The organism is Enterobacter sp. CC120223-11 (genome assembly GCF_900215375.1).
Classification (GTDB): Bacteria; Pseudomonadota; Gammaproteobacteria; order Enterobacterales; family Enterobacteriaceae; genus Scandinavium.
The window spans coordinates 1-56615 of record NZ_OBEF01000013.1 but is presented as its reverse complement, the minus strand read 5'-3'; the positions used below and the strand labels follow the sequence as shown (position 1 = coordinate 56615).

Below are 56615 nucleotides of genomic sequence, written 5' to 3'. Positions count from 1 at the left end.
GCGGCCCGCCAGGTCACCCGTCTGACCGGAAACGGCAACGAGTGGATGCCGCTGGGTAAAATGTTTGACGAAAAAGTGGTGGTCAACGGCATCGTGGCGCTGCTGGCAACCGGTGGCTCCACCAACCACACTATGCACCTGGTGGCGATGGCTAGGGCGGCGGGCATTATCATCGACTGGGATGATTTCTCTGAGCTTTCAGAAGTGGTGCCGCTGATGGCGCGTCTCTATCCGAACGGCCCGGCAGATATTAACCACTTCCAGGCGGCGGGCGGCGTGCCGGTGCTGATCCGCGAACTGCTGAAAGGTGGGCTGCTGCATGAAGACGTTGAAACCGTCGCAGGTCATGGTCTGCACCGCTACACGATGGAACCGTGGCTGAACAACGGCGAGCTGGACTGGCGCGAAGGGGCGCAGAAGTCACTGGATGAGGCCGTCATCGCCTGCATCGAGAAACCATTCTCCCACCACGGCGGCACCAAAGTGCTGAGCGGGAACCTGGGCCGTGCGGTGATGAAAACCTCCGCTGTGCCGGTGGAAAACCAGATTATTGAAGCGCCAGCCGTGGTGTTTGAGAGCCAGCACGACGTCTTACCGGCGTTCGAAGCGGGCCTGCTGGACAAAGATTGCGTCGTGGTCGTGCGCCTTCAGGGGCCAAAAGCGAACGGCATGCCAGAATTACATAAACTTATGCCGCCATTAGGTGTATTATTGGACCGCTGTTTCAAAATTGCGCTGGTGACCGACGGACGCCTCTCAGGTGCATCCGGTAAAGTACCGTCTGCAATCCACGTCACGCCTGAAGCGTACGACGGCGGGCTGCTGGCAAAAGTACACGATGGCGACATGATTCGCGTGAACGGCCAGACCGGCGAGCTGACGCTGCTGGTGGATGAGGCCGAACTGGCCGCACGTAAGCCGCATCTGCCGGATCTCAGCGCATCACGCGTTGGAACAGGGCGAGAACTGTTTAGTGCGCTACGCGAGAAGCTTTCTGGTGCTGAGCAGGGCGCGACCTGCATCACCTTTTAACACGACAAGATTACTCATTCTGGCGAGAGAAAAACTCTGATGAAAAACTGGAAAACAAGTGCAGAAGCAATCCTGACCAACGGCCCGGTTGTCCCGGTTATCGTGGTGAACAAACTGGAACACGCTGTGCCGATGGCCAAAGCGCTGGTTGCTGGTGGCGTACGCGTCCTGGAAGTGACCCTGCGTACTGCCTGTGCAATGGACGCTATCCGCGCTATCGCCAAAGAAGTGCCGGACGCTATCGTCGGTGCAGGCACCGTGACCAACGTGCAGCAGCTGAAAGAAGTGACCGAAGCGGGCGCACAGTTTGCTATCAGCCCGGGCCTGACTGAGCCACTGCTTAAAGCGGCGACCGAAGGCACCATTCCGCTGATCCCAGGTATCAGCACCGTATCTGAACTGATGCTCGGCATGGACTACGGCCTGAAAGAGTTCAAATTCTTCCCGGCGGAAGCTAACGGCGGCACCAAAGCGCTGCAGGCGATCGCGGGCCCGTTCGCCCACATTCGTTTCTGCCCAACCGGCGGTATCTCTCCGGCCAACTACCGTGACTACCTGGCGCTGAAAAGCGTGCTGTGTATCGGCGGCTCCTGGCTGGTACCGGCGGATGCGCTGGAATCCGGCGATTACGACCGCATCACCAAAATCGCTCGCGAAGCGGTGGAAGGCGCAAGGTAAACTGCAAAAACCTTCTTTTTAGGAAGGTTTTTTAGTGTTTGCACCCTCTCCCGTGGGAGAGGGTATCAAACGGCATCGAACTCTGATAAGCCCGCACTGTCTGGCCCGGTAAGCGTATACGTCACCGGGCTTTTTTATGCCTTCACGCTGACCGCGTCAGCCGCCACTTTTGCACGTTCTACCGCCGTTTCCACATCGTCTGCCACGGCTAACGCCACGCCTAAACGACGGGTACCGTCGATCTCTGGTTTACCGAACAAACGAAGCTGCACGCCTGCGCCCACGACGGCATTGAGATTGCCGAACTGCACGTTGGTGCTTGTCAGCTGCGGCAGGATCACCGCCGAAGCGGAAGGGCCGTACTGGCGGATGGCACCGACAGGCAGACCGAGAAAAGCGCGAACGTGCAGTGCGAACTCGGAGAGATCCTGCGAAATCAGCGTCACCATGCCGGTGTCGTGTGGGCGAGGGGAGACTTCGCTGAAAATCACTTCATCACCACAGACGAACAGCTCCACGCCAAACAGCCCGTAGCCTCCGAGCGCCAGCACCACGTCGCGGGCAATGGCCTCGGCACGCTCCTGCGCCAGCGCACTCATCTGCTGCGGCTGCCAGGACTCACGGTAGTCGCCGTCTTCCTGTCGGTGGCCAATCGGGGCGCAGAAATGGACGCCATCTGCTGCGCTGACGGTGAGCAGCGTGATTTCAAAATCAAAATTTACCACGCCTTCGACAATCACTCGCCCGGCGCCTGCGCGACCACCCTGCTGGGCATACTGCCAGGCATCGGCTAATTGTGCTTCGCTGCGGATAAAGCTCTGGCCCTTGCCGGAGGAGCTCATCACCGGTTTGACGATGCACGGCAGGCCGATTTCTGCGACGGCCTGACGGAAATTGTCTTCGCCATCGGCAAAGCGGTAGCTGGACGTCGGAAGTTTCAGCTCTTCTGCGGCAAGACGACGAATGCCTTCGCGGTTCATTGTGAGCTTTGTGGCGCGGGCACAGGGCACAACGCGCTGCCCGGACTGCTCAAGCTCAATCAGCATATCGGTGGCGATGGCTTCAATTTCCGGCACGATATAGTCAGGCTTTTCCCGTTCAACCAGGGCTTTAAGCGCCTGTCCATCCAGCATATTGATGACGTGGCTGCGGTGCGCCACGTGCATTGCCGGGGCGTCCGCATAGCGATCGACGGCAATCACTTCGATCCCTAAGCGCTGACATTCAATTGCGACCTCTTTTCCCAGCTCGCCAGAGCCTAATAACATCACGCGTGTTGCTGCCGGACGCAGCGCGGTGCCAAGTACAGTCATCACAAAATTCCACAGTAAAAAAGTGGCCGTCAGTATATACGAAAACGTTTGCGTCTGTCTTGCAGGTAAAAATGGCTGACGGCATTCGCTGATTTGCGCATCTTTATCCTGCACAGACATTTCCTGACATCGCCTCGCTTAGGCTGAACAAATTAATCACTGTGCCGCGAGGGTAAAATGGCAAACTGGCTCAATCAACTTCAGTCAATGCTCGGTCAGGCGTCCGCTAAGTCATCGGGTGAGCAGGGGCTCAGCAAAATGCTGGTACCGGGGGCGCTCGGCGGTCTTGCCGGGCTGCTGGTTGCCAGCAAATCTTCCCGCAAGCTGCTGGCGAAATACGGCACCGGGGCGCTGCTTGTCGGTGGCGGCGCGGTGGCAGGCAGTGTGTTGTGGAACAAATACAAAGACAAAGTTCTCACCGCACATCAGAACGAACCTGAATACGGTCAGCATACGAGCCCCGTGGATGTGCGCACCGAACGTTTAATCCTGGCGCTGGTTTTTGCGGCAAAAAGCGACGGGCATATCGATGACAAAGAGCGGGCGGTAATCGACCAGCAGCTTCGCGAGGCGGGCGTGGAGGCACAGGGGCGGCAGCTGGTGGATAAAGCGATAGCTCAGCCTCTGGACCCTCAACTGCTTGCCAAAGGTGTCCGAAACGAGGAGGAAGCCCTGGAACTTTATTTCCTGAGCTGTGCGGCGATCGATGTCGATCATTTTATGGAACGCAGTTATCTGAATGCGCTGGGCGATGCACTGGCGATCCCACAGGACGTGCGCGACGGCATTGAGGCCGATTTAAAGGCGCAAAAACAGGCACTTTAACCGCAACATCGCATGTTTCGCTTGCATCGTTCTGCACATTTGCCACCCTTAGGGGAGGTAATTTGCAGAAGAACAACGACATGCCACCAAAAGCAAAACGTATCCCCCACGCCATGACGCTTCATGGCGATACCCGCATCGACAACTATTACTGGCTGCGTGACGACGAACGCACGCAGCCTGCCGTGCTCGATTATCTCAAACAGGAAAACGACTATGGTCGCGAGGTGATGGCTTCGCAGCGTAGTTTGCAGGATAAGGTACTGAAGGAGATTGTTGACCGCATCCCGCAGCGCGAGGTGTCCGCCCCGTACAGCAAAAACGGCTATCGTTACCGGCAGATCTACGAACCGGGCTGTGAATATGCCGTTTATCAGCGTCAGTCGGTGCAAAAAGAGGCGTGGGATGAGTGGGAGCTGCTGCTGGACGGCAACGAGCGTGCGGCCCACAGCGAGTTTTATACCCTCGGTGGCCTCGGCATTTCTCCTGACAATAAACGGATGGCGCTGACGGAAGATTATCTCTCCCGCCGTCAGTATGCCCTGCGTATTCGTCATCTGGAAAACGCCAACTGGTATCCTGAAGTGCTTGAGAACGTTGAGCCAGGCTTTGTGTGGGGCAACGATTCGCATACGCTTTATTACGTGCGCAAACACCCGACAACACTGCTGCCGTATCAGGTCTGGCGGCACACTGTCGGGAGTGCTGTCACGGAGGATGAACTGGTATACGAGGAGCGGGACGATACGTTCTACGTCAGCCTGCATAAGACCAGTTCAAAGCACTACATCACTATTCATCTGGAGAGCGCCACAACCAGCGAAGTGCTGCTGCTGGATGCCGAACTTCCGGACGCACAGCCGCTGTGCTTCCTGCCTCGTCGTAAAGATCATGAATATAGCCTCGACCACTTCCAGAATAATTTTTACCTGCGTTCGAACCGTGAAGGGAAAAACTTTGGCCTGTACCGCACGCCCGTCCGTGATGAAAGCCGATGGGAAGCGTTGATCCCTCCGCGTGACGAAGTGATGCTGGAAGGCTTCACGCTGTTTACCGACTGGCTGGTGGTGGAGGAACGTCAGCACGGCCTGACCAGCCTGCGGCAGATCAACCGTAAAACCCGCGAATCTACCGGTATCGCCTTTGATGACCCGGCGTATGTCACCTGGCTCTCCTACAATCCTGAGCCCGACACAGCGCGTCTGCGTTATGGCTACTCGTCGATGACGACGCCGGACACGCTCTTTGAGCTGAATATGGATACCGGCGAGCGAACGGTGCTCAAACAGCAGGAAGTGCAGGGGTTTGATGCCAGCCGCTACCGCAGCGAGCATCTGTGGATCACAGCGCGCGACGGCGTAGAGGTGCCCGTGTCGCTGGTTTATCACCGCGAACATTTCCGCAAAGGTAACAACCCGCTGCTGGTTTATGGGTATGGATCTTATGGCGCCAGTATGGATGCCGATTTCAGCAGCAGCCGTCTGAGCCTGCTCGACAGGGGCTTTGTGTTTGCCATCGCCCATATTCGCGGCGGCGGTGAACTGGGACAACAGTGGTACGAAGACGGAAAATTTTTGCTGAAGAAAAATACCTTCAACGACTACCTCGATGTCTGCGATGTGCTGCTGGCTCAGGGGTATGGCAACCCGACACTGTGTTACGGCATGGGCGGCAGCGCCGGTGGCATGCTAATGGGTTCCGTGATCAATGCGCGACCGGCGTTGTTCCACGGCATTGTTGCCCAGGTGCCGTTTGTCGATGTGCTGACCACGATGCTGGATGAATCCATCCCGTTGACCACCGGGGAGTTTGAGGAGTGGGGGAACCCTCAGGAGCCTGAGTATTACCACTATATGAAAAGCTACAGCCCCTACGACAACGTGGAGTCGAAAGCGTATCCGCATTTGCTGGTCACAACGGGTTTACACGATTCTCAGGTGCAGTACTGGGAACCGGCGAAATGGGTGGCGAAGCTGCGTGAGCTGAAAACCGACGACAACCTGTTGCTGCTTTGCACCGACATGGATTCCGGGCACGGAGGAAAATCAGGACGTTTTAAAAGCTATGAAGGCGTGGCGCTGGAGTACACGTTTCTGATTGCGCTGGCCCAGGGCACGCTGCCGGGCCAGGCGCCGCGATAGCTATTCGCCCAGCCAGTGCTTAAGCGTCAGGCGCAGCTCCGGGCTCATTGAGTTAAGATTATTAAACAGCCAGCGGAGGTAGCCGGGATCTTTCTCGGCAATCTCTGCCACCGGTTTTCCGCGGTACTTACCAAAGGTGAAGGTGGTCATTAAGGCCGGACGGCCGGTAATGTCGGCCATCTGATCGGCGTTCCAGCCGGAGACGCTCATGATATCAATCAGCAGGGCGGCAGTGATGTAGCAGTCGTATAACGCACGGTGATGATGCAGGCCGGGCGGTGTCGCGACGCTGAGCTTGCGGGACTTATACAGCGCCATATTGCTGTATTTGATGCCCGGCCACAGGCGGCGGGCAAGCTTCATGGTACAAATCCACTCGCCGTTCATTTCAGGCAGCACCCGGCGGTCAAAGCTGGCGTTGTGCGCCACGTACCACGCGCTGCCCTGATAACAAGGCACCACGTCCTCAATCCAGGGTTTGTCGGCGACCATCTCTTCCGTAATGCGATGGATGGCCATTGCCTGCGGGCTGATTGGCCTGTCGGGTCGGACCAGGTGGCTCATGGGATTCGTTATCTTGCCGTCAACAATGTCGACTGAGGCGATTTCAACCACGCCTCCCTGTAAATCGCAGGTTTCCGTATCGATAACGCGTAACATGGTGCTCTCCCGGCTGAAAAGAGGCAGGTTATGCGTCGCAGAGGCTTTCGTCAATGGCGTAAAGGCTTTCCCGCATTGGAATGATCTCGCCTTCCCAGCCGCCTTCGTATTTGCGTCCGGTCAACAGCAGTTCGCCAGCGTCTGCGCGGACGATAAGCTGCCCGTGCTCATCCCAGAGCGCGCTGCCGCCTGCATAATTGGACTTCAGCACGGCGATGGCATACTTATGCGCCAGCCGCTGCAGTTGCTGCACGGATTGCTGCTGCTGAAATTCGTGGGTACAGGTGCCGGTTGCCAGCAGTGAGGCGTCAGGATCGAGTTCGCTGCCTTCATCTTCTGGTGCAAGAGTGCTGATATGGCGGGCCTGTGGCGTCAGACAGATGCCTGTTCCCTGGTAAAGGGTGAATGGCGACGTTAGGCCCGGCATGAAAATTGCCACGCCTTTTTGACTCACGCCGTTATGTTCAACCGGTAGCCCGGCGACAATCGTCATCCCGTGGCGGCAAGCAGCAAAGCTCAGGGGCTGGAGCAGGTCGTTATCGGGCGGCGGCGGAAGTGGTGCGGGGATATCCGGACCGGTCAATGACAGTTCCGGAAAGACAATCAGCTGACACTTAAGTTTTGATGCGGCTTCGATAAAACGTAAATGATGGGCAATATTTTCCGCAACGTTCCTGTTGCGGGCCTTGTACTGTGCTGCAGCAATAGTCCATGCGGGCATAGTGGCTTCCTTACACTTTTCCCCGACTCAGCGTCCGTGAGTCACACTTAAGAATTTTCCAACAACCATTAAGAAGTGTAGCAGGGTGAGTGTAAGGAAGTGTAACGCCCGGTAAGAGTTATTTGGGCTTGGGTTCGTACGGCAGGCGAGACAGATTTACCGATGCCAGCCGGTGAGCAATCAGCCGCTCGCGAAACCAGTCACGCAGATGGGCGGGCTGTTCGCGCTCAACCACTTCGGCGACGATTGGCATGTTGTAGCGCTCTTTAAAAGCGACCCCGGCGGCGGCTAAATCGACGTTGACCTTGTCCATCTCGTCCTGGGGGATTTTTGCCAGATTGGTTTGCATTACGGACTCCTTCAGATATCGCGGCTGAAAGTACTAAGCGCGTCGCGAAAAAGCAAGCGCTGAGGCCTGGAATCTCGACGTCTTCATTATAGGGCGTTATCCTTTGCGCCAGATAAATAACAAAAGGGAATAAAGAGAATGAAACTTTACGCCTCCCGCGCGCTGCGCGTCGGTATTTTGCTCACCAGCGTATTCACGACTTCCGCCGTATTCGCTCACGCTCATCTCAAAAATCAGACCCCGGCCGCCGACGCGCAGGTCACCGCGGTGCCTCAGGCGCTAACGCTGAACTTCTCCGAAGGTGTTGAAGTGAAATTCAGCGGTGTGACAGTGACAGGCCCACAGCAGACGCAAATTCCTGTTGGCGCCGTCAAACTCAACGAGAAAGACAATACTCAGCTTATCGCGCCGCTGGAGCAGCCTCTTAAGTCCGGTGATTACACAGTGGACTGGCACGTGGTGTCCGTTGATGGGCACAAAACCAAAGGCCAGTACCATTTCAGCGTGAAATAACCATGCTGGCGTCGGTTTATGTCGCGCTGCGCTGCCTGCACTTTGTCGCCATCATGCTGTCCTTCGGCATTGTGCTATACGGTGCCTGGTGGGCAATACCCTCGCTGCGTCGCCTGATGATGCAACGTTTTCTGCCCGTGCTGCGTGGGGCGCTGCTGATTAACGCCTTCTCCGCCACGCTGATGCTGATGTTGCAGGGTGGGCTGATGGGCAACGGCTGGCCTGATGTGGTTCAGCCGGATATCTGGCTTGCCGTGCTGGAGACGCGCTTTGGCAGCGTGTGGCTCTGGCAGATTCTGCTGACGTGGACTGCGTTGCTGGTGGCCGTCATCCGGCCAGCGCGACTGGCTCCGTTGCTGCTTATCCTGTGCGTCGCTCAGTTTATGCTGATGGCAGGCGTGGGGCATGCCGCAATGCGGGAGGGCATCATGGGCGTTTTGCAGCGCAGCAATCATGCGATACATCTGTTATGCGCGGGTGCCTGGTTTGGCGGGCTGCTGCCGTTTCTCTATTGCCTGCGGCTGGCGCAGGGGCACTGGCGAAGCCCGGCGATTCACACCATGATGCGCTATTCCCGTTATGGCCACGTGGCGGTAGCGGGCGTGGTGCTGAGCGGGATCGCGAATGCGTGGTTGGTTCAGGGTCAGCTTATCGCCGACTCCGGGTATGGCCAGTTGCTGTTGGTGAAATGTGCGCTGGTGGCGCTGATGGTGGCAATCGCGCTGGTGAACAGGTATGTTCTGGTGCCGCGGATGACGGCAGAGCGGCAGCGGGTTCAGATGTTGTTTCTGCGTACCACCCAACTGGAAATTATTTTAGGGGCTCTGGTTTTAGCGTCAGTCAGCTTGTTCGCAACCTGGGAACCGTTTTGAATTAAGTGGCGATATCATGAAAAAACTCGTTCTATCAATGCTGTTTTTAGCAACATCCGGAAATGTCCTGGCGGCACCGCAGGTGATTACCGTCAGCCGTTTTGAAATTGGCAAAGCTCAGTGGGCGTTTAATCGTGAAGAGGTGATGCTGACCTGCCGCCCGGGGAACGCGCTGTATGCGATCAACCCGAGTACGCTGGTGCAGTATCCGCTTAACGCCGTTGCAGAGCAGGAAGTGAAAGAGGGCAAAACCACGGCTCAGCCGATTTCGGTGATTCAGGTTGATGACCCGGCCCATCCGGGGCAAAAGATGAGCCTCGAGCCGTTTATCAGTCGCGCAGAGAAACTCTGTTAACCGAAGCGTTAACCTGCTGACTGGCAATAAAAAACCGCAACGTTTTCGGCTGAAAACCTGCGGTTTTTGCGTTTTGTGACGCTTTGCTCACGGTTTTTTTCTGACCACTTTCGTCGCGGACTGGAAAACCTGGCATGCTCATCTATTCTTAAAGGGCAAGGCGACTTTAGCCTGCATTAATGCCAACTTTTAGCGCACGGCTCTCTCCCAAGAGCCATTTCCCTGGACCGAATACAGGAATCGTATTCGGTCTCTTTTTATCTGTAAGCCATATCAGCGACTTACAGATGCCACCCCGAAAATTTCCCACACTTTCACGAGCGGCCTGACTGCTGTTATATCACATCAATATCGTTCTTAACATTTTTTTTACACCAAAAATGGAGATCAGCACGAAATGGATCGGGGGCAACATTCGCATGTCCTTGATCGGCCTGATACTGGCTGTACCAGGCCCAGTGGTATGGGGGCGGAATGAGCCTGTGGGTACTGATAAGCTATTACCTGCGATCAACTACATCGTAAACGAGTATCTATTCTGTAACTGATTTATCGGCTGAAATTGCCGATTTGTGCTATGCTCCGACCATTCAAAAGTTAATGGTGCCAGGCTGATGTTTGTTGCTAAATTTTTAAATTGGGATGAGTGCTCGCAAAAAGAATATGAGGACGCTTGTTTGGCATATGGCTATAACTGTGAGTCATCACCTGAATTTCTTTCTTTCATGATCCGTAATGGTGCTCCCTTAAAATTCTACGCATACAAAAAGAAGGGGCAATTACAAGGTTCTGTTTGCGTTGACGGGGGATGGATTGCTAATGATGTTAAAAACAATAATAGATCAATTAAAACGCTCCCTATCCCAAAATATTCCATTTACCTGCCCGTAAATGAAAGCATAAACAATATCTTAATACCGTTTAAATCAAAATGCGTGCATCATCTGCAGCGTAACAAATTTTCTAATGTTTCTTACCGCTTATTCAACGATCGCAATGCGGCTATGTCAAAGGATCTGGGCTCTGATTTTTCTAAGAAAACAATCAGTACCAGGGAAAGAGAGGCCCGCAAATTTTTAAGCAGCGGTGGGTCTTTTGTTGATGTTAAAGAACTGAATCCTTCTGATATTTTTGATATTTACAATTCGCTATATTTTTTACGCCGGGGAGTGGAAACCAGCGATCGAGAAATAAACAAAAAATTCTTTCTGGAATTTCATAAGAACCTGAAGGGAGAAATAATGTTTATTAATGATGAGCCGCTGGCGATTCAACTTATTTTGGCTGTGAAAAGCAAGGCAGGTTTTTTTGCCGATTATATTAACGTCGGCTACAAGCAGGATTCGGCTATTAAGTCAGTAGGGACTATTTTGATGTGGAATAATTTAAAATGTCTGAATGATGAGGCCGAGGCTGAAAAATTGCCATTGCATTATTCCTATGGATTTATGTCCGGCGAGTATAAAGAAAGATGGTGCAACCCTGAAAAAGTAGGGCGCGTTATTATTCCGTGAAGACATTTTTGGCAATGCAAAAAAAAATCCCCTTCACTTCGCAGGGTAAAGGGGATAAAACTTGCAATGAATATTATTCGGACTCACTTTGGCGATTTACAGGGATATGCAGTGCCGCCAGTGGTTGGCCTGAAAGTTGCGCGTCCAGAGAATGGAGTCAGTCAGACCTGAAACGAAACCTGAAGAAGCGTGACGTTTCGCGAGTAATAGTAGGGAATGCGTGGCGAGCCTTCAAACAACAACTTGTTTATTTTTGAATATGTTAAGGCAACATTATTCCGGTGTAACGATATCGGGATACAACAGCGTTTCAAGGTAGCTGACCAGGGCCCAGATTTGATCGCTCAGAATAAACCAGATGCTGAAGCACAAAATCACCAGCACCAGTAATATGAGAAGAATTTCAGTTTTGCTCATAGTCAAGCGCTGCCGTCGCTGAAGAGTCAAGGAGTTAACAGGATGATAGCGGAACATCCTCGACGGCTGCAAACGCATCATGCGTTAGCATCTACCCGACGGCGGGGCAGATGCCGTATTCCGATATCAGGATTGCGGAAAGAGGGCCCGGAACTGTTCGGCCATCCCATCCAACAGGGCGAAACGGCGACGGTATTCCGCCCGTTTCTTGCTCGCAATCTCTTCAATGGACTTTCGTTCCTGCTGAAGCGGTAATTGCCAGCGGAAGTCGCTGGTTTTCCTACCGTCAATCGAAGCCCAAAACTCATCATAGCTGGCATGGAAATGTCGGCCTTTGCTGAAGCGATAGCGCAGGGCGCGGAACACATGGCCCTGATCGCTGACGCCAGAAAGGGTGGTGATTCCACATTCAGTGGCCATCAGGCCAAAAAATTCCACCAGGATTCTCTTAGGGAACAGCCCGTAGCAGGCGCGAGTGGCTGTTTTGATAGCGTCATGCGAAACGGTACGACGAGGGCCTTGCAGCCCGCCCACGATAAGCTCCCGGCCGTCAGGCGTGCGTTTGACGCTGAAGGTGGCGCTGGCAAGCACGGTGTCATCTTCGCTACAAAACCAAAGCGTACTTTCACCTTCACGCTCCGCCTTACTTGCGCAGGAGGCGTACAGCGTGAATTTGGCGTCATCTTTGCCGCTGAAGGTCAGCAGCGGCGTCGGCTCCGTGGCCGTCAAAGCAGCGGCAAGCAGCGGACTTTTCAGTGAATCAATGAACTGATAGTGACCAACAATCGCCTCGGCACGCTGTGTGGAGGAGAGACCGCGGGCAAGATACTGGCGATGCGTTTTGCTCGGCAAGGTCACCTGGGCATTCAGCAGGCGCATAAAATCGGGTCGCTGGCCAAGGTTGTCGAGCATCAGTCGGGTAGAGCGATAGAAAATCAGCGTGCGCAGCAAGAATTTCAGACGGTAATCTGCTTTCTTCCAGATAGGTGCCGGAGCCAGTTCGCCAGTAACCAGTTCGGAAATAATCTTAGCCCGTGGTGCGGGCGTAATTAGGGTGTGCAGGGAGTTGTCCGTCACGATAATAGCCTCATTCTATATATGTGAATATTCTAGCGACAGATATGGCGGAACTTAATGCAGCTGCGATATTTATTGCTGGCGTGTTTAGGGTTGATTTAAGTTTACAGAAAATACCGACGACCGCTTTTTTCGCCCTCTATAATTACATGCAGGGGGAAATTATGTATCAGCGCGTGGACGGTAATTCGTGGCAGCATATCTGGCTGACGGGCGACCTGCATGGTTGCTTCGCACTGCTGATGTCCGCGTTGAAGGCCCGGCAGTTCAATCCGTATAAGGATTTGCTGATTTCAGTGGGTGACCTGATAGATCGTGGCCCGGACAGTCTGAAGTGTCTTGAACTCCTCGATGAAAAATGGGTGCTGGCCATCCGCGGGAACCATGAACAAATGGCAATGGACGCACTGACGCATCAGCAGCTGTCGCTCTGGGGGCTTAACGGTGGTGAGTGGTTTGAACACTGCCCGGCGTCTGAACGGGCGTCGGCGAGAAGGTTGTTAGAAGCCTGCCAGGCGTTGCCGTTTATTATTGAGGTCCTGACCGGGGAGGGGACGCACGTCATCGCTCATGCAGATTATCCGGCGTCGCACTATCGCTGGCAGCAGGCCGTTGACTGGCATCGGGTGCTCTGGGACAGGCAGCGCCTGAGCGATCACCTTGCGGGTCAACACAATTCCATTGATGGCGCCGATCACTTCTGGTTCGGCCACACGCCCCTCAAGCGCCGATATGATGCGCTGAATCAGCACTATATCGACACTGGCGCGGTTTTTGGTGGGACGCTAACGCTGGTTCAGCTGCAATAATTATAAATCGCTGTAGGCCTGAGCGGGCCGCCAGAACCCATCAATAAAATCTTCCACCGGAAAGCAACCGCCATAGCGAATACGTTGGTCATTCATGGCGCGCACGCATTGCGGTTCAGTGTTATAGACGTCCACGACAATGTCTTCACAGCCTCCGTCGAGATAACAGATAAATAGCACCAGAGCGAACATGACTTCCCCACACCTGAAGAGCGTATCTTAAGTGTAAGAGAGATAAGCGAAACGGGAAATAATTAACCCGCCTGCGGGCGGGTTACGTTGGTATCAGGCTAAGCGCATGACCCAGGCGTCGGACTGACGATCGTAATGCTGGCGGTAAAGGACGGAGTGTTCGCCATCGAGAATGGCGGGCACGCTGGTTTCGGCATCCCATGCATCAAGCTGCATGCACAAATCAGGATCGGATTTACAGGGAATGCTTAACGTTCGCTCCCCTTGCTGCTCACCGTGCAGCTCGGCGTCGTCAATTTCGAACGCGCCGATTCGTACGCTGGTTTTGGTCATAATGCTCTCCGGTTGTCTGCTCTGTTGTGGTACGACCAGTTAGGTCACCCATTTTTCAGCGTAGACAACGGCGAGCATTTTGCCAGTCAGAACGTGCTTATTTTTATTCTCCGCTATGCCTTGCCAGCAAAGAGTTTGCCGTCGCGGACCAGTTCACGCGGGTAGCTGTTCTTAAGCCGTGTGCCCACTTTTTTCGCCAGCCCCAGCGGATGTCCCTGAAAGGTCACGATAACATCATCACGTGCAGGTGGGTTTTCCGGCCAGACATCACGGCCCCGATACCACTCTTCTGCTTCTGCGAGCGTCAGTTCGAAGTGCGTACTTTTTTCACTCGCCAACGCGATGACGGCTTCATGCTGCCAGCGATAGCCTTTGTTGAACGTTTCTGCGAGGCGAAGGCCGAGGCGAGAAAAACGCACTTTACCGATCAGTGGTTCGATTTCCGTCGGGAACAGCCAAATCTCTTTATCACGCTGCCAGAGATGTAGGCTTTCATCCCATTCAAGACCGACCGCCGCCGCAGCCTGAACAACGGCCTGCGCTTCGCGATTTTTCATCGGCGTAAACGGAAATTTACCGACCTTATAGCCAGGGGCCGGGAGCCCTTCGATAGCCGATGTTTTTTGCAGTCGGGCGACGAAAAAACCTTCACAGTCGTAAATTTGCGGGAAGACATGCAGGAAACCTTCCGGCGTGAGGGCGAGTTCTGCCCCGGCAAAAAGATGGCTGAGCGGAGTAATTTCCACAGCCTGCGGATAGCGCGCAAGCAGCCACGCCAGCACGTCTTCGTTCTCTTCACGGTTGAGGGTACAGGTGGAATACACCAACGTCCCGCCGGGTTTCAGGGCATGAAAAGCGCTGTCGATAAGTTCCCGTTGGGTTGCGGCTATCTCGCTGTTGCTTTCGGCTGACCAGTTTTTCAGCGCATCCGGATCTTTACGCACGACGCCTTCGCCGGAGCAGGGGGCGTCCAGCAGGATGGCATCAAAGCACTCCGGCAGCGCGGCACCGAATACGCGGCCATCAAAGTGAGTGAGGGCAACGTTGTTGATGCCGCAGCGGCTGATGTTGGCGTGCAGCACTTTGACGCGGCTGGCGGAATACTCGTTGGCAAGAATAGCGCCCTGATTGCCCATTCGGGCGGCGATTTGGGTCGTTTTAGACCCTGGTGCGGCGGCCACGTCCATCACCCGCTGCGGCTGATTGCCGTGAGCGAACAGCGCCGTCACCGGCAGCATGGAGCTGGCTTCCTGAATGTAAAACAGTCCACTCAGGTGCTCGGCCGTGCTGCCAAGCGGCAGGGAATCTTCGTCATCACGCTCTATCCAGAATCCTTCCTCACACCAGGGGACCGGCGTCAACTGCCAGCCATAAGGCGCAACCAGCTGTAAAAATTCCGCAACGGAAATTTTGAGGGTATTCACGCGAATGCTGCGACGCAAAGGGCGCTGGCAGGCTGCGATAAAGTCATCAAAGGAGAGGTGAGACGGCATTGCCGCACGCATCGTCTCAAGGAAGGAGTCAGGAAGATAAGCCACGGAACGTACCAGATTCAGAAACGGACGCGCAGTTTAGCACAGCGACGCTGGCTTCTTACAGCCAGCGTCGCTAAGGCTTATCGTGGCAGGGCCGTGCCCCATTCGCGCCACTCTTTCGGCTCTGAGTCCTGCAACAGGAAGTGTTTATTGTCCTGTGCTTTCGGTGCCAGAGGCGTGCCAGGTGGCGTGGCGAAGGCGATACCACCGCGAATGAACTGGTTAAATGTCCCGGTTTTCACCACGCCACCGATGATACCGAAATCAAGGTTATACCCGGACGCCAGCCAGAATACAGAGTTGTTGCGTACCAGATGCTGATAGCGCTGGCTGATACGCAGGGCCACCATTACGCGATCGGAGAGCGAACCCAACTGCAGACCCGTGACGGTGCCGACTTCAATCCCGCGGAACAGCACAGGTGTGCCGATATTCAGCGACCCGGCTTCCGGTGCTTCAACGATAATGCTCAGGCCATCGAGATAGCGTGAATCGGTAATCGTGGCTTCCTGCAGTTCGAAATCACGGCGCGGGTTGCCTCCACGGCCGGGTTCAACGTTGATGTACGGCTGCAAAATCGTATCCAGATGCTCAACGCCTGCGGCAGATATTTGCGGCGTGACCACGGAAAAACGAGTTCCGCCTCTCGCAAACGTGTTCACGTATTCGGGATACAACACCGCTTTGGCCTGCACTTCATTGCGGGAGGTGATGAGTTCCAGGGTCTGGATTTGGCCGATATCAATACCGAGATAGCGGATAGGCATTCCTGCTGCGAGTTTACCCGCATCAAAGGCATGCAGAGTGATTTGCCCACCCACGGCGCGCGCCGCCGTTTCTGAAGGATAGAGAATGCGCTTATCCCCTTTACGGGCACCCGCGCCAGCGCCACTCAGGTTATCGAAGCTGATAGCGCCGCGTAGCGCGCGGGAGAGCGGGGAGGCCTGAACCGTCAATCCGCTGCCGTTGAGCTGCACTTTCGCGCCACCTTCGGCCCAGAAGACGCTGTTCTGTGTCAAGAGCTGTCGGTATTCCGGCTTGATGTGCAGTTCGATATCAAAGGCATTGGCGCGCGGACGCACGGTGATAACTTCGCCCACTTCAAACTTGCGATACAGCACGACTGAACCTGCCTGAACGTCCGGTAACGCGTCTGCCGTCAATGTCAGGGTGGTGGTCGGCAGATCCCCCAGGCTGTTCTCCAGGGCTTTTTCCAGATTGGCATAAAGGGGATAGTCCTGCTTCATCGGGCCTTTCTCGCCGGGCAGAATGCGGATCCCGCCGCTCAGCCACTCGCTGGCGCTGGCGCCGAGGAATTCAACGCCGTCGAGACCCACTTTGACGTCAACGCGGCTGTTCACCACGAATTTCGTATCGCCGTGAACGAGGTCGCGATATTGCGGATCAATGGCGACCGAGAAAGACACGCCTTTGCCCGCCAATGTACGCTCCAGCACCTGCCCAATCTTAATGCCGTGCAGAATGACGGGCTGGCCTGCGTCGATGCCATAGGAGTCTGGGGCGTTCAGCGTCAACGTTGCAACGCCCGGTTCCTGCAGCAAGGTTTTATCGGCAGGGACCACCACGAAACGATCGCGCGGTTCGCCTTCACCCGGCACCAGTTCAAAGGTGCTGCCAGTCAACAGAGAGCTGAGGTTGGTGTTTTCGAGCGACAGCTTAGGATTGCGCAGCTCTATGCGGGTTTTATCACGCAGCAAATTCACGACGCCAGGATCGACCGTCATCTCGCCGCTGACCGCTCCGCCTGGGTTGAGATCCAGTTTGGTGAGCTGTCCGACTTCCAGCCCCTGATACATCAGGGCGGTGGAACCCGCTTTCAGGCCGTTGCCGTCGGGCAGATCCAGCTTAACGATCACGCCACGCTGGCTGTGGGCCAGGTCGGCATACAGGCCAAACTCATCGTTCTGACTGGCGGCTTTTGAGTCGTCCGGCGAGTCGAAGGCAATTGCGCCGTTGACCAGCGCGGCAAGGCTTTCAAGCTGCACCTTCGCACCGCTCAGCCCGACATCCGCCTTAATGCCGGAGACATTCCAGAAGCGGCTGCCTTTTTTCACCAGGTTGGTAAAGCGCCTCTCGATCAGGATATCAATGGTTACGCCCTGCTTATTGGCGTTGATGGCATAATCATAAACGCGACCGACGGGGATCTTGCGGAAGTACACCAGCGAACCGCTGTTGAGAGAGCCCAAATCTGGCGCGTGTAAATGGATCATCAGATCGCCGTTGTTCAGGCGATATTTCGGCTGCGTATCCAGCGCCGTGAAGTGATCTTTGGCATCGCCTTTGCCGGGCATCATGCCGATGTAGTTGCCGCCAACCAGGGCATCAAGTCCTGAAACGCCTGCCAGTGAGGCTTTCGGCGTGACAAGCCAGAACTGCGTTTCTTCGCGCAGGGCGTCTTTCATATCGCTTTTAATGCTGGCTTTGACCTCAATGTGGTTAAGGTTTTTGGCAAGGTTGATGGACTCCACGGTGCCGACTTCAACGCCCTGATAGCGAACTGGCGTACGTCCTGGCACGATGCCATCGGCCGAAGTAAAGTCGATGGTAATGGTGGTGCCGCGATCTTCGAAGCTGTTCCAGATCAACCACCCGGCTATCAGAAAGGCGATGATCGGCAGAAGCCAGAAAGGGGAAATACGGCGTTTAGTTTTAATTCTCGCTTCAGTCGGTGAAGCGGGCGTTTCCTGACTCATGTGCATCCCAAAGTAAGCGGCTGTCCAGCCATTCAACAGCAAGAATAGTCAATATTACCGCAGCGCCGAAGTAAAACGCAGCGGGTCCCATGGTAAAAGCCAACAGCTGGTCGCGGTTGATAAGCGACGTCATCAGCGAAATCACGAACAGATCCAGCATTGACCAGCGGCCAATCCAGGTCACAAAGCGCAGCAGCAGAATACGGGTTCGCAGCCCCTGTTCGCACTTAAAATGAATGGAGACCAGCAGAGTGAGCAGGACCAGCACCTTGGTAAAAGGCACCAGAATACTGGCGATGAACACCACCGCCGCCACCGGGATATTACTGCTGGCGAGCGACAGAATGCCGGAAAGAATAGTGTCTTCCTGACGCGCGCCGTTGACATAAATAATGGAGATAGGCAGCAGGTTCGCCGGGAAGAGGAAAATCAGGGACGCAATCAGCGCGGCCCAACTTTTTTGCAGGCTTAACGGGCGGCGGTGGCGCAGCGGAATATGACAACGGCGGCAGCGGCCTCGCGCATCAGAAAAACCGGTGTGATGACAACCGAGACACACCTGCAGGCCCGGATCGGGGCGCTGGGCCGGACGCTGAGGATAGAAACGGTCCCAAAGCTGTTCCACGTTCAGATGAATCAGCGTCAGAATGCTCAGCAACACGAGAGAGACGAAGGCCACCAGACCCACACCCGGCTGGAGGAAGGCATAGTCCTGCACTTTGATGGATGCCACGCCCACGCCCACCAGATAGATATCGAGCATCACCCACTCTTTAAGCTTCTCCAGCATCAACAGTACCGGCCGTAGATTCATGCCGAGGATGTTGCCGAGCCACAGATAAGCAATGGCGATGACCAGCACCAGAGGCGCGCCAACGCTACAGAAGAACACCATCGCGGCCGGGATCGGATCGCCCTGATCGGTCATTTGCCAGATGCCCTGCAGCAGATTGGCATCAATACGTACGCCAAGCAGATGGAGGCGCAGCAGGGGTTCACTCCAGGCGAAGGGCATTAACAGCATCATCGTTATCGCCATTGCAGCCAGGCGCGTCAGCGACCAGTCTCGTCCGTCACGGATTTTTGCATCACAGCGAGGGCAGTAAGCGCTTTGAGAGGCTTTAACTACGGGCAGGCTAAACAACGTGTCGCATTGCGGACAGCGATGATATTCCGTGGGCGTCAGCGGGTTGCCAATCGCCTGGATAGTGAGTTTTTTGCCAGGCGCAATTTGAGAAGCTCTAAGTGCCATTTATTAGCTTTTGAAATGAATGTATAACTCTATCTTAACCTATGAACCGAATCATCTTGAGCCCGAACGCATTTAATGTTTATTTTAAGCGGTTATGCGTCGGCGATGGCCGGCTTCGATGTAAGACAATAAGCGATTGAATAATGAACAAATCAGAGTTTTACGCGGACCTTAACCGCGATTTTCAGGCATTAATGGCAGGTGAAACCAGTTTTTTAGCAACCCTCGCTAATACCAGCGCGCTGCTGTATGAGCGTTTGTCGCAGGTTAACTGGGCAGGTTTTTATCTTCTCGAAGGCGATACGCTGGTGCTGGGGCCGTTCCAGGGCAAAATTGCCTGCGTGCGTATTCCTGTCGGCCGTGGCGTGTGCGGCACTGCCGTGTCGCAAAATCAGGTGCAGCGTGTGGAAGATGTTCACGCTTTTGATGGCCATATCGCTTGTGACGCTGCCAGCAATTCAGAAATTGTTTTCCCGCTGACTGTTAACGGGCAAATCATCGGCGTGCTGGACATCGACAGCCCCGAGCTCTCCCGCTTCCTGCAAGAAGATGAGCAGGGTCTGCAAACGCTGGTCAGCCATCTCGAACAGCTGCTTGCGGCGACCGATTATCACAAATTCTTTCAGCCTGTCGCAGGATAATCAACGGATAACGTAGCAATTACCGATGGCGTCATTATAATGACGCCTGTTCATGCCCGCGGTATGTTGGCTACGTCCGTTGTAATCAGGAAATTTCATGGAAAATCAACCTAAGTTGAATAGCAGTAAAGAAGTTATCGCATTTCTGGCCGAACGATTCCCTCAGTGTTTCAGCGCTGAAGGTGAAGCACGTCCGTTAAAAATTGGCATTTTTCAGGATCTGGTGACGCGCGTTGAGGGTGAAATGAACCTCAGCAAAACCCAGCTTCGTTCTGCCTTACGTCTTTATACTTCCAGCTGGCGTTATCTGTACGGCATTAAAGCGGGTGCGACCCGTGTCGATCTCGACGGCAATCCGTGCGGTGAGCTGGATGAGCAGCATGTGACCCATGCACGCCAGCAGCTTGAAGAAGCCAAAGCGCGTGTTCAGGCACAGCGTGCTGAGCAGCAGGCGAAAAAACGCGAAGCGGCCATTGCCGCGGGTGAACCGGTCGATGCGCCACGTCGTGAGCGTAAACCACGTCCATCAGCACCTCGCAAAGATAACGCGAAGCCGCGTAACACGCCTAAACCAGCAGCGGCAAAAGCACCACGTCCAGTACGTGAAGAGCGTCTGACGCCGGTTTCAAACATTTCCGAGCTGAGCGTTGGCCAGTCTCTGAAGGTGAAAGCGGGCAACAACGCAATGGACGCCACTGTACTGGAAATCACCAAAGATGGCGTTCGTGTACAGCTGACTTCTGGTCTGTCAATGATTGTACGCGCGGAACATCTGGTGTTCTGAAACGGAGGCCGGGCCTGGCATGAACAACTTTTTTAAGGTCACTGCGCTCGCTGGCATGCTGTTACTGGCAGGCCAGTCGTACGCCGTGGACGACATCACGCGTGCTGACCAGATTCCAGTTCTTAAGGAAGAAGCGCAGCACGCCACTGTTAGTGAGCGTGTGACGTCTCGCTTTACTCGTTCTCATTACCGCCAGTTTGATCTCGACAACGCGTTCTCGGCGAAGATTTTCGATCGCTATCTCAATCTGCTGGACTACAGCCACAACGTGCTGCTGGCAAGCGACATTGCGCAGTTTGAATCGCGCAAGTCCCAGGTCGGTGATGAACTGCGTAGCGGTAAGCTGGACGCTTTTTACGATCTCTATAATCTGTCGCAAAAACGTCGCTTTGAGCGCTATCAGTATGCGCTGAAGGTGCTGGAACGTCCGATGGACTTCACTGGCAACGACACCTACAACCTTGACCGTAGCAAAGCGCCATGGCCGAAGGATGAGGCAGAGTTGAACGCGCTATGGGACGGTAAAGTCAAATATGACGAACTGAGCCTCAAGCTTGCCGGGAAAGATGAAAAAGAGATTCGTGAAACGCTGACCCGCCGCTACAAGTTCGCCATTCGCCGTCTGGTGCAGACCAACAGCGAAGACGTGTTCTCCCTGGCAATGACCGCGTTTGCTCACGAAATCGACCCGCACACCAACTACCTCTCCCCGCGTAATACCGAACAGTTCAATACCGAAATGAGCCTGTCTCTGGAAGGTATTGGTGCTGTGCTGCAAATGGATGATGACTACACGGTCATTAATTCCATGGTGGCAGGTGGTCCGGCGGCGAAGAGTAAAGCGATTAGCGTAGGCGATCGCATCGTTGGCGTAGGCCAGACAGGCAAAGGGATGGTCGATGTGATCGGCTGGCGCCTGGATGACGTCGTCGCACTGATCAAAGGCCCGAAAGGCAGCAAGGTTCGCCTCGAAATCCTGCCTGCCGGTAAAGGCACCAAAACCCGTATTGTCACACTGACCCGCGAGCGTATTCGTCTTGAAGACCGCGCCGTGAAAATGTCAGTGAAAAACGTCGGTAAAGACAAAGTTGGCGTGCTGGACATTCCTGGCTTCTACGTTGGCCTGACGGATGACGTTAAGGCTCAGCTGCAGAAGCTGGAAAAACAGAACGTCAGCAGCATTGTTATCGATCTGCGCAGCAACGGCGGCGGGGCACTGACGGAGGCGGTATCGCTTTCCGGTCTGTTCATCCCATCCGGTCCGGTAGTGCAGGTGCGTGATAACAACGGCAAAGTGCGCGAAGACAGCGATACCGACGGCGTGGTGTATTACAAAGGCCCGCTGGTTGTGCTCGTTGACCGCTTCAGTGCTTCCGCATCAGAAATCTTTGCTGCGGCGATGCAGGATTATGGTCGCGCGCTGATCGTCGGTGAACCGACCTTCGGCAAAGGTACCGTGCAGCAGTATCGCTCACTAAACCGTATCTACGATCAGATGCTGCGTCCTGAATGGCCGGCGCTGGGTTCTGTGCAGTACACCATTCAGAAGTTCTACCGCATCAATGGCGGCAGTACGCAACGTAAAGGTGTTACGCCGGATATCATGATGCCAACCGGCAGCGAAGAGACGGAAACCGGTGAGAAGTTTGAAGACAACGCTCTGCCGTGGGATAGCATCAATGCTGCTACTTACGTTAAAACGGGCAGCATGTCGCCGTTTGGCCCGGAGTTGCTGAAACGTCACAACGATCGTATTGCCAAAGATCCTGAGTTCCAGTACATCGTCAAAGATATTGCGCGTTTCAATGCGCTGAAAGAGCGTCGCAATATCGCTTCTCTGAATTACGCCCAGCGTGACAAAGAGAATGAGGAAGATGATGCAACTCGTCTGGCTCGCATCAACGATCGCTACAAGCGTGAAGGCAAGCCGCCGCTGAAAAAACTCGACGATCTGCCGAAGGATTATCAGGAACCCGATCCGTATCTGGATGAAACGGTTCATATTGCTGATGACCTCGCCGGAATGGCAAAAGAGAGTCCGGCGGTCACCCCTCCCGCAAGCAAGTAACCCCCAACAGGCACAAGAAATTGTGCCTGTTTTTTTACCTGCCTTTAGCCCGCGTCAGCGAGTCGCAACAGAATGTAAAGTTGTGTTTTTCTCGTGACTTAGCGCCCTCAGATAGTTGAAAATTGTTGTAAGACCCATACGATATGGGTAATCGCATAGTGCGTTTTGTTACAACGAGGTTAAAGAATATTATGATGCGAATCGCGCTTTTCCTGATGACTAACCTGGCGGTTATGGTCGTTTTCGGGCTGGTGCTAAGCCTGACAGGAATTCAGTCAAGCAGCATGACGGGGCTGCTGATTATGGCGCTGCTCTTCGGTTTTGGCGGCTCGATTGTCTCGCTGATGATGTCGAAATGGATGGCGCTGAAATCAGTGGGCGGTGAGGTTATCGAACAACCGCGCAATGAAACCGAGCGCTGGCTGATGAATACCGTCGCGCAGCAATCCCGCCAGGCGGGTATTGCCATGCCGCAGGTGGCGGTGTATCACGCGCCGGATATCAATGCTTTTGCCACCGGTGCTCGTCGTGATGCATCGCTGGTGGCGGTCAGCACTGGCCTGTTACAGAACATGAGCCGTGATGAAGCCGAAGCGGTTATCGCGCACGAAATCAGCCACATCGCCAACGGCGACATGGTCACCATGACGCTGATCCAGGGCGTGGTGAACACCTTCGTTATCTTTATTTCACGCGTGATTGCGCAGATTGCCGCTGGTTTTCTGGGCGGCAACCGCGATGAAGGAGAGAGCAGCAACGGTAACCCGCTGATTTACTTCGCGGTCGCTACGGTTCTGGAACTGGTGTTCGGTATTCTGGCCAGCATCATCACCATGTGGTTCTCCCGCCATCGCGAATTCCACGCTGATGCGGGGTCGGCCAAACTGGTCGGACGCGAGAAAATGATTGCTGCTTTGCAGCGCCTGAAAACCAGCTACGAGCCGCAGGAAGCCAGCAGCATGATGGCGTTCTGCATCAACGGCAAAGCGAAATCCATGAGCGAGCTGTTCATGACGCACCCGCCGCTTGATAAACGTATCGAAGCGTTGCGCAGCGGCGAATACCTGAAATAACAGAATTCACAGCACGACACTAATGCAAAGCGCCTCACTCGAGGCGCTTTTTTTATAGATAGCGTCAGGCCGCCGCGCGAGGTTGCGTTACGCGTAACCCACTGACTATCGCTGCGACGACCGCCAGTGAACCCGCGAGCAAAAGCGATGTATGCGTGCCCTGGGTGCCGAAAAGGTTAAACATCAGTGCGACAAGTGCCGCGCCGGTACTTTGCCCTAACAGCCTCGCGGTACCGAGCATCCCGCTGGCACCGCCGCTGCGATGACGCGGTGCGGACGAGACAATCGTATGATTGTTCGGTGACTGGAACAGGCCAAATCCTGCGCCGCAGAGCATCATGCGCCAGATGATATCCGCATCGTGCGGCGATGTGGGCAGAAGCGCCAGGGCAAATAACCCACTTGCCATCACCGCCAGCCCCAAAGCCCCGAGCAGTCCCGCATGCACTTTTTCGATAAGATAACCGGCAAGCGGGGCCATCACCATGGTGGCCAGCGGCCACGGCGTCAGCAGCAGGCCGGTTTCGACTTCGCTGCGCCCGATCACGGATTGCAGGAAGAAGGGGAGAGAAACGAGCGCCAGCATCTGCGCGCAGAAGGAGCAGATTGAGGTGCAGATCGACAGCGAAAACAGCGGAATACGGAGCAGGTCAACCGGCAAGAGCGGAACCGGAAGCCGCAGCTGGCGGCGAACGAATAAGTACCCGACTATCAGCATCACGGCCAGCTCACCCAGAATCAGCGCTGTAGACTGACCTTGCGCAAATCCGCTGAGCGCGGAGATGAGCAGCCCGAAAGTGAGGGCGTTCATGACGGCACTCGGCAGATCAAAACGTGAGGCCTGGGCGCGGGGCGGGTTGGCAGGCAAAAAGCGCATGGCCAGGAAGAACGAAACAATCCCCAGCGGGACGTTAATCAGAAACAGCCATTGCCAGGAGGCGACGGAGAGAATCGCGGCGGCGATGGTCGGGCCCGCCGCAGAGGAGACGGCAACAATAAACGAATTGATGCCCATCCCGCGACCCAGAAAGCGCTGCGGATAAATCAGGCGAATGAGGGCCGTATTCACGCTCATCAAAGCCGCGCCGCCGAGGCCCTGCGCGACACGTGCGAGAGTCAGCATCTCCAGGGAATGCGACAGAGCACAGAGGAGTGAAGTACAGGTAAACACGACAAGGCCGCACTTATAGATGCGTCGGTAGCCAAACATATCGCCCAGAAAAGCGAGCGACAGGAGAGAGATGACGATCGCTATCTGATAGGCGTTCACAATCCAGATCGATGCCGCGGGAGATGCGTGCAAATCGCTCGCAATCGTGGGAAGCGCCACGTTGGCGATGGCACCATCAAGTACCGCCATCGAAATACCGAGCACGATCGTCAGGATCGCGCCGTAACGCTGCGGCAACGGCAGGCCATCAGGAGCTTTGTTATCCATGTGGGAAATAAGTCTACGTTGAAATAATTATGCAGGTAATGATTCTAGCATTGATTATTCGGCAGTATGTCGCAGATTTGTAACGAAGTAACAGAAGAGATATTGCGATGGGTGCGCCGTGAAATTATAATAAAAACTCGTTCTGATTTTTATAAAACAGTCACGGTGAGGTGATTAATGGCAATTGCAGATTTGGATAAACAGCCAGATTCTGTCTCTTCTGTATTGAAGGTTTTTGGCATTCTGCAGGCGCTGGGCGAAGAGCGTGAGATAGGGATTACTGAATTATCACAGCGCGTGATGATGTCGAAGAGCACGGTTTATCGCTTTTTACAGACCATGAAATCCTTGGGCTATGTCGCGCAGGAAGGTGAGTCTGAAAAATATTCCCTGACGCTAAAACTGTTTGAATTAGGGGCTCGCTCCCTGCAAAACATCGACCTGATCCGCAGTGCCGATATTCAGATGCGTGAACTCTCGCGCCTGACGAAAGAGACTATCCATTTAGGGGCGCTGGACGAAGACAGCATCGTGTACATCCACAAGATCGACTCGATGTACAACCTGCGTATGTATTCGCGGATTGGCCGTCGTAACCCGCTCTACAGCACGGCCATCGGCAAAGTGCTGCTGGCCTGGCGCGATCGGGAAGAAGTAAAGCAGATCCTTGAGCATGTGGAATACAAACGCAGCACCGAGCGTACGATTGCCGATACTGAAGAGCTGCTTCCGCTGCTGGATAAGGTTCGCGAGCAAGGCTATGGTGAAGATAACCAGGAGCAGGAAGAAGGGCTGCGCTGCATCGGCGTGCCGGTCTTCGACCGCTTTGGTGTGGTGATCGCCGGTCTGAGCATATCCTTCCCGACGCTGCGTTTTTCTGAAGAGCGCCTGCACGAATACGTCAGCATGCTGCACACGGCAGCGCGTAAAATTTCCGAACAAATGGGTTATAACGATTATCCGTTCTGATTTCCTCAAACAGAATGCAAAAACGCCGCATTAAGCGGCGTTTTGTTTGGAACGTCAGGGGTGATTAACCGTTATCCACCACGGTCTGACTTTTACGCAATAGCGGACAATCCGTCAGGCCGATGAGCCCGCTGCTACTATGAACGTATTGCGCGGTGCTGGTGCCACGAGCCGTCAGGTATTTACACTGCAGTCCAAGCCCCCCCACATTTTCATTGCTGCCAATCAGTACGCCATAGCCGCTTAACAGTAAGCCAATCCAAAGCAAAGCCAGTACAATAATTGTACGAAGAGTGAAGCGCATTGTGAACCTCATTATTGTTGTTTACCTGTACAAGGTTAGTTTGTTCACGCCCTGAAACAAGTCGATGATTCCTAAAATGAACAGACTTCTTTACAGTTAGCAGCCGTTTAAGATTAGCGTGCTAATCTGTTCTCAAATAAGTAAAGCGGAGCGTGGAGTGAAAAAATTAAGGTGGGCTGTTCTGATTGTGGTGCTTCTGGTCGTCTGCCTTTTGCTGTGGACGCAGACCCTTAACATCTTATGCGATCAGGATGTTCAGTTTTTCAGCGGTATCTGCACCATCAATAAATTTATCCCCTGGTAAGCTTTTTTCTCATAGGACATTTCCTTCCTCAGGCCGAGTGATAGAATGATGCCTCCAATTTGAGGTGGTGAAATGGTTGATCTAATGAATTCCGGAATGTTGAATCTGGCGTCCCTGGCAGTCTCCCTGCTGGTGTTGATTTTTGGTCTGTTGCTGTGGTTTTTCGTTAATCGGGCGAGCTCCCGTACAAATGAGCAGATCGAACTTCTGGAAGCCCTGCTGGATCAGCAGAAACGTCAGAACGCCTTGCTGCGTCGTCTTTGTGAAGCAAATGAGCCGGATAAAGAAGAACCGGTGAAAGCAGCTGAACAGCCTGAGGTGCAGGAAGAGGCGGATGATTTTATCCGTCTGGTGGCGGAACGCTGATCGAAGTCCCGGCGGCGACACAGGTTACTGCCGGGTCCTGAGTGCTATAACGGTTTATTATGAGTTAGCACAAACTTATCTCACCCTTTCCTCGCTTTTTGAGTTGACAGTCACCAAAAATTTTTAATTCTTAATAAAGTTATCAGACCATTTCTTCCGATTAATCAGCGAAACGTTTTTATTGCCTCATGATGAGGCAGCGTCATTTGATTTTCATTATTCTGGTGCCTCGTCATTAATATTTAATATTTAATATTTGTGACCTGACCTGCCATTTATAAGCAGTATGTACTTCGGATGAAGCATAGTTATGCAGAAAATCGCCAGAGTTTAGAAAAATGTTGCATTTGGATGCCTGCCACGTGGCGGAAGCGAAACCGTTGAGCTATGGTAAAAAAGTCGCATTAATCCGTCAGTTGTGCGGTATTTTCTCAGGGCGCTGGCGGGCATGGATGTGCGTAAGCGATCGCATATTTGTGCAGACGATAAGCACTCGCTTCGAGGATTTGTGCGACCGATCGAGACATGCTTAAAAATGGCTTGCCATTATTAACGTTGTATGTGATAACACGTTTTGGGTTAAACGAGGTACAGTTCTGTCTATGTGTGGCATTTTCAGTAAAGAAGTCCTGAGTAAACACGTTGTCGTTGAATACCGCTTCTCTGCCGAACCTTATATTAGTGCCTCATGCAGTAATGTCTCAGTTTTAGCTATGTAAGTGCCCACGGGCGAAGAAAACACTCTAAGGAATTTTGCAAATGGCAAAGATTAAAGGTCAAGTTAAGTGGTTCAACGAGTCTAAAGGTTTTGGTTTCATTACTCCTGCTGACGGCAGCAAAGACGTGTTCGTACACTTCTCTGCAATCCAGGGTAACGGCTTCAAAACTCTGGCTGAAGGCCAGAACGTTGAGTTCGAAATCCAGGACGGCCAGAAAGGTCCAGCTGCGGTTAACGTAACTGCTATCTGATTCGAATCCACTGATCTCATTTGACATCAGCCATAAAGCCTCGCGTTAGCGGGGCTTTTTACATTTATGACAGAATGTTTCCTCTTTCCTCTCCTGTCTTGCTTTGTTGCAAAACCACATCGTTATTAGCATTGTTTCGCGGTTATCCCGGCCTCTTTTCACGTTAAATCATTGGGTTGTAAATTATAACCGGGAGCCGGAGTGCAAAACCATCGCCGCCATTTTACCCCAGTCCGTTTTGGCCTGGTGTGCTTAGGTATTTGTTGTTGTCTTGGGCTGCTGCTGGCCCGCGTAGGCTGGCTGCAAATTATCTCACCCGATAACCTGGTTAAGCAGGAAGACATGCGATCGCTGCGTGAGGAGCCCATTGCGGTACCCCGTGGAATGATAACGGACAGGGAAGGGCGGCCTTTAGCCGTCAGCGTGCCCGTCAGCGCCGTTTGGGTCGATCCTCAAACGCTGCTGTCAAAAGGCGGCGTGGGGTACAACGAACGCTGGCAGGCGCTCGCCAACGCGCTGCATATGTCGCTTGCTGACCTGACGACCCGAATTTCAGCGCATCCACACTCCCGCTTTCTTTACCTTGCGCGCCAGGTTGATCCGCAGCAGGCTAACTGGATCGACAAGTTGCATTTGCCGGGCATTAATCTGCGTGATGAATCCCGCCGTTTTTATCCTGCCGGACACGTTGCCGCGAACCTGATTGGCTTCACCAACATTGATGACCAGGGCATTGAAGGCGTGGAAAAAAGCTTCAATGCGCAGCTTCAGGGCAAACCCGGACTGAGGCTGGTGCGTAAAGACCGTCATGGGAATGTGATTGAAAACCTCACTGAGCAGGCGGCAGTGCCCGCACATAACCTGCAGCTCAGCATTGATGAACGTCTGCAAACGGTCACCGAAGATGCGCTCGACAATGCAGTGCGCTGGAACAAAGCGGAATCCGGCGCGTCAGTGCTGATAAAAATCGACACCGGCGAAATTCTGTCGATGGCAAACTACCCGGACTTCAACCCGAATAACCGTGATAAAGCCACGCTGAATGATTTTCGCAATCGTGCGATAAGCGATACCTTTGAGCCAGGTTCTACGGTCAAACCGCTGGTGATCATGACGGCGCTCCAGCAAGGAATTGTTCAGCCGGACAGCGTGGTCGACACGCACCCGTACACGGTGGACGGCCATCGAATCCGCGATGTTGGCTTCTATCCGGAGCTGAGCCTCACCGGAATCCTGCAAAAATCGAGCGATACCGGCGTGTCACATTTGTCACTTGCCATGCCAATTCAGCGTCTACTGGACACCTATAAGGGGTTTGGATTTGGTGAACCGACGGGACTTGGTTTAACCGGGGAAAGCCAGGGGCTGATGCCGCAACGTCGTTTCTGGGGGCAGCTCGACCGCGCTACCTTCTCTTTCGGCTATGGTTTGATGGTGACCCCGCTGCAGCTTGCACATGTCTATGCGACTATCGGCGGCTTCGGTATTTCTCGCCCGCTGTCCATTACCCGCATTGACCCGCCGGTGATGGGCCATCGCGTGATGTCCGATCAGATTGTCCATCAGGTTGAGCATATGATGGAAAGCGTTGCCCTGCCGGGAGGCGGAGGGACCAAGGCGGCGGTGCATGACTACCGTGTTGCCGTGAAAACCGGGACAGCGAAAAAAATCGGCCCGGACGGTAAGTATGTCGATAAATACATTGCCTACACGGCGGGCGTAGCACCCGCGAGTAACCCGAAGTATGCGCTGGTGGTGGTGATTAACGATCCGTCAAACGGCAAATACTACGGCGGCGCGGTGTCAGCGCCAGTATTCAGCCAGATTATGGGCGACGTGCTGCGTCTGGAGAACGTGATGCCGGACGGCATTGCCCCGGGCTCGGAGAACTTAATCGTCATGCAGCCTCACGACTCGCTCGCCCCGGCGCTGTAATCCATTCACCTGAAGGGCGAATAGCGTTACACTTTCGCCCTTTCAATCAGACCGGAGTCATCATGTCCTGGAGTTGTCCTCTCTGTCACGCGCCGCTCGAGCGCCACAACAACAGCTATATTTGCCCGCAGCGTCACCAGTTCGACCTGGCGAAAGAAGGGTACATAAATCTGTTGCCGGTGCAGCACAAGCGCTCGCGCGATCCGGGTGACAGCGCGGAAATGATGCAGGCGCGACGTGCATTTCTGGATGCCGGCCATTATCAGCCGCTGCGCGAAGCGATCGGTTACATCCTGAAAGCTGCTGCCCCGCAAAACCTGCTCGACATCGGATGCGGCGAGGGTTACTACACCCATGCTTTCGCCGCGGTCGCCGGGAAAACCTGGGGGCTGGATGTGTCGAAAGTGGCGGTACGCTACGGTGCAAAACGCTATCCGCAGGTCGATTTTTGTGTGGCCTCAAGCCAGCGTCTGCCGTTTAGCGATGGCTGTATGGATGCGGTGGTGCGAATTTATGCCCCGTGCAACCCGCAGGAGCTGGAGCGAGTCGTAAAACCTGGCGGGCTGGTCATTACCGCTACGCCGGGACCACGTCATCTGATGGAGTTGAAAGGGCTGATTTACGACGAAATCCGCCTGCACGATGAGAACAGTGAAATCTTGCCTGGGTTCGAAAAAATCACGCAGCAGCAGGTGGCGTATCCAATGCGCTTGACGGGGGCTGAGGCGACGGCGTTATTGCAGATGACGCCTTTTGCCTGGCGGGCAAAACCGGAAGTGTGGGAAAGACTGGCAGGGCTTGAGGCGTTTGACTGCCAGACCGATTTTCTGATTCAGGTCTGGCAGCGAAATCATTAACCGGCGAAGTGGCTCCAGAGGATCTGCACGCCAATGCCAATCAGCACCAGGCCGCCGAGAATTTCGGCGCGTTTCCCCAGAAGCGGGCCAATAAAGCGGCCGACCATCATGCCGATGGTGGTCATAATCAGCGTGGCGCAGCCAATCATTAGCGCCGTGAAGATGATATTGACCTGCAGGAAAGCAAGACCGACGCCCACGGCCATGGCATCAAGGCTGGTGGCGATAGCCGTGGTCACCAGCAGCCAGAAGCCGTGACGGCTCGGGGCTTTCTCTTCTTCAGCTTCATTTCCACGCCAGCCTTCAATCAGCATTCGACCGCCGAGGAAGACCAGCAGAACGAAGGCGATCCAGTGGTTCCACTCCAGCACGAACTGGCTGGCAAGCATGCCGAGGCCCCAGCCAATCAGCGGCGTGATAGCTTCAACGGCGCCAAAAATCAGGCCCGTGCGCAACGCTTCAGAGAATTTAGGTTTGTGGAGTGATGCACCTTTACTGATCGAGACGGCAAACGCGTCCATCGACATACCAAAGGCTAAGAGGATAGTGGCTGAGAGAATCATCGCTTGTCCTGACCGGGGAGATATCCATATGACATACCGCTGCCCCCAGTAAACATACGCCACGTCCGGCGTATAGCAGTGATATGCCTATGGTCTCGCCTGCTCATCTGCTGATGAACCGTACGTGCCACGTTTTGCAACGAGTATGTTGACACGTACATTTCCGGGAAAGGAAATCGGCTACTCCCCAACGACGGGCGCAACCTTAACATAATTTGAGAAAATAAAACAATAACAAAAAACAAATATGTCAACGGCTAATTGATAACGATTTTCATTTAAATTTAACGGTAATGAAAACGTTAAGAAATATGAGGGGGAATGTCTGGAAATATAGCCATGGCTATAAAGTCATTTGCCTAAAATAACTTCATATATAGCAATGGCTATAATTATAACTCACTGTGATGAAAGGAGTTTGTAGATTCTTTCGAGGTCGTCGATATTTCGTACGCGTATCAGCAGGCGGCGCTGCTCTAATTGCATCACCAGCACACCGTCTTCAGATAAATTGATGGATTTAATTCTTGGATACGCAATCCATACGCTGGAAAAGTAAAAACCTTCTTGTTTAAAAATGATTGTTGGCGTGCGGATCCAGAACAGATACAACCCCATCAGTGCCAGCGCACATAATAACCATGTGGTTATTAATTGCCCATTGGCGGTCAGGTTTTGATAAATAAGAATCGCCACCAGGCCGACGAAAATGATCCCATCAACTCGCCCGCGACGGAGCAGGGGGATAGCGAGCAGCACGGGGCCCTTCAGGCGCGGCATGATGAATTGATCGTAAATGGCGAAGGCCAGCAGCGCCACAATAAACAGAACCAGCACCCAGTCCGTGATAGTCATTACCCCTCCAGAAATAAAAACCGGGGCCAAAAGGCCCCGGCAGAGTACAGCAGAATTACAGACCCAGCAGGCCTACAGCATAACCCGCGATACCGATGACGAAGAAGCCAACGATGATCCACAGTGGGTTCACTTTCTTACGCAGCAGCCACATACAGGCGAAGGTCAGCAGCAGCGGCACCAGGCCCGGCATCAGCTGGTCAAGGATAGTCTGCACGGTGGTCACACGGGTCTGACCATCCTGGCCTGTGATGGTCGACACCACCAGCGGGATGTTCACGTGCGTCCACTTGTTAACCAATGCCCCCATGACAAACAGGCCGAGGATTGACGCCCCCTCAGTCAGTTTCTGCAGGAAGCCGCCGCCCATATCTTTAACGATGTCCACGCCTTTACGGTAGCCGTAAGCCACGCCGTAGTAACGGGTTGCCAGACGCACGGCGTTGAACAGGATAAAGAACAGCAGAGGGCCGAGTAGGCTGCCGCTCATCGCGATACCTGCACCGAGCGCTGCGAAGACCGGACGCACGGTACCCCAGAAGATTGGGTCGCCCACGCCTGCCAGCGGACCCATCAGACCGACTTTGATACCGTTGATGGCACCATCGTCAATCTCTGCGCCGTTCGCACGCTGCTCTTCCATCGCCAGCGTTACGCCGAGAACCGGAGCCGCAACGTACGGATGGGTGTTGAAGAATTCCAGGTGACGCTTAATTGCCTGACGGCGCGCTTCGTTGTTTTCCGGATACAGGCGTTTGATGGCCGGTACCATGGAGAAGCAGAAGCCCAGCGCCTGCATACGTTCGAAGTTCCATGAACCCTGGAACAGGTTAGAACGAAGGAACACGCCACGGATGTCACTCGGAGTGAGTTTTTTCTCGGTGGTAGTTTTAGTGATATCAACCATTTCGCTCACCTGTTAGTCCAGTTGGTTATCGAGATCGTTGTTAGCAGCCTGTACCTGGCCACCCGCAACACGATTGTATTTAGGGCTCAGCTGGATATACAGAATTGCCATGACTGCACCAATCACACCCAGAGCAACCAGGTTGAAGTTGGTGAATGCTGCGGTAACGAAGCCGAGGTAGAAGAACGGCATCAGGTAGCCGGCACGCATCATGTTGATAACCATTGCGTAACCAACAACCACGATCATGCCGCCTGCGATGTTCAGACCGCCGGTCACGACTTCAGGAATCGCGTTCAGCATGTTCTGGACTTCGCTGGTACCGACAGAGATAGCAACGATAACCGCAGGGATCGCGATACGCATCGCCTGCAGGAACAGGGAGGATACGTGGATCCAGGACAGGGCTGTCAGGTTGCCGTTATTCGCCGCTTTATCCGCCGCGTGCTGGAAGGCCACGGTGATAGTACGCACGATGATGGTCAGAACCTGGCCTGCTGCCGCCAGTGGGATAGCCAGCGCGATACCGGCACCGATGCTTTGGTGACCCGCGATAACCAGAACGGTAGAGATGATGGATGCCAGGGCCGCATCTGGTGCAACTGCGGCACCGATGTTCATCCAGCCCAGGGCGATCATTTCCAGGGTACCACCGATGATAATACCGGTTTTCATGTCGCCGAGGACTGCACCAATCAGGGTACAGGCCACCAGCGGACGGTGGAACTGAAATTCATCGAGTACGGATTCCATACCCGCGATACACGCGACGACGAACACCAGCACAATTTGAAGAACGGTAATCTCCATTGTACTTCTCCTATAACTTAAGCCTTAAGTGTGAAAATTCAGCAATGGGCAGGGCGGGTTATTTACCCACCTTACCGATCAAATCCATCATTTTCAGTCTCTGGTCGGTAGACACTTTACGTGCTTCCAACTCGATGCCGCGGGCGTTCAGTTTATTGAACGCTTCGATATCTTTTTCGTCGACTGAAATGGCGTTATTGACCTGTGTTTTACCCTGGCGGAAAGCCATACCGCCGATGTTGACGGTGGTGATTTTCACACCCTGTTCAACGATACGTTCGACGTCAGTCGGGTTGGTGAACAGCAGCATCACGCGTTCGCCTGCGTACTGTGGGTTGTTGTAGACGCGAATCATTTTGGCAATATCAACCACGTGCGCGGTAACGCCCGGAGGAGCAACCTGCGTCAGCAGCGTTTTACGCACGGTGTCGGCGGCAACTTCGTCGCTGACCACGATAATGCGGGTGACGTTGGTTTCTTTAGTCCAGCGAGTCGCGACCTGGCCGTGGATCAGGCGGTCATCGATACGCGCAAGGCCAATCACCATGTAGTCGTTCGGGCCCATAGGTTTTGCCGGAACGTTCGCTTTTGGTGCCGCAGCAACGGCGGCCACAGGTGCCGCTTTCTCGACGGGTTTTGCCTTCAGCGCTTTCACGCCTTCACGACCGGTTTCCACCGCCAGTGCGACCAGTTCGTCGAAGCTTGGGTTGTCGTCACGCGCCATCAGCGTTTCGACCAGCATTGGGATGTTTACGCCGGCGATAACTTCATGATGCTCTTTATCGACGACAATGCGGCTTGCAGCGTTGAACGGGCTGCCGCCCCAGGTATCGACGAGAAACAGCACACCTTTACTGGTATCCAGTTTCGCCAGCTGCGCGTTGTATTTCTCGATAAGCGTCTCTGCATTCTCGCCTGGAACGAAATCGATCCAGCCGACGTTCTCCTGCTCGCCCAACAGCATTTCTGCCGTTTTCAGAAGTTGTTCTGCAGCCCAACCATGTGTGCCTATAACAATAGCAATCGTCACTTGCTACCTCCTTTATTATCGTTACGACAAAACCACTGCCGTTTGATGAACCGCTGGCTCTCACCGAATCGATTCAGATAGGGGTTAGAGATGAATGACTCATTACATCCGTGAATTATTTTAGATAGTGAAAAAATAATTAATGTGATGAAGATCCGTAATTTACTCATCCAAAATCAATAATTTTGAAGCGCAAAAAATCATCCTGTAAACCTATCGGATGAATGCAAAAAGACGTAAATATTTTTCCAGTTATCCATTCTGTCTGATATGTTTACGTTCCGTTTAAACATTCAGGAGTATAGGGCATAGCCCAAGTATGGACCGTCACCGACGTCAGTTTCCCCTCAGGCACACCGCTGCCACTTGTTCACCCCTTTTTTATCGCACCGAAATAGTCACGTCTGTTTTTGACAAGGCGATGACAGGTTTTGCCTGTAGCAGGAGTCATTCATGGAACTGTTAATGGATCCCTCAATCTGGGCGGGCCTGCTGACGCTGGTTGTCCTGGAGATTGTGCTCGGTATTGATAACCTGGTGTTCATCGCCATCCTTGCAGACAAGCTGCCGCCGAAGCAGCGTGATAAGGCTCGCCTTATCGGCCTGTCGCTGGCGCTGGTCATGCGCCTGGGTCTGCTGTCGGTTATTTCGTGGATGGTCACGCTGACGCAACCGCTGTTTACCGTCTGGGATTACTCGTTCTCAGGGCGTGATTTGATCATGCTGTTCGGTGGTATCTTCCTGCTGTTCAAAGCCACGACGGAGCTCCACGAAAGGCTGGAAAACCGCCAGCACGACGAAGGGCACGGCAAAGGCTATGCCAGCTTCTGGGTGGTTGTGGCACAGATTGTGGTGCTTGATGCGGTGTTCTCCCTCGACGCGGTGATTACCGCCGTCGGCATGGTGAACCATCTGCCGGTGATGATGGCCGCGGTAGTGATCGCGATGGCCGTGATGCTGCTGGCCTCGAAGCCGCTGACTAACTTCGTCAACCAGCACCCGACGGTGGTGGTACTCTGTCTGAGCTTCCTGCTGATGATTGGCCTGAGCCTCGTCGCGGAAGGTTTTGGCTTCCATATTCCGAAAGGCTACCTGTACGCCGCGATTGGCTTCTCGATTATCATCGAGCTGTTTAACCAGATTGCCCGTCGTAACTTTGTTAAGCATCAGTCGAACGTGCCGTTGCGCGCCCGTACTGCGGATGCGATCCTGCGCCTGATGGGCGGCCGTAAGCAAAGCGTGGTGCAGCATGACGCTGAAAACCCTGTGGCGGTGCCCGTGCCAGAAGGGGAGTTTGCGGATGAAGAACGTTACATGATTAACGGCGTACTGACGCTGGCCTCGCGCTCATTGCGCAGCATCATGACGCCACGCGGTGAGATTAGCTGGGTGGATGCGAACCTGAGCGTCGACGAAATTCGCCAGCAGCTGCTTTCCTCTCCACACAGCCTGTTCCCGGTCTGTCGTGGTGAACTGGATGAAATTATCGGTATCGTCCGCGCCAAGGAAATGCTGGTCGCGCTGGAAGCAGGTGAAGACGTGATTGCCATGGCGTCTGCTTCTCCGGCGATTGTGGTGCCGGAAACGCTTGACCCGATTAACCTGCTGGGCGTGCTGCGCCGTGCCCGTGGCAGCTTCGTGATCGTCACCGATGAGTTCGGCATGATTCAGGGGCTGGTTACGCCGCTGGACGTGCTGGAAGCCATCGCCGGTGAGTTCCCGGATGCCGACGAAACGCCTGAAATCGTCACCGACGGTGAAGGCTGGCTGGTGAAGGGCGGAACAGATTTACACGCGCTACAGCAAACTCTGGGGCTCGAAACGCTGCTCAGCACAGACGATGATATTGCCACCGTGGCAGGCTGGGTTATCTCCCACAACGGACATATTCCGCAGGTGGGTGATGTGCTGAATATGGCCCCGCTCGAGATAACGATTGTCGAAGCCAATAACTACCGGGTCGACCTGGTTCGGGTCGTGAAGCAACCTTCGCTTCACGACGAAGAAGAGGAGTAATCCTCAAAGTATAACGGGCAGCACATGCCCGCTATGCTCCTTCGGTGGGGGAGTTCCGCCTTGAAGCCAGCGCGGGAACTCCGCCAGCGGCATTGGTTTCGCATACAGATAACCCTGCAAAATAGAAACGCCGTGCTGACGCAGATAGTGTGCCTGCTGCGGCGTTTCCACCCCTTCCGCAACCAGTTCAATATTCAGCCTGTGACCCAGGGCGATGATAATGTCCGTCACCGTGGAGTTCACGGCATCTGTGCCAATGGCATTGGTGAAGGATTTGTCTATTTTAAGAATGTCCGGCCGCAGCTGTTCAAGCCAGGAGAGCGCACTGCTGCCGGTCCCGAAATCGTCGATTGCCAGCCGCACGCCTTTGCGGTGCAGTTCACGGACCAGCCGATAATCCACGCCCATAAGATTATCCCGTTCAGTTATCTCCAACACCAGCTGCTGTTTTGGCCGCGCGCTGAACCAGAACTGATTCACATCCCGCAGCAGTGCCCCCTGCAAAAAGTGGCTGGAGGCAACGTTGATGCTGATGTGAAACTGCGGATCTGCCGGGAAGTAGCCAATCTGGCGAATGGTTTCCACCAGCACATAGCGGGTCAGTGGCGCAATCAGGTTTTCACGTTCAGCCACAGGGATAAAGACATCAGGTGAGATCCAGCCCAGACGTGGGTTGTTCCAGCGCAGTAAAATCTCCACGCCGGTGCACTGCTGAGTGCGGGTATTCAGCTGTGGCTGGCAGTAAAGCTCAAATTCCCGCTGTGCCATGCCGTGAGTGATTTCGCGGTTAAAACTGACGCGACCGGCGGTGGCAAGCCACGCCACGGCACTCAACACCAGGGCTAAGATCACCGCCAGCGGTGCCTGAGAAGGTAGATCCTCCAGGGCAAGCATCGCCGCACCTGGCGTGGTGACGCTGATGCTGAAGGGGAAGAGTTCTGACTGACGGGTGAGCATTTCTTCCCCGTCGGCAAGCTGAATGCTGTCGCTGATGCCCTGTGATTCGCTGTAATAGCGGTTGCCGACGGAGACTACCACCCGACGAATGTCCGGCGTCTGAGGCTCCAGCAGCAGTGAGCTTAGCAAATGAATATTGATGGTCAGCATGACGCCGTCTTCACCGTCCTGCGAGGCGGGATACCACTGGATCAGAATAGGTGAGCCTTTCACCAGCGATTCATCCGTTGCCAGCAGCAGCTTAGGCTGTGGATCGGGTAACGTCGGCTGGCGGTCACGTAACACAACATCCCGGTTGCCAAATACGCTGGAGCAATAGAGCACGCCAGATTTGACGAGGGCAATGGATCGCAGCGTTTGCAGGGCGGCGGCCTGTTTGCGGATCGGTAAATGCACGTTTTCGCAGGGCTGGCCGACGAGGCTCACAAGCTCGTGGCGCTTCCCGGCGATAGGAATGAGAATTTTATCGAGGCTGTTCACCGCATGAATGGCGTAAGTCTCGAGACGATCCTGAATTAAGTCGCGCTGTGAAATAAATCGCAGACCAAAGGTCAGCAGCAAAACGAACAGCGCAACCATCAGGCAAACGATAATTCGCTTCCGGCGGTACGCCTTGATCAGATTCTGGGCTGTTTGCATGACTGACGCTCACTGGGCAACCGCCAACTTAATTGTTAGCGCCAACAGAGCAAGTGTAGTGCGCCACAGAGTAAAAAAGAGGGGAACGCAAAAAAATCGCCCATCTGTAGGAGATGGGCGATGAGGTATTAGTCACACTGTACTTTGATGGCCAGGCCGCCCCGCGATGTTTCGCGGTATTTGGCGTTCATATCTTTGCCGGTTTCATACATGGTTTCGATGACTTTATCGAGGGACACGCGTGGCTCGCTGGTGCGGCGTAATGCCATACGCGCGGCGTTGATCGCCTTCACGGAGGCGATGGCGTTACGTTCGATGCATGGCACCTGTACCTGTCCGGCGACCGGGTCGCAGGTTAGGCCCAGGTTGTGCTCCATACCGATTTCCGCCGCCACGCAAACCTGTTCCGGGCTTGCCCCCAACAGTTCTGCCAGACCGGCTGCCGCCATGGAGCAGGCCACGCCCACTTCACCCTGGCAGCCGACTTCCGCGCCAGAAATGGAGGCATTCATCTTGTACAGCGCGCCAATCGCCCCGGAGGCCAGGAAGTAGCGAATGTAGCTTTCCGGGGTGACGGGTTGGATAAAGTGATCGTAATAGGCCAGCACGGCCGGAACGATACCGCAGGCTCCGTTGGTCGGTGCCGTCACCACGCGGCCGCCGGCAGCGTTCTCTTCGTTCACCGCCAGCGCGAACATGTTGACCCAGTCGACCACGGTCATCGGATCGCTGTTGGTTTTGTCCTGGCTTACCAACATGCGGCGCAGCGCAGCAGCACGGCGCGGCACGCGCAGGGGACCAGGCAGAACGCCTTCGGTGTTCAGACCACGGTCGATACAGGCCTGCATGGTTTGCCACACGTCAGCAAAATAGTCTTCAATTTCTTTTTTGCTGTGCAGCGCCAGTTCGTTTTGCATCACCATGCCTGAAAGTGACAGGCCGGTTTCTTTGCAGTAGTCGAGCATCTCTTTGGCGGAATTGAACGGGTAAGGGACGGTGACGTCGCCGCTGGTGTCCTTGCCGAAATGCTCTTCGTCGACGATAAAGCCGCCGCCGATGGAATAGTAGGTTTTGCTGTAGATAACCTTATCGCCCGCGAAGGCGTGAATGGACATGCCGTTCTCATGCAGCGACAGGTTGTCACTGCGAAAACGCATGCCGTCGTCCTGCGGGAAGTCTACCTCTCGGCGACCATTGGCCAGCAGCAGACGACCGCGGGTTTCCACATCGCGAATAAACGCCGGGATGGCGTCGATGTCGACGGTGGCCGGCATGTTGCCTGCCAGACCCATAATAATGGCGATATCGGTATGGTGGCCTTTGCCGGTCAATGACAGTGAACCGTAAACGTCAACCGCCACGCGGGTCACGTCATCGATCATTCCCTTTTCGACCAGGTCATCGACGAACTGCTTTCCGGCCTTCATCGGGCCTACAGTATGGGAAGATGAGGGGCCAATCCCCACCTTGAACATGTCGAATAGACTAATCACTTTAACACTCCTGACAGGGTTACCGGAAAGCTCCGATAACGATGTAATAACTGCGCATAGTGTAAGAGGGAACCGGTAACGCAGCTTAACTATTCACATGAATTAAACTAATGCTTCACCCCGATTTTACTAATAAAGCGGGGTGGATCGCATAAGCCGTTATCCACAGTATAGCTAAGGTTTAACGCCTATTTGCAGCGCCAGTTCACGAATGATGCCGGCAGTCATGCCCCAGACAAAATAATGCTGATACCAGGAGAGCCACACGCGGTGCGAGTTACCGCGACGGTGGATGTCGAGCGGGTGATAGCGGCCAAGGCGCAGGGCCTCGGCCAGCGGCATTTCGAACACCGCAGAGACTTCATCGACGCTGGCGTGATAGTGCAAATCGGGTGGAATAATGCCGACGACGGGCGTCACCTGAAAACCCGTCACGCTGTCAACGGGCGGCAGTACGCCTAGAATTTCCACTGATTCAGGGGGGATCGCCACTTCTTCCTGGGCTTCACGCAGGGCGGCAGCAATCAGCGAGGCGTCACTGTCGTCGACTGCGCCTCCGGGGAAGGCTACCTGCCCGGCGTGTTTTCGCAGCTGCGACGAACGCTTGGTCAGCAGCAGGCCGGGAACGTCTCTGCGAACAATGGGGATCAGCACGGCGGCCCTGCGCTGATTTAACGCAGCCTTTGTGGGCTGCGGGCGCAGAAGCTGAAAGCGGGAGATGAAATCATCAAGGCTGAGTTCCGGGTGCGGCATCGGTTAGGGCTCCAGATGTTGCAAAATGCGATTCACTTTATCAAAGGTTTCCTGATATTCCGCCTGCTCGTCGCTGTCGGCCACGATACCTCCGCCCGCCGAGCAGACGATTTTGCCGTGGGTTGCCGTCAGCGTCCGGATGGTGATGCTGGTGTCCATGTTGCCGCACAGGCTGATATAGCCGATGCTGCCGCACCAGGCGTTACGGCGGTGTGGCTCCAGTTCGTCGATAATGCTCATCGCCTGCACCTTTGGCGCGCCGGTGATTGAACCGCCGGGAAAGGCCGCGCGCAGCAGGTCAGTGGCGTGCAGCGATGCCGGCAACTCGGCGGTAATCGTACTCACCAGATGATGGACCGCAGGGAAAGGTTCAACCACAAACAGTTCTGGCACACGCACGCTGCCGGGCACCGCCACGCGGCCAATGTCGTTCCGCATCAGATCGACGATCATCAGATTCTCGGCCCTGTCTTTCGGTGATATCCGCAGTTTTTCTGCCTGAGCGGCGTCGGCAATCGGGTCGCTCAGGCGTGGCAGGGTGCCTTTGATTGGGCGGGTCTGAATCTGCTGGCCTTCAAGTTGAATGAAACGCTCCGGGGAAAGACTCAGAATGGCGCTCTCTTCAAGACGAATAAAGGCGCTGAAGGGCGCGCGGTTGACCTGATTGAGCAGGCGGAACGCCTGCCACTCGTCACCGCTGTAGTGGGCTTCGAAACGCTGGGCGAGGTTGACCTGATAGCAGTCGCCGCTTTGCAGATACGCCTGCACCTGACGAAACTTCTCGCCATAGCTTTCGCGTGTCATATTGGAACGCCAGGCCGAAGTCAGCGTAAACGGTCCGGGGGCGGTGATTTGCTGCGCTTCAAGCCATGTCAGGCGTGCATGAGGATCGTCATGGCTAAGCAGCGACACGGCCTGGCGCTGGTGGTCAACAATCAGCGCCCAGCGATAAATCCCGACGGCCATATCCGGTACATCAACGTCGGCCCGCGCACGTTCAGGCAATGATTCGAAACGCCGACCCAGATCGTAGCCGAACAGGCCGAGCGCACCGCCCTGGAAGGGGAGATTGGGATGTGAGGCAGCCGGTAATTCGCAGGCCGCCAGCGTTTGCTTTAATAACGCAAGCGGATCGGCTGTCGATTCTGTTGTTTCATCCTTGCGGGTAATCCGTGTGAGTGCCCCGCGCGTTTCCAGGGTTACAACCGGGTCGGCGACCAGTATGTCAAAACGATTGTGCGCGTGTTCGGCAAAACCGGAGTGCAGCAGCATCGCCCAGGGCTGAGCGGAAAGGGGAGTGAAATAGTGTTCGGCGGCGTCGGCGCGCCAGGGCAGCGAAATCACAGCAGGGGACAACATCGACCTCAATCCATCTGACGCCGCCCGCTGGCTAATGCGCAGGCGGCATGAAATAATAAGCGCCCACAATGTAGCAGGAGTTCACCATGTTTGCAGGATTACCTTCACTGAGCCACGACCAGCAGCAGAAAGCGGTCGAACGTATCCAGGAGTTAATGTCTCAGGGAATGAGTAGCGGGCAGGCGATTGCGTTAGTGGCCGAAGAGCTGCGGGCCAACCACACCGGCGAGCGGATAGTGGCGCGTTTTGAGGACGAAGACGAGTAACAGATGACCGTCAGGCCTGATGCCCTCATCTCAACCCTCTCCCACAGGGAGAGGGCGCAAACATAAAACCCTTTTGCGAGAAAAGGGTTGCGGCTTATACCGCCGCGATAATCTTAATCTCAACTTTATACTGCGGCTTCATCAGCCCGGCCTGCACGGTGCAGCGCACTGGCGCATGACCGGCAACCACCCACGCATCCCAGGCTTTATTCATCGCGGCGAAATCGGCTTTATCAGCCAGGAAAATCGTGGCATCCAGAATGCGTGATTTATCGCTGCCCTGTTTTTCCAGAATCGCATCAATCTGCGCCAGGGTATTCGCGGTTTGCTCGCACGCATCGGCGTCGAGATTAGACGGCACGCCGGTGTAATAGATTGTCTGGTTGTTGATCACCACATCAGACCAGCGGGCTTCGGCATCAATTCGAACGATTGTCATCTTTTTATCCTCTTTAAAATCCTTTCAGCGCCCGCAAGAGTGCCACAATGTCGGCGGCACGTCATCCGCCAGACTGGCACAACTCGTCCCGCGCTGACATAATCACTGTCCAGATTTACAGGGGGCAGTGTGACGGACGATTTTGCAACAGACGGGCAGTTAGCCAAAGCGATACCCGGATTCAAGCCGCGTGAACCGCAGCGACAGATGGCGCAGGCGGTGGCAAAAGCCATCAAAGAAACGCGTCCGCTGGTGGTGGAGGCGGGTACCGGTACGGGCAAAACCTACGCTTACCTGGCCCCTGCGCTGCGTGCAAAGAAAAAGGTCATTATTTCCACTGGCTCAAAAGCGTTGCAGGATCAGCTCTACAGCCGCGACCTGCCGACCGTCGCAAAAGCCCTGAAATATACCGGCAGGCTGGCGCTGCTGAAAGGTCGCTCCAACTACCTGTGCCTTGAGCGTCTTGAACAGCAGGCCATTGCCGGGGGCGATCTCCCCGTTCAAACGCTGAGTGATGTCATCATTCTCAGAAGCTGGGCGAACCAGACCGAAGATGGCGACATCAGCACCTGCGTGAGCGTCGCCGAAGATTCCCACGCCTGGCCGCTGGTCACCAGCACCAACGACAACTGCCTCGGCAGTGACTGCCCACTGTACAAAGACTGCTTCGTGGTGAAAGCCCGAAAAAAGGCGATGGATGCCGACGTGGTGGTGGTCAACCATCACCTGTTCCTCGCCGATATGGTGGTGAAAGAGGGCGGTTTTGGCGAACTGATCCCCGAAGCGGAAGTGATGATTTTCGATGAAGCCCATCAGTTGCCCGATATCGCCAGCCAGTATTTCGGCCAGTCGCTCTCCAGCCGTCAGTTGCTCGACATGGCGAGGGACATCACCATCGCCTACCGCACCGAACTGAAAGACACCCAGCAGCTGCAAAAGTGCGCCGATCGTCTGGCTCAGGCAACGCAGGATTTCCGCCTACAGCTCGGCGAACCGGGCTACCGTGGCAACCTGCGTGAACTGCTGGCAGACAACGGCATTCAGCGCGCGCTGCTGCTGCTCGACGATGCGCTGGAGCTTTGCTATGACGTGGCGAAGCTCTCACTCGGCCGCTCGGCATTGCTCGACGCTGCCTTTGAACGTGCCACGCTGTACCGCGCCCGCCTCAAGCGCCTGAAAGAAATTAACCAGCCAGGCTTCAGCTACTGGTATGAATGCACGTCGCGGCATTTCACCCTCGCGCTGACGCCGCTGACTGTCGCCGATAAATTCAAAGAGGTAATGGCGCAGAAGGAGGGCAGTTGGATTTTCACCTCGGCGACCCTGTCGGTGAACGACGACCTGCACCATTTCACCGCCCGTCTCGGGATTGATGAAGCGGAGTCGCTGCTGCTGCCAAGCCCGTTCGATTACGCCAAACAGGCGCTGCTCTGCGTGCCGCGAAACCTGCCGCTGCCCAATCAACCCGGCGGCGCAAAACAGCTGGCGAATATGCTGCGCCCGATGATAGAGGCCAACAACGGCCGCTGTTTTATGCTCTGCACCTCGCACGCAATGATGCGCGACCTTGCCGAACAGTTCCGCGCCATTCTCGATCTCCCGGTGCTGTTACAAGGGGAAACCAGCAAAGGTCAACTGTTGCAGCAGTTTGTCCGCGCGGGCAACGCCCTGCTGGTGGCGACCAGCAGCTTCTGGGAAGGGGTGGACGTGCGAGGCGATGCGCTCTCACTGGTTATCATCGATAAACTGCCGTTCACGTCACCTGAAGACCCGCTGCTGAAGGCGCGGATGGAAGACTGCCGCCTGCGGGGAGGCGATCCGTTTGACGAGGTGCAGCTTCCGGATGCGGTCATTACGCTCAAGCAGGGCGTCGGGCGTCTTATCCGTGACGTTGATGACCGTGGCGTGCTGGTTATCTGCGATAACCGTTTGGTGATGCGACCTTACGGCGCGGTGTTCTTATCCAGCCTGCCGCCCACGCCGCGTACCCGTGATATCAGCCGGGCCGTGCGTTTTCTTGCGGGGCTCTCGGTGGGGTAATTTGTGCCGAACTGTGGTAAGATGCGCGCCATTTTGTTGACCCGCTATTGCGAGAGCGCGACGTCCTATGCGAATTCTGGCTATTGATACCGCCACAGAAGCCTGTTCTGCGGCTTTGTGGAATGACGGTGCCACCACGGCTCACTTCGAGCTATGTCCCCGCGAACACACCCAACGTATTCTGCCGCTGGTGCAGGATATTCTTACCGAAACGGCTACAGATCTGACTGAACTCAACGCGCTGGCGTTTGGCCGTGGGCCGGGCAGCTTTACCGGCGTGCGCATCGGCATTGGCATCGCGCAAGGCCTGGCGCTGGGCGCGAATCTGCCAATGATTGGCGTGTCTACGCTGGCAACCATGGCGCAGGGTGCCTTCCGCAAAACTGGCGCAACGCGCGTGCTGGCCGCCATTGATGCCCGCATGGGCGAAGTGTACTGGGCAGAATATCAGCGTGATGAGCAGGGTATCTGGCACGGCGAAGAGACGGAAGCGGTGCTGAAACCTGAAGCCGTTAACGACCGCTTGAAGCAGCTCGAGGGCGAGTGGGCGACAGTGGGGACAGGCTGGCAGGCGTGGCCGGATATGGCGAAAGACACGTCGGTCGCGCTGGCAAATGGTGATACGCTTCTGCCGGAGGCTGAGGACATGCTGCCGCTGGCCTGCCAACTGTTTGCTGCACAGAAAACGGTTGCCGTTGAAAACGCCGAACCGGTTTATTTACGCAATACCGTAGCGTGGAAGAAACTTCCCGGCCGGGAATGAATCTTAGTGTCATAAGCACTGAGAAATAAAGGAGTCTCATCATGGCAAGTCGCAAACAGGTCGTACGTGGGGTACTGGCTGGACTGGTCATTGCCGCACTTAGCGGATGCGTGTCGGTACCGGATGAAATCAAGGGTACCAGCCCAACGCCACAGCAGGATCTGGCCCGCGTAATGGCTGCCCCGCAGCTGTACGTCGGTCAGGAAGCCCGCTTCGGCGGCAAGGTGGTCAATGTCAAAAATGAGACGGGCAAAACCCGTCTGGAAATTGCGACCGTGCCGCTTGATGAAGGCGCTCGCCCGGGCCTCGGTACGCCATCGCGTGGCCGTATCTATGCGGACGTAAACGGCTTCCTCGATCCGGTTGATTTCCGCAATCAGCTGGTGACCGTCGTCGGGCCCATTACCGGCACCGCGAAGGGTAAGATTGGCGACACCGAATACACTTATATGGTGATGCAGGCGAACGGCTATAAGCGCTGGCGCGTCACGCAGCAGGTGGTGATGCCACCGCAGCCGATTGACCCATACTGGGGCGGCGGCTGTTATCACCATCGCTGTGGTTACGGCTATGGCGGCGTGGGCTGGGGCTGGTATAACCCGGGCCCGGCGCAGGTGCAGACTATCGTCACCGAGTAACATATTATTTTTAAAGTAGTATGAGACAGCGGCTTGTCCGCTGTTTCTTTTTGTAGGAATGGACTCCCGTTCATAAGAAAAATAAATAGTGACGCGCTTCGCAACCTTAAATCCGATTAATTAATAAACTGGTACGATAAGTTAATATGTTGTTAACGGCTTGTTTATTAACAGGGGTTGTGATGACGACGAATTCTCATTTCAGAGGTGATGCATTGAAAAAGGTTTGGCTTAACCGTTATCCCGCCGATGTACCGGCGGAGATCGATCCTGACCGCTATCAATCCCTGGTAGATTTGTTTGAACAGGCGTCGACCCGCTTCGCCGACCAGCCTGCGTTTGTGAACATGGGCGAAGTGATGACCTTCCGCAAGCTCGAAGAGCGCAGCCGCGCATTCGCCGCTTATCTTCAGGAAGGTCTGGGGCTGAAAAAGGGTGACCGGGTCGCGCTGATGATGCCGAACCTGCTGCAATACCCCGTGGCGCTTTTCGGTATCCTGCGAGCCGGAATGATTGTGGTAAACGTGAACCCACTTTACACCCCGCGCGAACTCGAGCATCAGCTCAACGACAGCGGTGCCAGCGCCATTGTGATTGTCTCCAACTTTGCCCACACCCTTGAGAAAGTGGTTGAAAAGACCCAGGTGCGGCACGTGATCCTGACCCGCATGGGCGATCAGCTCTCCACGGCGAAAGGCACCCTGGTTAACTTTGTGGTCAAATACGTTAAGCGCCTGGTGCCAAAATATCATCTGCCGGATGCCATCTCCTTCCGCCGCGCGCTGCAGCAGGGCTACCGGATGCAGTACATCAAGCCTGAAGTGGTCACTGAGGATCTGGCGTTCCTGCAATATACCGGCGGTACTACCGGCGTAGCGAAGGGCGCGATGCTGACCCATCGCAACATGCTGGCGAACCTCGCGCAGGTTCATGCCACTTACGGGCCGCTGTTCCGTCCCGGCAAAGAGCTGGTGGTTACCGCGTTGCCGCTGTACCACATTTTTGCGCTCACCATGAACTGCCTGCTGTTTATTGAGCTTGGCGGGCAGAACCTGCTCATTACCAACCCGCGCGATATTCCAGGCCTGGTGAAAGAGCTGGCGAAATACCCGTTCACCGCCATGACCGGCGTGAACACGCTGTTCAACGCGCTACTGAATAATAAAGAATTTCAGCAGCTCGATTTCTCCACGCTGCGCCTCTCTGCGGGCGGCGGCATGCCGGTTCAGCACGCGGTGGCGGAGCGCTGGGTGAAGCTAACCGGTCGCTATCTGCTGGAAGGTTACGGCCTGACGGAGTGCGCGCCGCTGGTGAGCGTCAACCCGCATGATATCGACTACCACAGCGGCAGCATTGGCCTGCCGGTGCCGTCCACCGAAGTGAAGCTGGTGGACGACGACGACAACGAAGTGCCGCCGGGCGAACCGGGTGAGCTGTGCGTTAAAGGTCCGCAGGTCATGCTGGGCTACTGGCAGCGTCCCGATGCGACTGACGAAATCATCAAAGATGGCTGGCTGCATACCGGTGATATCGCGGTAATGGATGAAGAGGGCTTTCTGAAGATTGTCGATCGTAAAAAGGACATGATTCTGGTCTCCGGCTTTAACGTCTATCCAAATGAAATCGAAGATGTGGTCATGCAGCATCCTGGCGTCCAGGAAGTGGCCGCTGTTGGCGTTCCGTCCGGCAGCAGCGGTGAGGCGGTGAAAATCTTCGTGGTGAAGAAAGACCCGGCGCTGACCGATGAGGCGCTGATCACCTTCTGCCGCCGCCAACTGACCGGATACAAAGTGCCGAAGATGGTGGAGTTCCGCGACGAACTGCCAAAATCGAACGTCGGAAAGATTTTGCGACGAGAACTGCGTGACGAAGCGCGCGCTAAAGTGGACAATAAAGCCTGAACTACGCGTGAGTCGCCTTCAGACGCCGGTTAAGCCGGCGTTTTTTATGGGCGCAAACCATAGAGAATACAGATTGAATTATCAGATGATCACTGAGGACGCTGCGCTGAAGGCCGCCTGTGACGAGGCCCGCAACGTACCCGCCATTGCGCTGGACACCGAATTTGTCCGCACCCGTACCTATTACCCGCAGCTGGGCCTGATCCAGATGTTTGACGGCCAGACGGTGGTGCTGATTGACCCGCTGACGATTAATGACTGGCGGCCGTTCAAAGCGTTGATGAGTGACAAAAATGTCACTAAATATTTGCACGCCGGCAGTGAAGATCTGGAAGTGTTCCTGAATGCTTTCGGTGAATTACCGGAGCCGCTCATCGATACCCAGATTCTGGCGGCGTTCAGTGGTCGCCCAATGTCCTGGGGCTTTGCGGCGATGGTGGAGGAGTACACCGGCATTGCCCTCGACAAAAGCGAATCCCGCACCGACTGGCTGGCCCGCCCTTTGACTGAGCGCCAGTGCGACTATGCGGCGGCGGACGTCTGGTACCTGCTGCCCATCGCAATAAAACTGCTGGCGGAAACAGACACCAGCGGCTGGCTGCCTGCGGCGCTCGACGAATGTCGCCTGATGCAGCAGCGCCGTCAGGAAGTGGTTGATCCGGCTGAGGCCTGGCGCGATATCACCAACGCCTGGCAGCTGCGTACGCGCCAGCTGGCGTGCCTGAAACTGTTGGCCGACTGGCGTCTGCGTAAAGCCCGCGAGCGGAACATGGCGGTTAATTTCGTGGTGCGCGAGGAGCATTTGTGGAGCGTGGCGCGCTATATGCCAGGCAGCATGGGCGAACTCGACAGTCTTGGACTCTCAGGTAGCGAAATTCGCTTCCACGGCAAAACGCTGCTGAGCCTGGTGGAAAAAGCCAAAGCCCTGCCGGAAGAGGCGCTGCCTGAACCTCTGCTGAACCTCATGGACATGCCGGGCTACCGCACGCTGTTCAAAGAGATTAAAGCGCTGGTGCAGGACGTCAGCAAAGAGAAGGGCGTGAGTGCGGAACTGCTGGCTTCCCGTCGTCAGATTAACCAGCTGCTGAACTGGCACTGGAAGCTGAAGCCGCAAAACGGTCTGCCGGAGCTTGTGGCGGGCTGGCGTGGCGAATTGATGGCCGATCGCCTGAATGCTCTGCTGGCGAATTATCCGAGGTAAACAGCAAAATCCCTCTTTCAGAGGGGTTTTACCGTCTGCTCTCTCTCCTTGTGGGGGAGAGCCGGGGTAAGTGTATCAGACCGCATTGCACCAATAAAAAACCCCGGAATTCCGGGGTTTATCACATCAGGACTTCGATTCTTCCGCTTCGGGAAGCGTCACGTTGAGCTCAAGAATCGATATATCCCCGTCTTTTTGCTCCAGCTGCACGGTCACCATTTCCGGGTCAATCTGAATGTACTTGCAGATCACTTCCAGAATGTCTTTACGCAGCTGCGGCAGGTAGTGTGGCTCTGCGTCACTGCGGCGGCGTTCCGCGACGATAATCTGTAAACGTTCTTTCGCGATGTTGGCGGTGTTCTTTTTTCGTGAGAGAAAAAAGTCGAGTAATGCCATAACTTATCCTCCGAACAGGCGTTTGAGGAAACCTTTCTTCTCTTCTTCTATGAAGCGGAAAGGACGTTCTTCTCCCAGCAGACGATCAACCGTGTCGGCGTAGGCTTTGCCCGCGTCGGCTTCGGCATCGAGAATCACCGGTTCACCCTGGTTAGAGGCGCGAAGGACTGACTGATCTTCCGGGATCACGCCAACCAGTTTAATGCGCAGAATTTCCAGCACGTCTTCCATGCTCAGCATGTCGCCTTTGCTGACGCGACCCGGGTTATAGCGGGTGAGCAGAAGATGTTCTTTGATCGGGTCTTCGCCTTTCTCAGCGCGGCGCGATTTGGAGGCCAGAATGCCGAGGATGCGGTCCGAGTCACGCACGGAAGAGACTTCCGGGTTGGTGGTGATCACGGCTTCATCGGCGAAGTAGAGCGCCATCAGCGCACCTGTTTCAATGCCTGCCGGGGAGTCGCAGACAATGAAGTCGAACTCCATCTTCTTCAACTCTTCCAGCACTTTTTCCACGCCTTCGTAGGTCAGCGCGTCTTTGTCGCGGGTCTGAGAAGCCGGGAGAATATAGAGATTTTCAGTGCGTTTATCTTTAATCAGCGCCTGGTTCAGCGTGGCATCGCCCTGAATCACGTTCACGAAATCGTAAACCACGCGGCGTTCACAGCCCATGATCAGATCGAGGTTACGCAGGCCGATGTCAAAGTCGATGACGACAGTCTTTTTTCCCTTCTGGGCCAAACCAGTAGCGATGGCCGCGCTGGAGGTGGTCTTGCCGACGCCCCCTTTACCCGAAGTCACAACAATAATGCGTGCCATAAAAATTCCTTGTTAAAAGGGATCAGTTTAACGGTTCAATTGTCAAAGCCGCTTCGTCCAGACGCAGACGAACCGCTTTGCCATAATAGTCGGCGGTGATGTTCTCACTCAGCCAGTATTCCCCTGCGATAGACACCAGTTCTGCCGCAAGATGAGTACAAAATATTTGTGCTTCTCTGTCACCGCTGGCACCTGCCAGCGCGCGCCCACGCATCATGCCGTAAATGTGAATGTTGCCGTCGGCGATAAGTTCTGCGCCCGCACTCACGTGACTGGTGACAATCAGATCACAGTTTGGCGCATAAATGCGCTGACCGGAACGAACCGGGGTATCAATCAATCGCGTTTTTGTGACGGGAGTTGCAATTGGTGCAGGAGCAGTGGCCTCAACGGGCACCGGACGAGCGACTTTTTCTTTCCCTTCAGTGAGTAAGGGAATACCGGCCCGATCGATTTCAGCCTTCAGTTGCGGATTTTTACAACCGCTGACGCCCATAATGCGTAAGCCCGTTGCAGAGATCGCCTGCTGCAGCGGTTTCCACTGAGTCACCTCAGCCAGGCTGCTGATGTTGACCACCACCGGTGCGTGTTTGAGAAAAGCGGGAGCCTGGGCGATTTTGTCTTCTAACGCCTGACGAATAACCTCGGGTTTTGCCTCGTGCAAATGAACCACTGATAACGTGAAGCTACTGCCTTTAAGTTCGATGGGCGTGTTTGACATCCTGGCCTTACTCAATTTTCAATTTATCCACCGCAGGGCTGCGGTAATATTCCGAAGACTACAGGGCATGTTATAGTCACTAATATAGAGTGGCAAGTCGCCACGGTCCAATTCAGAGTAAAAGTCATGTTTTGTGTGATCTACAAAAGTAATAAGCGCGACCAGACCTACTTATATGTCGAAAAAAAAGACGATTTCTCCCGCGTACCGCAGGAATTAATGCAAGGATTTGGTCAGCCCCAGCTTGCCATGATTCTGCCCCTGGACGGGCGTAAAACATTAGCCAATGCCGATCTGGAAAAAGTAAAAAAGGCCTTAACTGAACAAGGCTATTATTTGCAGCTGCCGCCTCCGCCGGAAAATTTACTCAAGCAACATCTCCAGGCGAGCGGAAAACAATAACGCAACGACAGGAGCAGGCATGTATCAACATCATCACTGGCAGGGCGCGCTACTGGATTACCCGGTCAGTAAAGTGGTTTGTGTAGGGAGCAATTACGCCAAACATATTCAGGAAATGGGCAGCGCCACGCCGGAAGAGCCAGTGCTGTTTATCAAACCTGAAACGGCGCTGTGCGATATTCGTCAGCCGCTGGTGCTGCCGGAAGGTCTGGGCTCGGTGCACCATGAAGTTGAACTGGCGGTGCTCATTGGCGGCACGCTGCGCCAGGCATCAGAAGATCACGTGCGCAAAGCGATTGCTGGCTACGGCGTGGCATTAGATCTCACGCTGCGCGATTTGCAGGGCAAGATGAAGAAAGCGGGTCAGCCGTGGGAGAAAGCCAAAGGCTTCGATAATTCCTGCCCCATCTCCGGTTTTATTCCGGCAGGCGATTTTCAGGGCGATCCGCAAAACACCTCCCTCAGCCTGAAAATCAACGGCGAAGTACGCCAGCAGGGCAGCACCTCAGACATGATCCACAAGATTGTGCCACTGATTGCCTATATGAGCCGCTTCTTCACCCTGAAAAGCGGGGATGTCATCCTCACTGGCACGCCGGAAGGCGTCGGCCCGCTGGCAAGCGGCGATGAGCTGGAAGTCAGCGTCAACGGCCATTCGCTCTCCACCCGCGTACTGTAAGCATCTTTTGCCGCCGCAGTCGGGCGGCAAAACTTGCATCCGCATGCCAGACTGGTTATAAGGTGCCCCTGGTTTTTAATGGCGGATTTTTTTATGAGCGACACACCCTTCTGGCAGAGCAAAACGCTCGAGCAAATGACCGACGCCGAGTGGGAATCGCTGTGCGACGGCTGCGGCCAGTGCTGCCTGCATAAGCTGATGGATGAAGACAGCGACGAAATCTACTTCACCAACGTTGCCTGTCGTCAGCTGAATATCAAAACCTGCCAGTGCCGAAACTACGAACGCCGTTTCGAATACGAGCCAGACTGCATCAAGCTGACCCGCGATAATCTCCCGACCTTCGAATGGCTGCCGCACACCTGTGCCTACCGTTTGCTGGCAGAAGGTAAGCCGCTGCCGACGTGGCACCCGCTGCTGACGGGTTCAAAGGTGGCCATGCACGGCGAGCGTATTTCCGTGCGCCATATTGCGGTGAAAGAGTCTGACGTGGTGGACTGGGAAGATCACATCATGAATCATCCTGGCCGCGGCTGATGCCCGCCAGGATGCTGAAGAAGCCAGCGTACTGAACGGTGGCTTTTTTGTATCAGAAGAGGACCGAGTAGTTCAGGCCAAATGTTCTGCCACGGCCTTTGTACGTATACAGGCCAGGCGCGCCGTAAGTCGGGCTGTAAAGTCCCGGTGCACGCTGCCCCCAGACGGTGGTGTACTCCTCATCCAACAGGTTTTCGACGCTGAAGCTGACTTTCCCCACCGGCAGGGTATAGCTGCCGAGGAAATCGACGGTGTTGTAGCCATCAATTTTTTTGCCGTCTGAATCAGACAGGTCAAACGTTTGTGTGCTCTGCACGCGCAAACCCCAGTCGCCCGGAGCCCAGTTCACCCAGGCGCTGACTTTTGATGGACTGGCGCTGTCTACGGTCAGCTTCTCCCACTTGCCGTTCTCACGGGTTTCCGACTTGATGGCGTTAAAGTTAGAGCCGAGACTCCAGTCACTGGCGCTGAAGTAGTAATCCACCTGACCTTCGACGCCATAAATCCGACGCTGATCGTCGTCGAGCGTAATGGTCATGTCGGTTTTATTGATGTTGATGGTTTTATCGGACAGCGAGTAATAGGCTGCAATCTGCGTGCGCAGGCTGTCGCCGGTGAAGCGCCACCCCAGCTCGTAGGCATTAACCTTTATGCCGTCGAGCTTCGAGTCGTTCACGTTCACGCTGTTGTTCAGCTGGTAATGCCCGTTTGCCAGCGTGTAGCTACCGGAGCCGTAATACTTGGCGAGATCGGGAATTTCAAAGCCCTGGGAGAAGTTAAACCACAGCTGCTGACGGTCGGTCAGATGGCCCAGAATGCCTGCGTTGAACAGCAGATTGTTGTAGTCGGTTTTACCGCCGGGCACTGCGTCGGCAGATGTCGCTTTGCCCGTGGCGATGGCCTGCTGCTGGGCGTAACCAACAAAATCATCCACCTTATTTTCGGTGTACTGATAGCGCACGCCGCCGCTCAGGGTAATGGCGCTGATGTCGTAGCTTGCCTGCATGAAGGGGGCGAGGTTGGTGATGCTGTATCCCGGATAGCGCCCGACGTTATAGTCGTTGTCCAGCGTCATCCCGCCGCTGGCGGCGGCTTTGCTTAAATCGAAGAACTGCTGGTTGGCGTTGAAGGTTTCATGATCGACGTCAACGCCCCAGGTCAGATTGAGATCATCCAGCGGTTTGCTGTTCAGCGTCAGCTTGCCGCCGTAAAAATCGGTTTTCTGTTGCGAGGCACCGATGCTGGTCACCGTGCCTTTGCTAAGCGTCGGGAACGGGTAGAAGGTCAGGCTTTCGTCGCGGTAGTAAATCTGCGCCACTAAATCCTGTCCCCAGACGTCGGTATTAGAATATTGCAGGTTGATCAGATGACGTTCGGTACCGGGCAGACGATCGGAATCGAGGTTGTCTTTGTTGTACGCCCGGCCATCGCCGGTCACCGCCGAAAAGTTCTCGCCAAGGAACAGGCCGTGTTTGCCGTCGGACTGACTTTTAAAATACTGCGTGGTCAGCTGGAGCTGCTGATGGTCGTCGATGTTCAGCGTGCCGGTGCCCATCACGTCGATACGATCGGAATACTGTAACCCGGTCTGAGTGTTATCAATAATCACCTCATCGCCGTTGCCGTCGTACCAGCCGCCGAAGCGCTGATACGCCACGGAGAGGCGCCCGGACGCATTGTCATTGCCGCCGCTGACGGAAGCCGCCACGTTTTCGTCGTGATCGTTATGGCTGTTGAAGCCGCTTTTCGCCCCGGTCTGGAACTCGACTTCGGTTTCCGGCTGACCTTTTTTGGTGACGATATTGATGAGCCCGCCGGTGCTGCCGCCGCCGTAGAGGGACGTGGCGCCGGAGATAACCTCGATGCGTGAGATGTTGAAGGGATCGATGGAGTCGAGCTGGCGGCTGTCGCTGCGGGAGGAGTTAAGGCGCACGCCGTCCACCATTACCATCATCGAGCGGCCACGCATGTTCATGCCGTAGTTGGTGCGTCCCTGGCTGCTGACGTCCATGCCCGGGATCAGCTGCGCCAGCACCTCTTTCAGCTCCTTACCGCCCTGAACCTGCTGTTCAATTTCCTGTTGTTCAATGACCCAGGTGGTTTGTGCCATATCGGCGACGGTGTGGTTGGCGCGGCTGGCGGAAACCACCAGCGTTTCTTCTTGTTTGTCTTCGGCCGCAGCGCCAGCGGAAAGCATGGCGAGCAGGCAGGGGTGAAGTACCCAGAGCGTGGAGCGTTTCATAATCTGCAGAGTCCCAAATAGAAAATAACAGTGAAAAAAGTGTGACAATATTGATAATAATTATCGTTATGATATTCATTCTGTTTACTACGGCAACACTTTTTGACATATTTGTTTTCATTATCTCCCTGATTTACCCACACTTTGTGCCGGTATCTGCCTGCAGGCCGGTTACGCTGCGTTCACACAGGAGCCTCAGATGGCCGCTGGCTACCGTATTTTTAACGTCATTCTTACCCACCGCATCCAGGTTTCTCCCTCGCTGTTACGCTGCGTTTTCACGGGTCCAGACGTGGCGCAGATGAAACATGAATCCCCGGACCAGCGCATAAAACTGCTGTTTGACGAAGAGGGCGGGAAGGCAACCAGAATGGCGGTCAGCGACAGCTGGTATCAGGATTACCTGGCGCTGCCGAAGGCCGAGCGTCCGGTGATGCGGACCTATACGCTGCGGGCGTTACGCAGGGAACAGCTCGAGGTTGATGTTGAATTTGTGCTGCACGGCGACGGCGGACCAGCATCGCGCTGGGCCACGCATGCCAGACCGGGTGACGTACTTCAGATGGTGGCACCCAATGCGGAATCGCCTGAAGACAGCGGCGGCTACGAGTGGCTGGACAGCGACAGCGTACGTCAGGCGCTGCTGATTGCCGATGAAACGGCGTTGCCTGCGGCTATCGGCATTCTTGAACAGCTGGCAAAGAAAGCTGAGCCGCCGCGGGTGCAGGCGTTTTTCTCGGTGCCGCTGGCGGCGGACGTGCAACCCCAGGCGTTTCCGTTTGCGGCGATCCACTGGCTACCGCGCGAGCGCAATGAGGACTTACTCAATGGGGTCAGGCAATACGTACAGATCCCGGAATATGCTTTAGCCCACGAACAATCGACGCAGGAGCAAAGCCTGAGTGACACGCTGCTTTGGGAAAGAGCCACGGAGGCGAAAGGCTTTCAGGCGTGGGTTGCGGGGGAGTCCAGAGTGGTGAAGTCGCTGCGCCGAGAGCTGATTGAGGTGCAGGATTTGAACCGCGACTGCGTGAGTTTTATGGCCTACTGGTCTCAGGGCAAGGCATAAAAAGAGCAAACATTAAAAAAGGCAACCGAAGTTGCCTTTTTGCAATCGGGAGCAGTGCGGTCTGATCCCCTCACCCCGACCCTCTCCCAAAGGAGAGGGAGCAAACACTA

Annotated in this window: 57 protein-coding genes, 1 pseudogene and 1 riboswitch (1 of these 59 running past the window's edge); of the genes and pseudogenes, 31 read left to right on the top strand and 27 right to left on the bottom strand. The window is 55.0% G+C overall.

The genetic code is table 11. The features are described from left to right. Both edd and CRO87_RS15405 read left to right on the top strand, forming a co-directional pair. A protein-coding gene (gene edd, locus CRO87_RS15410; RefSeq protein WP_097163822.1) for a phosphogluconate dehydratase crosses the window boundary here: on the top strand, positions 1 to 1032 show its 3' portion. 780 nt of this gene lie to the left of the window's left edge; only the last 1032 of its 1812 coding nucleotides appear in the window; the start codon falls outside the window, past its left edge; the stop codon is at positions 1030 to 1032. Positions 1033 to 1071: 39 nt separating this feature from the next. Next, complete coding sequence (locus tag CRO87_RS15405; RefSeq protein ID WP_097163821.1) at positions 1072 to 1710, top strand: bifunctional 4-hydroxy-2-oxoglutarate aldolase/2-dehydro-3-deoxy-phosphogluconate aldolase; 639 nt, start codon at positions 1072 to 1074, stop codon at positions 1708 to 1710. Positions 1711 to 1844: 134 nt separating this feature from the next. Here CRO87_RS15405 and purT read toward each other — a convergent pair whose 3' ends face one another. Further along, entirely contained in the window at positions 1845 to 3023 is a 1179-nt protein-coding gene (purT, locus tag CRO87_RS15400) for a formate-dependent phosphoribosylglycinamide formyltransferase (RefSeq protein WP_097163893.1), read from the bottom strand. A 177-nt stretch (positions 3024 to 3200) separates the two neighbouring features. Between purT and CRO87_RS15395 the strand changes: the two genes are divergently transcribed. Then, entirely contained in the window at positions 3201 to 3848 is a 648-nt protein-coding gene (locus CRO87_RS15395) for a tellurite resistance TerB family protein (protein WP_097163820.1), read from the top strand. 80 nt (positions 3849 to 3928) lie between these two features. Further along, the gene (ptrB, locus tag CRO87_RS15390; RefSeq protein WP_097163819.1) at positions 3929 to 5989 is read left to right on the top strand and encodes an oligopeptidase B; all 2061 of its coding nucleotides are present in this window, start codon (positions 3929 to 3931) and stop codon (positions 5987 to 5989) included. Here the strand turns inward: ptrB and exoX are convergent, their stop codons facing one another. The 3 genes from exoX to CRO87_RS15375 form a co-directional block, all read right to left on the bottom strand. After that, positions 5990 to 6649: an exodeoxyribonuclease X gene (gene exoX / locus CRO87_RS15385; RefSeq protein WP_097163818.1), complete on the bottom strand. Its 660-nt coding sequence runs from the start codon at positions 6647 to 6649 to the stop codon at positions 5990 to 5992. It lies immediately after the preceding gene. 28 nt (positions 6650 to 6677) lie between these two features. After that, entirely contained in the window at positions 6678 to 7370 is a 693-nt protein-coding gene (locus tag CRO87_RS15380; protein ID WP_097163817.1) for a nitrilase-related carbon-nitrogen hydrolase, read from the bottom strand. 118 nt (positions 7371 to 7488) lie between these two features. Beyond that, positions 7489 to 7719 carry a DNA polymerase III subunit theta gene (locus tag CRO87_RS15375; protein WP_097163816.1) on the bottom strand — a complete coding sequence of 77 codons (231 nt, stop codon included), beginning with the start codon at positions 7717 to 7719 and terminating at the stop codon, positions 7489 to 7491. A gap of 138 nt (positions 7720 to 7857) precedes the next feature. Here CRO87_RS15375 and yobA point away from each other — a divergent pair, with 138 nt between their 5' ends. The 4 genes from yobA (at position 7858) to CRO87_RS15355 (ending at position 10973) form a co-directional block, all read left to right on the top strand. After that, positions 7858 to 8232, top strand: coding sequence for a CopC domain-containing protein YobA (yobA, locus tag CRO87_RS15370; protein ID WP_097163815.1), 375 nt, complete (start codon positions 7858 to 7860; stop codon positions 8230 to 8232). Positions 8233 to 8234: 2 nt separating this feature from the next. Next, positions 8235 to 9104 carry a copper homeostasis membrane protein CopD gene (copD, locus tag CRO87_RS15365; protein ID WP_097163814.1) on the top strand — a complete coding sequence of 290 codons (870 nt, stop codon included), beginning with the start codon at positions 8235 to 8237 and terminating at the stop codon, positions 9102 to 9104. 16 nt (positions 9105 to 9120) lie between these two features. After that, positions 9121 to 9459, top strand: a complete 339-nt coding sequence (locus CRO87_RS15360; RefSeq protein WP_176504321.1) for a YebY family protein — start codon at positions 9121 to 9123, stop codon at positions 9457 to 9459. Between the two features lie 614 nt (positions 9460 to 10073). Further along, complete coding sequence (locus tag CRO87_RS15355; RefSeq protein WP_097163812.1) at positions 10074 to 10973, top strand: transcriptional regulator; 900 nt, start codon at positions 10074 to 10076, stop codon at positions 10971 to 10973. Between the two features lie 273 nt (positions 10974 to 11246). On the opposite strand, the gene CRO87_RS22725 is transcribed toward CRO87_RS15355, so the two are convergent. Next, positions 11247 to 11390 carry an Ecr family regulatory small membrane protein gene (locus CRO87_RS22725; protein ID WP_176504320.1) on the bottom strand — a complete coding sequence of 48 codons (144 nt, stop codon included), beginning with the start codon at positions 11388 to 11390 and terminating at the stop codon, positions 11247 to 11249. Positions 11391 to 11516: 126 nt separating this feature from the next. Then, on the bottom strand, positions 11517 to 12467 hold the full coding sequence (locus tag CRO87_RS15350; RefSeq protein ID WP_097163811.1) for a VirK/YbjX family protein: 951 nt from the start codon (positions 12465 to 12467) through the stop codon (positions 11517 to 11519). A 149-nt stretch (positions 12468 to 12616) separates the two neighbouring features. Between CRO87_RS15350 and pphA the strand changes: the two genes are divergently transcribed. Then, positions 12617 to 13276 (top strand): protein-serine/threonine phosphatase, encoded by a 660-nt coding sequence (pphA, locus tag CRO87_RS15345; protein WP_255252512.1) that lies wholly within the window; start codon positions 12617 to 12619, stop codon positions 13274 to 13276. Here pphA and CRO87_RS15340 read toward each other — a convergent pair whose 3' ends face one another. From CRO87_RS15340 to yebS, 5 genes are all read right to left on the bottom strand, one after another. Next, positions 13277 to 13468 carry a YebW family protein gene (locus CRO87_RS15340; RefSeq protein WP_097163809.1) on the bottom strand — a complete coding sequence of 64 codons (192 nt, stop codon included), beginning with the start codon at positions 13466 to 13468 and terminating at the stop codon, positions 13277 to 13279. It lies immediately after the preceding gene. 93 nt (positions 13469 to 13561) lie between these two features. Continuing rightward, a complete protein-coding gene (locus CRO87_RS15335; protein ID WP_097163808.1) occupies positions 13562 to 13801 on the bottom strand; it encodes a YebV family protein in 240 nt (79 codons plus the stop codon). A 113-nt stretch (positions 13802 to 13914) separates the two neighbouring features. Next, entirely contained in the window at positions 13915 to 15351 is a 1437-nt protein-coding gene (rsmF, locus tag CRO87_RS15330; RefSeq protein ID WP_097163807.1) for a 16S rRNA (cytosine(1407)-C(5))-methyltransferase RsmF, read from the bottom strand. Between the two features lie 65 nt (positions 15352 to 15416). Beyond that, positions 15417 to 18053 carry a PqiB family protein gene (locus CRO87_RS15325; protein ID WP_176504319.1) on the bottom strand — a complete coding sequence of 879 codons (2637 nt, stop codon included), beginning with the start codon at positions 18051 to 18053 and terminating at the stop codon, positions 15417 to 15419. Next, entirely contained in the window at positions 18022 to 19305 is a 1284-nt protein-coding gene (gene yebS, locus CRO87_RS15320; protein ID WP_097163805.1) for a membrane integrity lipid transport subunit YebS, read from the bottom strand. Before yebS ends, CRO87_RS15325 begins: the two co-directional genes overlap by 32 nt. Positions 19306 to 19448: 143 nt before the next feature. Between yebS and CRO87_RS15315 the strand changes: the two genes are divergently transcribed. From CRO87_RS15315 to htpX, 4 genes are all read left to right on the top strand, one after another. After that, complete coding sequence (locus CRO87_RS15315) at positions 19449 to 19946, top strand: GAF domain-containing protein (RefSeq protein ID WP_097163804.1); 498 nt, start codon at positions 19449 to 19451, stop codon at positions 19944 to 19946. A gap of 97 nt (positions 19947 to 20043) precedes the next feature. Further along, complete coding sequence (proQ, locus tag CRO87_RS15310; RefSeq protein WP_097163803.1) at positions 20044 to 20730, top strand: RNA chaperone ProQ; 687 nt, start codon at positions 20044 to 20046, stop codon at positions 20728 to 20730. A gap of 19 nt (positions 20731 to 20749) precedes the next feature. Beyond that, on the top strand, positions 20750 to 22798 hold the full coding sequence (gene prc / locus CRO87_RS15305) for a carboxy terminal-processing peptidase (protein WP_097163802.1): 2049 nt from the start codon (positions 20750 to 20752) through the stop codon (positions 22796 to 22798). Positions 22799 to 22989: 191 nt separating this feature from the next. After that, a complete protein-coding gene (gene htpX, locus CRO87_RS15300; protein ID WP_097163801.1) occupies positions 22990 to 23871 on the top strand; it encodes a protease HtpX in 882 nt (293 codons plus the stop codon). A gap of 64 nt (positions 23872 to 23935) precedes the next feature. Here the strand turns inward: htpX and CRO87_RS15295 are convergent, their stop codons facing one another. Further along, complete coding sequence (locus CRO87_RS15295) at positions 23936 to 25309, bottom strand: MFS transporter (RefSeq protein WP_097163800.1); 1374 nt, start codon at positions 25307 to 25309, stop codon at positions 23936 to 23938. Between the two features lie 177 nt (positions 25310 to 25486). Here CRO87_RS15295 and kdgR point away from each other — a divergent pair, with 177 nt between their 5' ends. After that, entirely contained in the window at positions 25487 to 26278 is a 792-nt protein-coding gene (kdgR, locus tag CRO87_RS15290) for a DNA-binding transcriptional regulator KdgR (RefSeq protein ID WP_097163799.1), read from the top strand. A 64-nt stretch (positions 26279 to 26342) separates the two neighbouring features. Here kdgR and CRO87_RS15285 read toward each other — a convergent pair whose 3' ends face one another. Further along, complete coding sequence (locus CRO87_RS15285; protein ID WP_097163798.1) at positions 26343 to 26582, bottom strand: YobH family protein; 240 nt, start codon at positions 26580 to 26582, stop codon at positions 26343 to 26345. A 157-nt stretch (positions 26583 to 26739) separates the two neighbouring features. On the opposite strand from CRO87_RS15285, the gene mgrB reads away from it, so the two are divergent. The 6 genes and pseudogenes from mgrB (at position 26740) to rlmA (ending at position 31013) form a co-directional block, all read left to right on the top strand. Then, the gene (gene mgrB / locus CRO87_RS15280; protein ID WP_097163797.1) at positions 26740 to 26886 is read left to right on the top strand and encodes a PhoP/PhoQ regulator MgrB; all 147 of its coding nucleotides are present in this window, start codon (positions 26740 to 26742) and stop codon (positions 26884 to 26886) included. Positions 26887 to 26958: 72 nt separating this feature from the next. Continuing rightward, a complete protein-coding gene (locus tag CRO87_RS15275; RefSeq protein ID WP_097163796.1) occupies positions 26959 to 27252 on the top strand; it encodes a YebO family protein in 294 nt (97 codons plus the stop codon). A 602-nt stretch (positions 27253 to 27854) separates the two neighbouring features. Beyond that, positions 27855 to 27999, top strand: a pseudogene (locus CRO87_RS15265) (DUF2627 domain-containing protein). Positions 28000 to 28011: 12 nt separating this feature from the next. Further along, complete coding sequence (cspE, locus tag CRO87_RS15260) at positions 28012 to 28221, top strand: transcription antiterminator/RNA stability regulator CspE (RefSeq protein ID WP_001062678.1); 210 nt, start codon at positions 28012 to 28014, stop codon at positions 28219 to 28221. Positions 28222 to 28422: 201 nt separating this feature from the next. Continuing rightward, positions 28423 to 30156 (top strand): peptidoglycan glycosyltransferase FtsI, encoded by a 1734-nt coding sequence (ftsI, locus tag CRO87_RS15255; protein ID WP_097163793.1) that lies wholly within the window; start codon positions 28423 to 28425, stop codon positions 30154 to 30156. A gap of 62 nt (positions 30157 to 30218) precedes the next feature. Next, positions 30219 to 31013, top strand: a complete 795-nt coding sequence (gene rlmA, locus CRO87_RS15250; RefSeq protein ID WP_097163792.1) for a 23S rRNA (guanine(745)-N(1))-methyltransferase — start codon at positions 30219 to 30221, stop codon at positions 31011 to 31013. Here rlmA and mntP read toward each other — a convergent pair. From mntP to manX, 5 genes are all read right to left on the bottom strand, one after another. Beyond that, on the bottom strand, positions 31010 to 31576 hold the full coding sequence (gene mntP / locus CRO87_RS15245) for a manganese efflux pump MntP (protein ID WP_097163791.1): 567 nt from the start codon (positions 31574 to 31576) through the stop codon (positions 31010 to 31012). The two genes, rlmA and mntP, sit on opposite strands and share 4 nt — an antisense overlap. A 5-nt stretch (positions 31577 to 31581) precedes the next feature. After that, positions 31582 to 31777: riboswitch (yybP-ykoY riboswitch) on the bottom strand. 198 nt (positions 31778 to 31975) lie between these two features. Then, the gene (locus CRO87_RS15235) at positions 31976 to 32431 is read right to left on the bottom strand and encodes a DUF986 family protein (RefSeq protein WP_097163790.1); all 456 of its coding nucleotides are present in this window, start codon (positions 32429 to 32431) and stop codon (positions 31976 to 31978) included. A gap of 55 nt (positions 32432 to 32486) precedes the next feature. After that, positions 32487 to 33338: a PTS mannose transporter subunit IID gene (locus CRO87_RS15230; protein WP_097163789.1), complete on the bottom strand. Its 852-nt coding sequence runs from the start codon at positions 33336 to 33338 to the stop codon at positions 32487 to 32489. Positions 33339 to 33350: 12 nt separating this feature from the next. Continuing rightward, positions 33351 to 34148 (bottom strand): PTS mannose/fructose/sorbose transporter subunit IIC, encoded by a 798-nt coding sequence (locus CRO87_RS15225; RefSeq protein WP_097163788.1) that lies wholly within the window; start codon positions 34146 to 34148, stop codon positions 33351 to 33353. A 58-nt stretch (positions 34149 to 34206) separates the two neighbouring features. After that, positions 34207 to 35178, bottom strand: a complete 972-nt coding sequence (gene manX / locus CRO87_RS15220; protein WP_097163787.1) for a PTS mannose transporter subunit IIAB — start codon at positions 35176 to 35178, stop codon at positions 34207 to 34209. Between the two features lie 453 nt (positions 35179 to 35631). Between manX and yoaE the strand changes: the two genes are divergently transcribed. After that, entirely contained in the window at positions 35632 to 37194 is a 1563-nt protein-coding gene (gene yoaE / locus CRO87_RS15215; protein ID WP_097163786.1) for a CNNM family cation transport protein YoaE, read from the top strand. A 3-nt stretch (positions 37195 to 37197) separates the two neighbouring features. Here the strand turns inward: yoaE and CRO87_RS15210 are convergent, their stop codons facing one another. From CRO87_RS15210 to pabB, 4 genes are all read right to left on the bottom strand, one after another. After that, positions 37198 to 38790 (bottom strand): EAL domain-containing protein, encoded by a 1593-nt coding sequence (locus tag CRO87_RS15210; protein ID WP_097163785.1) that lies wholly within the window; start codon positions 38788 to 38790, stop codon positions 37198 to 37200. 128 nt (positions 38791 to 38918) lie between these two features. Next, on the bottom strand, positions 38919 to 40283 hold the full coding sequence (sdaA, locus tag CRO87_RS15205) for an L-serine ammonia-lyase (RefSeq protein ID WP_097163784.1): 1365 nt from the start codon (positions 40281 to 40283) through the stop codon (positions 38919 to 38921). 174 nt (positions 40284 to 40457) lie between these two features. Next, on the bottom strand, positions 40458 to 41036 hold the full coding sequence (locus CRO87_RS15200; RefSeq protein ID WP_097163783.1) for a CoA pyrophosphatase: 579 nt from the start codon (positions 41034 to 41036) through the stop codon (positions 40458 to 40460). Between the two features lie 3 nt (positions 41037 to 41039). Beyond that, entirely contained in the window at positions 41040 to 42395 is a 1356-nt protein-coding gene (pabB, locus tag CRO87_RS15195; protein ID WP_097163782.1) for an aminodeoxychorismate synthase component 1, read from the bottom strand. Positions 42396 to 42481: 86 nt separating this feature from the next. Here pabB and CRO87_RS15190 point away from each other — a divergent pair, with 86 nt between their 5' ends. Then, complete coding sequence (locus CRO87_RS15190; protein ID WP_097163781.1) at positions 42482 to 42661, top strand: YoaH family protein; 180 nt, start codon at positions 42482 to 42484, stop codon at positions 42659 to 42661. Between the two features lie 94 nt (positions 42662 to 42755). Here the strand turns inward: CRO87_RS15190 and CRO87_RS15185 are convergent, their stop codons facing one another. Then, positions 42756 to 43100, bottom strand: coding sequence for a RidA family protein (locus CRO87_RS15185; RefSeq protein ID WP_097163780.1), 345 nt, complete (start codon positions 43098 to 43100; stop codon positions 42756 to 42758). A 129-nt stretch (positions 43101 to 43229) separates the two neighbouring features. Between CRO87_RS15185 and CRO87_RS15180 the strand changes: the two genes are divergently transcribed. The 5 genes from CRO87_RS15180 to rnd all read left to right on the top strand — a co-directional run bounded on the left by CRO87_RS15180 (position 43230) and on the right by rnd (position 49643). Next, positions 43230 to 45140 carry an ATP-dependent DNA helicase gene (locus CRO87_RS15180; RefSeq protein ID WP_097163779.1) on the top strand — a complete coding sequence of 637 codons (1911 nt, stop codon included), beginning with the start codon at positions 43230 to 43232 and terminating at the stop codon, positions 45138 to 45140. A gap of 67 nt (positions 45141 to 45207) precedes the next feature. After that, the gene (gene tsaB / locus CRO87_RS15175; protein ID WP_097163778.1) at positions 45208 to 45903 is read left to right on the top strand and encodes a tRNA (adenosine(37)-N6)-threonylcarbamoyltransferase complex dimerization subunit type 1 TsaB; all 696 of its coding nucleotides are present in this window, start codon (positions 45208 to 45210) and stop codon (positions 45901 to 45903) included. Positions 45904 to 45944: 41 nt separating this feature from the next. Beyond that, positions 45945 to 46541: a Slp family lipoprotein gene (locus CRO87_RS15170; RefSeq protein ID WP_097163777.1), complete on the top strand. Its 597-nt coding sequence runs from the start codon at positions 45945 to 45947 to the stop codon at positions 46539 to 46541. A 215-nt stretch (positions 46542 to 46756) separates the two neighbouring features. After that, positions 46757 to 48442, top strand: coding sequence for a long-chain-fatty-acid--CoA ligase FadD (gene fadD, locus CRO87_RS15160; protein WP_141398709.1), 1686 nt, complete (start codon positions 46757 to 46759; stop codon positions 48440 to 48442). A 73-nt stretch (positions 48443 to 48515) separates the two neighbouring features. After that, a complete protein-coding gene (gene rnd / locus CRO87_RS15155) occupies positions 48516 to 49643 on the top strand; it encodes a ribonuclease D (RefSeq protein ID WP_097163776.1) in 1128 nt (375 codons plus the stop codon). Positions 49644 to 49769: 126 nt separating this feature from the next. Here the strand turns inward: rnd and minE are convergent, their stop codons facing one another. Genes minE through minC form a run of 3 tightly spaced genes read right to left on the bottom strand, consistent with a single transcriptional unit; the run spans position 49770 to position 51576 of the window. Then, positions 49770 to 50039 (bottom strand): cell division topological specificity factor MinE, encoded by a 270-nt coding sequence (gene minE, locus CRO87_RS15150; RefSeq protein ID WP_097163775.1) that lies wholly within the window; start codon positions 50037 to 50039, stop codon positions 49770 to 49772. Positions 50040 to 50042: 3 nt separating this feature from the next. Continuing rightward, on the bottom strand, positions 50043 to 50855 hold the full coding sequence (gene minD, locus CRO87_RS15145) for a septum site-determining protein MinD (RefSeq protein ID WP_097163774.1): 813 nt from the start codon (positions 50853 to 50855) through the stop codon (positions 50043 to 50045). A gap of 22 nt (positions 50856 to 50877) precedes the next feature. Then, positions 50878 to 51576 carry a septum site-determining protein MinC gene (gene minC / locus CRO87_RS15140; protein ID WP_097163773.1) on the bottom strand — a complete coding sequence of 233 codons (699 nt, stop codon included), beginning with the start codon at positions 51574 to 51576 and terminating at the stop codon, positions 50878 to 50880. A gap of 126 nt (positions 51577 to 51702) precedes the next feature. Between minC and CRO87_RS15135 the strand changes: the two genes are divergently transcribed. From CRO87_RS15135 to CRO87_RS15125, 3 genes are all read left to right on the top strand, one after another. Continuing rightward, positions 51703 to 51978 (top strand): YcgL domain-containing protein, encoded by a 276-nt coding sequence (locus tag CRO87_RS15135; protein ID WP_097163772.1) that lies wholly within the window; start codon positions 51703 to 51705, stop codon positions 51976 to 51978. A 19-nt stretch (positions 51979 to 51997) separates the two neighbouring features. Then, entirely contained in the window at positions 51998 to 52657 is a 660-nt protein-coding gene (locus CRO87_RS15130) for a fumarylacetoacetate hydrolase family protein (protein ID WP_097163771.1), read from the top strand. 93 nt (positions 52658 to 52750) lie between these two features. Further along, positions 52751 to 53194 (top strand): YcgN family cysteine cluster protein, encoded by a 444-nt coding sequence (locus CRO87_RS15125; protein ID WP_097163891.1) that lies wholly within the window; start codon positions 52751 to 52753, stop codon positions 53192 to 53194. A 52-nt stretch (positions 53195 to 53246) separates the two neighbouring features. Here CRO87_RS15125 and CRO87_RS15120 read toward each other — a convergent pair whose 3' ends face one another. Then, positions 53247 to 55436 carry a TonB-dependent siderophore receptor gene (locus CRO87_RS15120; RefSeq protein WP_097163770.1) on the bottom strand — a complete coding sequence of 730 codons (2190 nt, stop codon included), beginning with the start codon at positions 55434 to 55436 and terminating at the stop codon, positions 53247 to 53249. Positions 55437 to 55635: 199 nt separating this feature from the next. Here CRO87_RS15120 and CRO87_RS15115 point away from each other — a divergent pair, with 199 nt between their 5' ends. Next, complete coding sequence (locus tag CRO87_RS15115; protein WP_097163769.1) at positions 55636 to 56505, top strand: siderophore-interacting protein; 870 nt, start codon at positions 55636 to 55638, stop codon at positions 56503 to 56505. Positions 56506 to 56615 lie beyond the last annotated feature (110 nt).

Bases quoted from the DNA above. Each gene is read 5' to 3' on its own strand.
- CRO87_RS15405 (WP_097163821.1), top strand. From the start codon at position 1,072: ATGAAAAACTGGAAAACAAGTGCAGAAGCAATCCTGACCAACGGCCCG.
- purT (WP_097163893.1), bottom strand. From the start codon at position 3,023: ATGACTGTACTTGGCACCGCGCTGCGTCCGGCAGCAACACGCGTGATG.
- CRO87_RS15395 (WP_097163820.1), top strand. From the start codon at position 3,201: ATGGCAAACTGGCTCAATCAACTTCAGTCAATGCTCGGTCAGGCGTCC.
- ptrB (WP_097163819.1), top strand. From the start codon at position 3,929: ATGCCACCAAAAGCAAAACGTATCCCCCACGCCATGACGCTTCATGGC.
- exoX (WP_097163818.1), bottom strand. From the start codon at position 6,649: ATGTTACGCGTTATCGATACGGAAACCTGCGATTTACAGGGAGGCGTG.
- CRO87_RS15380 (WP_097163817.1), bottom strand. From the start codon at position 7,370: ATGCCCGCATGGACTATTGCTGCAGCACAGTACAAGGCCCGCAACAGG.
- CRO87_RS15375 (WP_097163816.1), bottom strand. From the start codon at position 7,719: ATGCAAACCAATCTGGCAAAAATCCCCCAGGACGAGATGGACAAGGTC.
- yobA (WP_097163815.1), top strand. From the start codon at position 7,858: ATGAAACTTTACGCCTCCCGCGCGCTGCGCGTCGGTATTTTGCTCACC.
- copD (WP_097163814.1), top strand. From the start codon at position 8,235: ATGCTGGCGTCGGTTTATGTCGCGCTGCGCTGCCTGCACTTTGTCGCC.
- CRO87_RS15360 (WP_176504321.1), top strand. From the start codon at position 9,121: ATGAAAAAACTCGTTCTATCAATGCTGTTTTTAGCAACATCCGGAAAT.
- CRO87_RS15355 (WP_097163812.1), top strand. From the start codon at position 10,074: ATGTTTGTTGCTAAATTTTTAAATTGGGATGAGTGCTCGCAAAAAGAA.
- CRO87_RS22725 (WP_176504320.1), bottom strand. From the start codon at position 11,390: ATGAGCAAAACTGAAATTCTTCTCATATTACTGGTGCTGGTGATTTTG.
- pphA (WP_255252512.1), top strand. From the start codon at position 12,617: ATGCAGGGGGAAATTATGTATCAGCGCGTGGACGGTAATTCGTGGCAG.
- CRO87_RS15340 (WP_097163809.1), bottom strand. From the start codon at position 13,468: ATGTTCGCTCTGGTGCTATTTATCTGTTATCTCGACGGAGGCTGTGAA.
- CRO87_RS15335 (WP_097163808.1), bottom strand. From the start codon at position 13,801: ATGACCAAAACCAGCGTACGAATCGGCGCGTTCGAAATTGACGACGCC.
- CRO87_RS15325 (WP_176504319.1), bottom strand. From the start codon at position 18,053: ATGAGTCAGGAAACGCCCGCTTCACCGACTGAAGCGAGAATTAAAACT.
- yebS (WP_097163805.1), bottom strand. From the start codon at position 19,305: ATGGCACTTAGAGCTTCTCAAATTGCGCCTGGCAAAAAACTCACTATC.
- CRO87_RS15315 (WP_097163804.1), top strand. From the start codon at position 19,449: ATGAACAAATCAGAGTTTTACGCGGACCTTAACCGCGATTTTCAGGCA.
- proQ (WP_097163803.1), top strand. From the start codon at position 20,044: ATGGAAAATCAACCTAAGTTGAATAGCAGTAAAGAAGTTATCGCATTT.
- prc (WP_097163802.1), top strand. From the start codon at position 20,750: ATGAACAACTTTTTTAAGGTCACTGCGCTCGCTGGCATGCTGTTACTG.
- htpX (WP_097163801.1), top strand. From the start codon at position 22,990: ATGATGCGAATCGCGCTTTTCCTGATGACTAACCTGGCGGTTATGGTC.
- CRO87_RS15295 (WP_097163800.1), bottom strand. From the start codon at position 25,309: ATGGATAACAAAGCTCCTGATGGCCTGCCGTTGCCGCAGCGTTACGGC.
- kdgR (WP_097163799.1), top strand. From the start codon at position 25,487: ATGGCAATTGCAGATTTGGATAAACAGCCAGATTCTGTCTCTTCTGTA.
- CRO87_RS15285 (WP_097163798.1), bottom strand. From the start codon at position 26,582: ATGCGCTTCACTCTTCGTACAATTATTGTACTGGCTTTGCTTTGGATT.
- CRO87_RS15275 (WP_097163796.1), top strand. From the start codon at position 26,959: ATGGTTGATCTAATGAATTCCGGAATGTTGAATCTGGCGTCCCTGGCA.
- cspE (WP_001062678.1), top strand. From the start codon at position 28,012: ATGGCAAAGATTAAAGGTCAAGTTAAGTGGTTCAACGAGTCTAAAGGT.
- rlmA (WP_097163792.1), top strand. From the start codon at position 30,219: ATGTCCTGGAGTTGTCCTCTCTGTCACGCGCCGCTCGAGCGCCACAAC.
- mntP (WP_097163791.1), bottom strand. From the start codon at position 31,576: ATGATTCTCTCAGCCACTATCCTCTTAGCCTTTGGTATGTCGATGGAC.
- CRO87_RS15235 (WP_097163790.1), bottom strand. From the start codon at position 32,431: ATGACTATCACGGACTGGGTGCTGGTTCTGTTTATTGTGGCGCTGCTG.
- CRO87_RS15230 (WP_097163789.1), bottom strand. From the start codon at position 33,338: ATGGTTGATATCACTAAAACTACCACCGAGAAAAAACTCACTCCGAGT.
- CRO87_RS15225 (WP_097163788.1), bottom strand. From the start codon at position 34,148: ATGGAGATTACCGTTCTTCAAATTGTGCTGGTGTTCGTCGTCGCGTGT.
- yoaE (WP_097163786.1), top strand. From the start codon at position 35,632: ATGGAACTGTTAATGGATCCCTCAATCTGGGCGGGCCTGCTGACGCTG.
- CRO87_RS15210 (WP_097163785.1), bottom strand. From the start codon at position 38,790: ATGCAAACAGCCCAGAATCTGATCAAGGCGTACCGCCGGAAGCGAATT.
- CRO87_RS15200 (WP_097163783.1), bottom strand. From the start codon at position 41,036: ATGCCGCACCCGGAACTCAGCCTTGATGATTTCATCTCCCGCTTTCAG.
- pabB (WP_097163782.1), bottom strand. From the start codon at position 42,395: ATGTTGTCCCCTGCTGTGATTTCGCTGCCCTGGCGCGCCGACGCCGCC.
- CRO87_RS15190 (WP_097163781.1), top strand. From the start codon at position 42,482: ATGTTTGCAGGATTACCTTCACTGAGCCACGACCAGCAGCAGAAAGCG.
- CRO87_RS15185 (WP_097163780.1), bottom strand. From the start codon at position 43,100: ATGACAATCGTTCGAATTGATGCCGAAGCCCGCTGGTCTGATGTGGTG.
- tsaB (WP_097163778.1), top strand. From the start codon at position 45,208: ATGCGAATTCTGGCTATTGATACCGCCACAGAAGCCTGTTCTGCGGCT.
- CRO87_RS15170 (WP_097163777.1), top strand. From the start codon at position 45,945: ATGGCAAGTCGCAAACAGGTCGTACGTGGGGTACTGGCTGGACTGGTC.
- minE (WP_097163775.1), bottom strand. From the start codon at position 50,039: ATGGCATTACTCGACTTTTTTCTCTCACGAAAAAAGAACACCGCCAAC.
- minD (WP_097163774.1), bottom strand. From the start codon at position 50,855: ATGGCACGCATTATTGTTGTGACTTCGGGTAAAGGGGGCGTCGGCAAG.
- minC (WP_097163773.1), bottom strand. From the start codon at position 51,576: ATGTCAAACACGCCCATCGAACTTAAAGGCAGTAGCTTCACGTTATCA.
- CRO87_RS15135 (WP_097163772.1), top strand. From the start codon at position 51,703: ATGTTTTGTGTGATCTACAAAAGTAATAAGCGCGACCAGACCTACTTA.
- CRO87_RS15130 (WP_097163771.1), top strand. From the start codon at position 51,998: ATGTATCAACATCATCACTGGCAGGGCGCGCTACTGGATTACCCGGTC.
- CRO87_RS15125 (WP_097163891.1), top strand. From the start codon at position 52,751: ATGAGCGACACACCCTTCTGGCAGAGCAAAACGCTCGAGCAAATGACC.
- CRO87_RS15120 (WP_097163770.1), bottom strand. From the start codon at position 55,436: ATGAAACGCTCCACGCTCTGGGTACTTCACCCCTGCCTGCTCGCCATG.
- CRO87_RS15115 (WP_097163769.1), top strand. From the start codon at position 55,636: ATGGCCGCTGGCTACCGTATTTTTAACGTCATTCTTACCCACCGCATC.